General features: G+C 68.1%; 47 protein-coding genes, 2 pseudogenes and 1 riboswitch (1 of these 50 cut by a window edge). Of the genes and pseudogenes, 26 read left to right on the top strand and 23 right to left on the bottom strand.

All coding sequences use genetic code 11. The features are described from left to right. A protein-coding gene (locus tag ACLQ3C_RS13665; RefSeq protein ID WP_425705612.1) for an MFS transporter crosses the window boundary here: on the top strand, positions 1 to 1,343 show its 3' portion. It extends 55 nt beyond the left edge of the window; only the last 1,343 of its 1,398 coding nucleotides appear in the window; the start codon falls outside the window, past its left edge; its stop codon occupies positions 1,341 to 1,343. Positions 1,344 to 1,486: 143 nt separating this feature from the next. On the opposite strand, the gene ACLQ3C_RS13660 is transcribed toward ACLQ3C_RS13665, so the two are convergent. The 8 genes from ACLQ3C_RS13660 to ACLQ3C_RS13625 form a co-directional block, all read right to left on the bottom strand. After that, a complete protein-coding gene (locus ACLQ3C_RS13660) occupies positions 1,487 to 2,227 on the bottom strand; it encodes a hypothetical protein (protein ID WP_425705611.1) in 741 nt (246 codons plus the stop codon). A gap of 123 nt (positions 2,228 to 2,350) precedes the next feature. Next, positions 2,351 to 3,541, bottom strand: a complete 1,191-nt coding sequence (locus ACLQ3C_RS13655; RefSeq protein ID WP_425705610.1) for a M20 family metallopeptidase — start codon at positions 3,539 to 3,541, stop codon at positions 2,351 to 2,353. Beyond that, on the bottom strand, positions 3,538 to 4,755 hold the full coding sequence (locus ACLQ3C_RS13650; RefSeq protein ID WP_425705609.1) for a PLP-dependent aminotransferase family protein: 1,218 nt from the start codon (positions 4,753 to 4,755) through the stop codon (positions 3,538 to 3,540). Before ACLQ3C_RS13650 ends, ACLQ3C_RS13655 begins: the two co-directional genes overlap by 4 nt. Positions 4,756 to 4,802: 47 nt before the next feature. Beyond that, a complete protein-coding gene (locus tag ACLQ3C_RS13645; protein WP_425705608.1) occupies positions 4,803 to 5,996 on the bottom strand; it encodes a M24 family metallopeptidase in 1,194 nt (397 codons plus the stop codon). A 29-nt stretch (positions 5,997 to 6,025) separates the two neighbouring features. Then, the gene (locus ACLQ3C_RS13640; RefSeq protein ID WP_425705607.1) at positions 6,026 to 7,519 is read right to left on the bottom strand and encodes an NAD-dependent succinate-semialdehyde dehydrogenase; all 1,494 of its coding nucleotides are present in this window, start codon (positions 7,517 to 7,519) and stop codon (positions 6,026 to 6,028) included. Beyond that, the gene (locus ACLQ3C_RS13635) at positions 7,516 to 10,506 is read right to left on the bottom strand and encodes an FAD-binding and (Fe-S)-binding domain-containing protein (protein WP_425705606.1); all 2,991 of its coding nucleotides are present in this window, start codon (positions 10,504 to 10,506) and stop codon (positions 7,516 to 7,518) included. Before ACLQ3C_RS13635 ends, ACLQ3C_RS13640 begins: the two co-directional genes overlap by 4 nt. A 7-nt stretch (positions 10,507 to 10,513) precedes the next feature. Beyond that, positions 10,514 to 11,809 (bottom strand): aspartate aminotransferase family protein, encoded by a 1,296-nt coding sequence (locus tag ACLQ3C_RS13630; protein WP_425705605.1) that lies wholly within the window; start codon positions 11,807 to 11,809, stop codon positions 10,514 to 10,516. Between the two features lie 192 nt (positions 11,810 to 12,001). Continuing rightward, entirely contained in the window at positions 12,002 to 12,562 is a 561-nt protein-coding gene (locus ACLQ3C_RS13625; RefSeq protein WP_425705604.1) for a GtrA family protein, read from the bottom strand. 116 nt (positions 12,563 to 12,678) lie between these two features. Here ACLQ3C_RS13625 and ACLQ3C_RS13620 point away from each other — a divergent pair, with 116 nt between their 5' ends. From ACLQ3C_RS13620 to ACLQ3C_RS13605, 4 genes are all read left to right on the top strand, one after another. After that, entirely contained in the window at positions 12,679 to 13,704 is a 1,026-nt protein-coding gene (locus ACLQ3C_RS13620; RefSeq protein ID WP_425705603.1) for a D-2-hydroxyacid dehydrogenase, read from the top strand. A 16-nt stretch (positions 13,705 to 13,720) separates the two neighbouring features. Then, positions 13,721 to 14,839, top strand: coding sequence for a hypothetical protein (locus tag ACLQ3C_RS13615; protein ID WP_425705602.1), 1,119 nt, complete (start codon positions 13,721 to 13,723; stop codon positions 14,837 to 14,839). Between the two features lie 82 nt (positions 14,840 to 14,921). After that, the gene (pyrE, locus tag ACLQ3C_RS13610) at positions 14,922 to 15,491 is read left to right on the top strand and encodes an orotate phosphoribosyltransferase (RefSeq protein WP_425705601.1); all 570 of its coding nucleotides are present in this window, start codon (positions 14,922 to 14,924) and stop codon (positions 15,489 to 15,491) included. Positions 15,492 to 15,494: 3 nt separating this feature from the next. After that, the gene (locus ACLQ3C_RS13605; RefSeq protein WP_425705600.1) at positions 15,495 to 16,184 is read left to right on the top strand and encodes a TrmH family RNA methyltransferase; all 690 of its coding nucleotides are present in this window, start codon (positions 15,495 to 15,497) and stop codon (positions 16,182 to 16,184) included. A 27-nt stretch (positions 16,185 to 16,211) separates the two neighbouring features. Here the strand turns inward: ACLQ3C_RS13605 and ACLQ3C_RS13600 are convergent, their stop codons facing one another. After that, entirely contained in the window at positions 16,212 to 16,955 is a 744-nt protein-coding gene (locus tag ACLQ3C_RS13600; protein WP_425705599.1) for a DedA family protein, read from the bottom strand. A gap of 244 nt (positions 16,956 to 17,199) precedes the next feature. On the opposite strand from ACLQ3C_RS13600, the gene fbaA reads away from it, so the two are divergent. After that, positions 17,200 to 18,234, top strand: coding sequence for a class II fructose-bisphosphate aldolase (gene fbaA / locus ACLQ3C_RS13595; protein WP_425705598.1), 1,035 nt, complete (start codon positions 17,200 to 17,202; stop codon positions 18,232 to 18,234). Between the two features lie 626 nt (positions 18,235 to 18,860). On the opposite strand, the gene ACLQ3C_RS13590 is transcribed toward fbaA, so the two are convergent. Beyond that, positions 18,861 to 20,990 carry a hypothetical protein gene (locus tag ACLQ3C_RS13590; protein WP_425705597.1) on the bottom strand — a complete coding sequence of 710 codons (2,130 nt, stop codon included), beginning with the start codon at positions 20,988 to 20,990 and terminating at the stop codon, positions 18,861 to 18,863. A 252-nt stretch (positions 20,991 to 21,242) separates the two neighbouring features. Between ACLQ3C_RS13590 and ACLQ3C_RS13585 the strand changes: the two genes are divergently transcribed. Genes ACLQ3C_RS13585 through ACLQ3C_RS13575 form a run of 3 tightly spaced genes read left to right on the top strand, consistent with a single transcriptional unit; the run spans position 21,243 to position 23,810 of the window. Next, positions 21,243 to 21,686, top strand: a complete 444-nt coding sequence (locus ACLQ3C_RS13585) for a DUF3151 domain-containing protein (protein ID WP_425705596.1) — start codon at positions 21,243 to 21,245, stop codon at positions 21,684 to 21,686. A gap of 47 nt (positions 21,687 to 21,733) precedes the next feature. Then, positions 21,734 to 22,834 (top strand): FUSC family protein, encoded by a 1,101-nt coding sequence (locus tag ACLQ3C_RS13580; protein WP_425705670.1) that lies wholly within the window; start codon positions 21,734 to 21,736, stop codon positions 22,832 to 22,834. A gap of 52 nt (positions 22,835 to 22,886) precedes the next feature. Beyond that, entirely contained in the window at positions 22,887 to 23,810 is a 924-nt protein-coding gene (locus tag ACLQ3C_RS13575; protein WP_425705595.1) for a cation diffusion facilitator family transporter, read from the top strand. 44 nt (positions 23,811 to 23,854) lie between these two features. On the opposite strand, the gene ACLQ3C_RS13570 is transcribed toward ACLQ3C_RS13575, so the two are convergent. Both ACLQ3C_RS13570 and ACLQ3C_RS13565 read right to left on the bottom strand, forming a co-directional pair. After that, positions 23,855 to 24,700: a site-2 protease family protein gene (locus tag ACLQ3C_RS13570; RefSeq protein ID WP_425705594.1), complete on the bottom strand. Its 846-nt coding sequence runs from the start codon at positions 24,698 to 24,700 to the stop codon at positions 23,855 to 23,857. Next, positions 24,697 to 25,377, bottom strand: a complete 681-nt coding sequence (locus ACLQ3C_RS13565) for a hypothetical protein (RefSeq protein ID WP_425705593.1) — start codon at positions 25,375 to 25,377, stop codon at positions 24,697 to 24,699. Before ACLQ3C_RS13565 ends, ACLQ3C_RS13570 begins: the two co-directional genes overlap by 4 nt. A 73-nt stretch (positions 25,378 to 25,450) precedes the next feature. On the opposite strand from ACLQ3C_RS13565, the gene ACLQ3C_RS13560 reads away from it, so the two are divergent. The 5 genes from ACLQ3C_RS13560 to ACLQ3C_RS13540 all read left to right on the top strand — a co-directional run bounded on the left by ACLQ3C_RS13560 (position 25,451) and on the right by ACLQ3C_RS13540 (position 32,259). After that, positions 25,451 to 26,737, top strand: coding sequence for an adenylosuccinate synthase (locus ACLQ3C_RS13560; protein WP_425705592.1), 1,287 nt, complete (start codon positions 25,451 to 25,453; stop codon positions 26,735 to 26,737). Between the two features lie 418 nt (positions 26,738 to 27,155). Further along, positions 27,156 to 27,746, top strand: coding sequence for a TetR/AcrR family transcriptional regulator (locus ACLQ3C_RS13555; RefSeq protein ID WP_425705591.1), 591 nt, complete (start codon positions 27,156 to 27,158; stop codon positions 27,744 to 27,746). Then, positions 27,743 to 29,131 (top strand): alpha/beta hydrolase domain-containing protein, encoded by a 1,389-nt coding sequence (locus ACLQ3C_RS13550; protein ID WP_425705590.1) that lies wholly within the window; start codon positions 27,743 to 27,745, stop codon positions 29,129 to 29,131. The genes ACLQ3C_RS13555 and ACLQ3C_RS13550 overlap by 4 nt, the downstream gene beginning before the upstream one ends. Positions 29,132 to 29,186: 55 nt before the next feature. After that, positions 29,187 to 30,791 (top strand): hypothetical protein, encoded by a 1,605-nt coding sequence (locus ACLQ3C_RS13545; protein ID WP_425705589.1) that lies wholly within the window; start codon positions 29,187 to 29,189, stop codon positions 30,789 to 30,791. 124 nt (positions 30,792 to 30,915) lie between these two features. Next, positions 30,916 to 32,259: an NAD-dependent succinate-semialdehyde dehydrogenase gene (locus ACLQ3C_RS13540; RefSeq protein WP_425705588.1), complete on the top strand. Its 1,344-nt coding sequence runs from the start codon at positions 30,916 to 30,918 to the stop codon at positions 32,257 to 32,259. Between the two features lie 31 nt (positions 32,260 to 32,290). Here ACLQ3C_RS13540 and ACLQ3C_RS13535 read toward each other — a convergent pair whose 3' ends face one another. Together ACLQ3C_RS13535 and ACLQ3C_RS13530 are read right to left on the bottom strand one after the other, a co-directional pair. Beyond that, positions 32,291 to 33,688 (bottom strand): carotenoid oxygenase family protein, encoded by a 1,398-nt coding sequence (locus ACLQ3C_RS13535; RefSeq protein WP_425705587.1) that lies wholly within the window; start codon positions 33,686 to 33,688, stop codon positions 32,291 to 32,293. A gap of 106 nt (positions 33,689 to 33,794) precedes the next feature. After that, a complete protein-coding gene (locus ACLQ3C_RS13530; protein WP_425705586.1) occupies positions 33,795 to 36,551 on the bottom strand; it encodes a LuxR C-terminal-related transcriptional regulator in 2,757 nt (918 codons plus the stop codon). Between the two features lie 60 nt (positions 36,552 to 36,611). Between ACLQ3C_RS13530 and ACLQ3C_RS13525 the strand changes: the two genes are divergently transcribed. Next, positions 36,612 to 38,264: an adenylate/guanylate cyclase domain-containing protein gene (locus ACLQ3C_RS13525; protein WP_425705585.1), complete on the top strand. Its 1,653-nt coding sequence runs from the start codon at positions 36,612 to 36,614 to the stop codon at positions 38,262 to 38,264. Here the strand turns inward: ACLQ3C_RS13525 and ACLQ3C_RS13520 are convergent. Next, positions 38,242 to 39,838 (bottom strand): annotated as a pseudogene (locus ACLQ3C_RS13520) (Na+/H+ antiporter). The gene ACLQ3C_RS13525 and the pseudogene ACLQ3C_RS13520 overlap by 23 nt on opposite strands. A gap of 47 nt (positions 39,839 to 39,885) precedes the next feature. Here ACLQ3C_RS13520 and ACLQ3C_RS13515 point away from each other — a divergent pair. From ACLQ3C_RS13515 to ACLQ3C_RS13505, 3 genes are all read left to right on the top strand, one after another. Continuing rightward, positions 39,886 to 40,242, top strand: a complete 357-nt coding sequence (locus tag ACLQ3C_RS13515) for a UBP-type zinc finger domain-containing protein (protein WP_425705584.1) — start codon at positions 39,886 to 39,888, stop codon at positions 40,240 to 40,242. 107 nt (positions 40,243 to 40,349) lie between these two features. After that, entirely contained in the window at positions 40,350 to 42,140 is a 1,791-nt protein-coding gene (gene purT / locus ACLQ3C_RS13510; protein WP_425705583.1) for a formate-dependent phosphoribosylglycinamide formyltransferase, read from the top strand. 12 nt (positions 42,141 to 42,152) lie between these two features. After that, the gene (locus ACLQ3C_RS13505; RefSeq protein ID WP_425705582.1) at positions 42,153 to 42,632 is read left to right on the top strand and encodes a DUF456 domain-containing protein; all 480 of its coding nucleotides are present in this window, start codon (positions 42,153 to 42,155) and stop codon (positions 42,630 to 42,632) included. A 17-nt stretch (positions 42,633 to 42,649) separates the two neighbouring features. On the opposite strand, the gene ACLQ3C_RS13500 is transcribed toward ACLQ3C_RS13505, so the two are convergent. The 3 genes from ACLQ3C_RS13500 to ACLQ3C_RS13490 are packed head-to-tail and all read right to left on the bottom strand — an operon-like array spanning position 42,650 to position 45,713. Beyond that, entirely contained in the window at positions 42,650 to 43,462 is an 813-nt protein-coding gene (locus ACLQ3C_RS13500) for an ABC transporter ATP-binding protein (protein ID WP_425705581.1), read from the bottom strand. Continuing rightward, positions 43,459 to 44,682, bottom strand: a complete 1,224-nt coding sequence (locus ACLQ3C_RS13495; protein ID WP_425705580.1) for a FecCD family ABC transporter permease — start codon at positions 44,680 to 44,682, stop codon at positions 43,459 to 43,461. The genes ACLQ3C_RS13500 and ACLQ3C_RS13495 overlap by 4 nt, the downstream gene beginning before the upstream one ends. Then, on the bottom strand, positions 44,679 to 45,713 hold the full coding sequence (locus ACLQ3C_RS13490) for a FecCD family ABC transporter permease (RefSeq protein WP_425705579.1): 1,035 nt from the start codon (positions 45,711 to 45,713) through the stop codon (positions 44,679 to 44,681). Before ACLQ3C_RS13490 ends, ACLQ3C_RS13495 begins: the two co-directional genes overlap by 4 nt. Positions 45,714 to 45,969: 256 nt before the next feature. Between ACLQ3C_RS13490 and ACLQ3C_RS13485 the strand changes: the two genes are divergently transcribed. Continuing rightward, positions 45,970 to 46,506: a hypothetical protein gene (locus ACLQ3C_RS13485; RefSeq protein WP_425705578.1), complete on the top strand. Its 537-nt coding sequence runs from the start codon at positions 45,970 to 45,972 to the stop codon at positions 46,504 to 46,506. A 193-nt stretch (positions 46,507 to 46,699) separates the two neighbouring features. On the opposite strand, the gene ACLQ3C_RS13480 is transcribed toward ACLQ3C_RS13485, so the two are convergent. Both ACLQ3C_RS13480 and ACLQ3C_RS13475 read right to left on the bottom strand, forming a co-directional pair. After that, on the bottom strand, positions 46,700 to 48,091 hold the full coding sequence (locus ACLQ3C_RS13480) for an FAD-dependent oxidoreductase (RefSeq protein WP_425705577.1): 1,392 nt from the start codon (positions 48,089 to 48,091) through the stop codon (positions 46,700 to 46,702). A 153-nt stretch (positions 48,092 to 48,244) separates the two neighbouring features. Further along, a complete protein-coding gene (locus ACLQ3C_RS13475; protein WP_425705669.1) occupies positions 48,245 to 49,237 on the bottom strand; it encodes an ABC transporter substrate-binding protein in 993 nt (330 codons plus the stop codon). 203 nt (positions 49,238 to 49,440) lie between these two features. Between ACLQ3C_RS13475 and ACLQ3C_RS13470 the strand changes: the two genes are divergently transcribed. From ACLQ3C_RS13470 to ACLQ3C_RS13460, 3 genes are read left to right on the top strand one after another with little or no spacing between them, the layout of a single operon-like run. Continuing rightward, entirely contained in the window at positions 49,441 to 49,935 is a 495-nt protein-coding gene (locus tag ACLQ3C_RS13470; RefSeq protein WP_425705576.1) for a hypothetical protein, read from the top strand. Then, positions 49,932 to 50,345, top strand: a complete 414-nt coding sequence (locus ACLQ3C_RS13465; RefSeq protein ID WP_425705575.1) for a rhodanese-like domain-containing protein — start codon at positions 49,932 to 49,934, stop codon at positions 50,343 to 50,345. Before ACLQ3C_RS13470 ends, ACLQ3C_RS13465 begins: the two co-directional genes overlap by 4 nt. A gap of 43 nt (positions 50,346 to 50,388) precedes the next feature. Continuing rightward, a complete protein-coding gene (locus ACLQ3C_RS13460; protein WP_425705574.1) occupies positions 50,389 to 51,588 on the top strand; it encodes an O-succinylhomoserine sulfhydrylase in 1,200 nt (399 codons plus the stop codon). On the opposite strand, the gene ACLQ3C_RS13455 is transcribed toward ACLQ3C_RS13460, so the two are convergent. Further along, positions 51,573 to 51,842 (bottom strand): hypothetical protein, encoded by a 270-nt coding sequence (locus ACLQ3C_RS13455; protein ID WP_425705672.1) that lies wholly within the window; start codon positions 51,840 to 51,842, stop codon positions 51,573 to 51,575. The genes ACLQ3C_RS13460 and ACLQ3C_RS13455 overlap by 16 nt on opposite strands. On the opposite strand from ACLQ3C_RS13455, the pseudogene ACLQ3C_RS13450 reads away from it, so the two are divergent. After that, positions 51,804 to 51,959 (top strand): annotated as a pseudogene (locus ACLQ3C_RS13450) (GNAT family N-acetyltransferase); the annotation flags it as partial. The gene ACLQ3C_RS13455 and the pseudogene ACLQ3C_RS13450 overlap by 39 nt on opposite strands. A gap of 139 nt (positions 51,960 to 52,098) precedes the next feature. On the opposite strand, the gene ACLQ3C_RS13445 reads toward ACLQ3C_RS13450, so the two are convergent. Beyond that, positions 52,099 to 53,199: an isochorismate synthase gene (locus tag ACLQ3C_RS13445; RefSeq protein WP_425705573.1), complete on the bottom strand. Its 1,101-nt coding sequence runs from the start codon at positions 53,197 to 53,199 to the stop codon at positions 52,099 to 52,101. A gap of 91 nt (positions 53,200 to 53,290) precedes the next feature. Further along, a riboswitch (SAM riboswitch) is annotated at positions 53,291 to 53,404 on the top strand. A 17-nt stretch (positions 53,405 to 53,421) separates the two neighbouring features. Here ACLQ3C_RS13445 and ACLQ3C_RS13440 point away from each other — a divergent pair. The 3 genes from ACLQ3C_RS13440 (at position 53,422) to ACLQ3C_RS13430 (ending at position 56,044) form a co-directional block, all read left to right on the top strand. Then, the gene (locus ACLQ3C_RS13440; protein WP_425705572.1) at positions 53,422 to 54,792 is read left to right on the top strand and encodes an aminotransferase class V-fold PLP-dependent enzyme; all 1,371 of its coding nucleotides are present in this window, start codon (positions 53,422 to 53,424) and stop codon (positions 54,790 to 54,792) included. Next, positions 54,789 to 55,220 (top strand): hypothetical protein, encoded by a 432-nt coding sequence (locus ACLQ3C_RS13435; protein ID WP_425705571.1) that lies wholly within the window; start codon positions 54,789 to 54,791, stop codon positions 55,218 to 55,220. The genes ACLQ3C_RS13440 and ACLQ3C_RS13435 overlap by 4 nt, the downstream gene beginning before the upstream one ends. Before the next feature lie 512 nt (positions 55,221 to 55,732). Further along, on the top strand, positions 55,733 to 56,044 hold the full coding sequence (locus ACLQ3C_RS13430; RefSeq protein ID WP_425705570.1) for a hypothetical protein: 312 nt from the start codon (positions 55,733 to 55,735) through the stop codon (positions 56,042 to 56,044). 129 nt (positions 56,045 to 56,173) lie between these two features. On the opposite strand, the gene alc is transcribed toward ACLQ3C_RS13430, so the two are convergent. Beyond that, positions 56,174 to 57,157: an allantoicase gene (gene alc / locus ACLQ3C_RS13425; protein WP_425705569.1), complete on the bottom strand. Its 984-nt coding sequence runs from the start codon at positions 57,155 to 57,157 to the stop codon at positions 56,174 to 56,176. Between the last annotated feature and the right edge of the window lie 195 nt (positions 57,158 to 57,352).

The raw sequence follows: 57,352 nt of genomic DNA, 5'->3' as shown, positions 1-57,352 counted from the left end.
CGCGAGCAGGGAAAGCGGTATTGCGCAAGGCGATCGCCGCATCGGCGATCGGTAACGCCACCGAGTGGTACGACTACGGCGTCTACGCCTCGACCACCACCTATCTCACCCACGCATTCTTTCCCGGACACCTCGGCACCATCGGCACGATGCTCGGCTTTGCCATCTCATTCGTGTTGCGTCCGCTCGGCGGCATGGTCTGGGGACCGATCGGTGACCGCATCGGGCGAAAGTCCGTGCTGGCGATGACGATCCTGCTCATCTCCGGTGCCACCGCGTTGATCGGTGTACTGCCCACCCACGCCGTCGCCGGTGTGTGGGCACCGATCTTGCTGATCACGCTGCGCGTCATCCAAGGCTTTTCCACCGGCGGCGAATACGGCGGTGCGGCAACGTTCATGGCGGAGTACGCGCCCGACAACAAACGTGGACGGTTCGGCTCGTTCCTCGAATTCGGTACGCTCGCCGGATTTTCCGGCGGTACCGCGATCGTCCTGCTGCTCGAACTGTTGCTGAACGACGAGCAGATGCAGACCTGGGGCTGGCGCATCCCGTTCCTGCTGGCGCTGCCCCTGGGCCTGATCGGTCTCTACCTCCGCACGCAGATGGAGGACACCCCGGTCTTCCAGGAGCTCGAGCAAGAGGACGAGATCACCGGCACGCCATGGACCCGGTTCAAGGATCTGATCCTGAACTACTGGCAGCCCATCCTGATCATGTTCGGCATGGTGATCGCGCTGAACGTCGCCAACTACACGTTGTTGGCATATCAGCCGACCTATCTGAAGAACACGATCGGGCTCTCGGAGTCGTCGGGCTCGACGGTCGTGCTGATCGGCCAGCTCGTCATGATGGCGACGATCCCGTTCTTCGGCGCGTGGTCGGACAAGACGGGCCGAAAACCGATGTGGTGGGGATCGCTGATCGGCATGTTCGTGCTGGCGTTGCCCCTCTACTGGTTGATGGGACGCGGATTCGGTTGGGCCATCGTTGGATTCGTGATATTGGGGCTGCTCTACATTCCGCAGCTGGCCACCATCTCGGCGACGTTCCCGGCGATGTTCCCGACCCAGGTGCGTTACGCGGGATTCGCCATCTCCTACAACGTGGCGACCGCGGCGTTCGGCGGTACCGCGCCACTGGTCAACGACGCCGTCGTCGACAACACCGGTTGGCTGCTGTTCCCGGCGATGTATCTGATGGGTGCGTGTGCCATCGGCATGATCGCGATGGTCTTCCTCAAGGAGACCGCGGGCGCTTCCATCCGCGGCACCGAGATCCCGGCCCGCACCGAGGATTTCGCGGTCGCCGACGTCAAGAAGGCGGCGGCGTCGTCGTCCTGAGCGCTGCTGCACATCGGTAACGCCGTCCGAATTTGCGAACGCGGCTGGTACACCGGCCGCGTTCGCCAATTCGGTCAGCGGGATGTGCGTCTTCTTTTCTCGCATCACCGCGGTGGCCGGCGACTCGCCGGGGCGGAGGTACTTCACCATTCCGTCGAACTCGCCGACGAGGCGCCCGCCCAGTCGAAGTCGGTGCGGGCCACGAATTCTCCGTCGTCGTCGAAGAATTCGTGTTGCTGACGCGGCGTCGGTAGTCCCGCCTCGATCATGAGTGCGCAACTCCATGCCTCGCCGGGACTCTCGCACGCGCCGGTGGCATGATGCAGGGCCCGGCGCGCGACTGCGACGCCGCGGCGCTTGGTCCGCAACATCTCCGTCATCCGTGCCCGGTCCGCACCGAGACGGAGAGCCGAGTCGAGGACCGTGAACGCACCGGTGAAACCCATCGGCGTCGTGCATGCGACGTCGACCGCGGTGCGTTCGATGGCCGGTAGGTCGATGCCGTCGATCGTCGTCATGTCGTCCGGCCTGATCGTGCCCACGTGATCGTGGCGGGTCGCCGTGCGTGTGCCACTGTCGGATTTGCCGAGGGTGGTGTGTATCCGGCGGAAGTTCGGCTTCAACAGGGACAGACCGTGCAGGGTGGCCGCCGACTGGTGGCTGGGGACGGCAGTGCCGAACCGGCCGAGCCGATGTGCGGCGATGACCGAGAGTCGGTGCAGTTCCTCCGGCTTGCGGGGGGTTGCGTCGACGAATGCGCCCCGGACCAGGGGAACGATGGTCCCGGCGCGGCGCGCCTTGCGGAGTTCGTCGTCGGTGAACCCGGCCCGCACGCATACGTTGCGGTAGATGATGTCGTGTTCATCGGTGGGAAATGTCGTCATACGGGATTGGACGCACCGGACGGTCGATCGGCTCCATCGACTTGTCGCGGCCTGAACTGGTGAACGCCCGCGGTGCACCGGCCGCGTTCACCAACTCGGACCGCGGTCACGGACTGAGCCGGTTCAGGAGGTCGGGCCGAGGAGCTGCAAGGCCATGCGGGTGTAAAGCCGTGCCGCGGTGAGCAGGTCGTCGATGCGGACGGATTCGTCGGGTTGGTGAGCCGCGGTGTTGATGTCGCCAGGGCCGAGGACGATCGCCGGGATGCCGAGATCGCGGCTGATGAAGCCGCCGTCGCAGGCGGCGCTCCATCCGCCGACCGACGGCTCGACGCCGAGGCCGGTGAGTGCGTCGGCCGCGGTGGCGACGAGGCGGTGGTCGGCGGGCGTCTCGAAGCCCGGCATCTCCATGGTGACCCGCACGTCGACGCCGATGCCGTCGGAATTGATTCCGGCACCGGCTATCCGGGAGCGCAGCCAGGCGGCGACGGTGTGCGCGTCCTCGTCGGGCATGAGTCGCCGATCGATGCCGAGTGCGGCCATCGGCGCCACCACCGAGATGCCCTGCCCGCCCGAGATTGTGCCGACATTCCATGTGCCGGAACCGAGTAGGCCGCCGGCGGCGTCCGTCATGGCGACGTGGTCGGCGCGGATGAGGTCGACGATCGCGGCCGCGGCGTAGATGGCGCTGCGGCCGTCGTCGGGCCTTCCGGAGTGGGCGGCGCGGCCGGTCACGTCGACCTCGATGTACGACGCACCGCGGCAACCGCGGACGATCCGCAGATCGGTGGGTTCGGCCACCACGCACCCCAGGAACTCGCCCGGGTGATCGCGCACCAGGTCGCGGACGCCGGTGCCGTGTTCCTCCTCGTCGACGGTGCACACCAGCTGCACCGGGCCGGACAGTTCGACGCCGGAGGTGGCGAGCGAGGACATGGCCGCCACGATCGCGGCCAGCCCGCCTTTCATGTCGGTGGACCCGCGGCCGGTGATGGTGCCGTCGGCGACGCGCGCGACGTACGGGTCACCGGTCCAGCCGGGCCCTGCGGGTACCACGTCGGAGTGGCCGAGGAACATCAGGCCCGGTCCGTCACCGCCCGGCAGGGTCGCCACGAGATTGGGTCGTCCGGGCGCCACCTCATGGGTCTCGACGACGAAACCCGCTTTCTGACAAGCCGTTTGAAGTACCGCAACCGCGCCGGCCTCGGTGCCGCCGGGATTCTCGCTGGCGGCCTGCACCAGCGCCACCGTCAGGTCGGTGATCTCGTCGGCATCAGGGAGCGGGCCGTCGATGGTCGTGGAGTCCTCGCCGTTCACCCCGCCATCTTCTCAAGACTGCCGGTCAGGCGCGCGATGCCCTCCTCGATCCGCTCCGGGGTGCTCGACGCGAAGCACAGCCGCAGGGCGTTGCGGAACCGGCCGCCCGGCGACAACGCGGGTCCCGGGATGAACGCGACACCGTCGGCGAGCGCCACGTCGAACAGCTCGCGGGTGTCGATCTCGGCGAATTCGCCCTGCAGCGTGACCCAGAGGAAAAAGCCGCCCTCGGGGTCGGTCGTGGTCACCCGGTCGCCCAGATGGCGGGCGATGGAGTCGATCATCGCGTCCTTGCGGGTGCGGTACAGGTCGCCCAGCGACGTCAGATGGTCGGCGAGACCGCCGCGCGCGATGTATTCGGCGACAATGTGCTGATTGGGCACGTTGGTGCAGGTGTCCATGGCCTGTTTGCCGTTGATGAGCAGCTGCCGCAGCGAGGGGTCGGCGTCGACCCAGCCGACGCGCCAGCCCGGCGCCAGGATCTTGGAGAAGGTGCGCACCGAGAAGACCAGCGGGTCGCCGGGCGAGAGCCGCTGGAAGGTCGGGATGTCCTCGCCGGCGAATCGCAGCAGGCCGTACGGGTCGTCGTCGATGATCACCGAACCCCACTGATGCGCCAGGCGCAGCAGTTCCCGGCGGCGTTCCTCGCTCATCGTTACGCCGGACGGATTCTGGAACGTCGGGATGGTGTAGATCGCCTTCGGGGTGCGGCGCGTGCGGGCCACCAGGTCGACGAGGGTGTCGATCTGCATGCCGTCGGCGTCGACGGGGACCTCGAGCAGCTGCGCGCCGTACGAGAGCGCGGTGGCGCTGCCGTTGGTGTAGGTGGGGGATTCGACGACGACCAGATCACCCGGGTCGACGAAGAGCTTGTTGGCCAGGTCGAGGCCCTGCATGCCGCCGGTGGTGATGACCAGCCGGTCGTGGCTCGACGGGTCGGCGGTGGTGGCCAGGAAGTCGACGAGCAGCTGCAGCAGGCGTGGCTCGCCCTCGGTGGCGCCATAGGTGAACGAACTGTTGTCGAGGATCTGCCCGGCGATCTCGCGGAACTCGTCGGCGGGGACGGCCTCGTCGGCGGGGGACCCCATCGCGAACCGCACGATGTCGTGGGTCTGGGCGGCGAGCAGCGACGTCGACGAGTCGATCATCGAACCCACCAGGTCCTTGGCGCGACCGGCGAGCGGGATCGTGGGTGCGGTCGGTGTGGTGGTCATGTGCGTCACCTCGCTTCTGTGTTGAGGGGCTTCTGTGTTGAGAGGGCCTACTTCTGGATCAGTTCGCGCGGGAAACTCGTGAAGGTCTCGACCCCGGTGGGGCTGACGCGCACCGACTCCGAGAGCTCGAAACCGTAGTTGTCCATCCACATTCCGCAGATGATGTGGAAGGTCATGTTGGTCTCCATGATGGTCTCGTCCTCGGTGCGGATGCTGATGGTGCGCTCACCCCAGTCCGGCGGATAGCCGATTCCGATGGAATAGCCCAGCCGCGAAGGCTTTTCGAGCCCGTACTTGGCCAGCGTCCAGTTCCAGGTGGAGGCCAGTTCGCGGGTCGGTACGCCCGGCCGGATCACGTCGAGCACGTTGTTGAGACCCTCCGCGGTGGCCTGGGCGACATAGTCGAGATCGTTGGAGGGCTTGCCCAGCGCGACGGTACGTGCCAGCGGGCAGTGATAGCGGTTGTGCACCCCGGTCAATTCGATGACCACGGCCTCGTTCGCGGCGAAAGTTCCTTGATGCCAGGTGAGATGCGGGGTGTCGGCGGCGGCGCCGGTCGGCATCATCGGCACGATGGCCGGATAGTCACCACCGAAGTCCGACGTGCCGGTGATCTGTGCCTGCGAGATCACCGCCGCCGCATCACATTGCCGCACACCGACATCGATGGTGTCGATCGCCGCCCGCATCGCCTCCGAACACACCATGCCCGCCTGCCGCATCAGCTGGATCTCGGCGTCGGATTTGACCGAACGTGCCCAGTTGACCAGTTCGAATCCGTCGACGAGCTTCCACTCGGGGATCGCGTTGTGCAGGGCCCGATAGGCTTTCGGGGTGAAGTAGTGTGAGTCCATCTCCAGCCCCACCGAACCGCCCTTGGAGGCGGGCGCGATGAGGTGGCGTTGCCGCAACGCCCATGCCACCCAGTCGAAGGGGTGCACGTGCGGGCGATGGACGTAGCTCTCCGGGTAGCCGACGATCTGCTCCGGCGGCAGCCAGGTGGTGCGATGCGCGCCATGGGCATCCATCTCGCGGGCGAAGAACAACAACTCGCCCTCGATGGGCACGAACAGCATCTGCGGGGTGTAGAACGACCACGCGTTATAGCCGATGAGATAGAACAGATTTGCCGGTTCGGTGACGATGAGCGCCGAAAGTCCTTGCAGCTCCATGGCTCCGCGCACGCGGGTCAACCGCTGCTCGTACTCGCTGTCGGTGAACAGCTGCGCGCCGAGGTACATTCGTCGTCCCCTTCGTCATCGGTGACCGGTCACCGGCGCCGGACGGGCGTCGCGGTGTATTTGACGTCGAGGAACTCCTCGATGCCGAGCCGCCCGCCCTCCCGGCCGAGGCCGGATTGCTTGATCCCGCCGAACGGTGCCGCCGGGTTGGACACCAAACCGGTGTTGACACCCACCATTCCGACCTCGAGGCCATCGGCGATGTCGGCGAGCCGATCGGCGTTCTCACTGCAAACGTAACCGACAAGTCCCCATGGTGTGCGGTTCGCGAGCGCAAGGACCTCGTCGTCGGCGGCGGTGCCCTGGCCGCCGAACGGGATCAGAGCCGCGACCGGCCCGAAGATCTCGGTGTGCACGAGGTCGGCGCCGGGATCGACGTCGGTCAGCACGGTCGGCGGGTACAGATGGCCCGGACCGTCGACCCGGCGGCCCCCACAGCGCACCTGCGCGCCTCGGCAGACCGCGTCGGCGACCAGATGCTCGACCTTGGCGACGGCCTTGGCCTCCACGAGCGGGCCGATTTCCGTGCCGGGGTCGGCACCGTCGCCGACCGACAGCGCGCTCATCCGTGCGGTGAGGGCATCGGCGAAGGCGTCGAAGATGTTGCGATGGACGAAGACCCGGTTGGCTGCGGTACAGGCCTGACCGGTGTTGCGCAGTTTGGCGACCATCAGCGCGTCGACCGCTCGGTCGACGTCGGCATCCTCGCACACGATGAACGGCGCGTTGCCGCCCAACTCCATCGACGTGCGCATGATGTGCTCGGCGGCCTGGGCGATCAGCAGTTTGCCGACCTCGGTCGATCCGGTGAAACTGACCTTGCGGGCCAGGCCCGAACTCATCCAGGCGCCCACCACCGCACCCGGATCGGACGTGGTGACGACGTTGAGGACGCCGTCGGGCAATCCGGCCTCGCGCAGCACATCGGCCAGCAGCAGAGACGTCAGGGGAGTCAGTTCGGCGGGCTTGAACACCATCGTGCAGCCGGCGGCAATGGCCGGGCCGATCTTGCGGGTACCCATGGCGAGCGGGAAATTCCACGGGGTGATCAGCACGCACGGGCCGATGGGGCGCCGGGTCACGACGATCCGGGTGCCGCCGTCGCCGGTGGTGGTCGCATCGCCACCGATCCGCACGGCCTCCTCAGCGAACCAGCGAAAGAACTCCGCGCCGTAGGCGACCTCACCGCGTGCCTCGGCGAGCGGTTTGCCCATCTCGGCGGTCATCACCGCGGCGAACTCGTCGGCGCGTTCGGTGATGAGTTGGTAAGCACGGTAGAGGATTTCGCTGCGGCTGCGCGGGCTGGTCGCGGCCCAGGCACTCTGGTGGGCGGCGGCCACGCGCAGCGCGGCGAGCGCATCGTCGGCGCCGGCATCGGCCACCGAGGTGAGAACCCCGCCGGTGGCCGGGTTCTCGACATCGAAGCGCCGGCCGGAGCGCGCCGGCGTCGGCCGGCCGTCGATGAGCAGATCGGTGGTGATGTGCTCGAAGGACGGGACCGGGCGTGATTCGGTGGTGGTCATCGGGTACCTCCGTGAGTGTCGGGTGCGGGCGCGAGCAACTCGGCAAGATGGATGCCGGTGGCATTGACGAGGGGATCGGTGGCGTCGAGGTGGTCGACGCTCATCGCGCAACTGAAGCCGTCGGTGACGACCGGCCGGTCGGGATGAGTGCGCAGGGCGGGGGCCAGCGCCTGCTCGGCGACCGCGCGGCTGACCTCGTAGTGACCGGATTCGAAGCCGAAATTGCCTGCCACGCCGCAGCATCCGTCGGCGCTGTGTACCTCGACGCCGAGTCGGGTGAGCGCCGACGTCCCGGTGCCGGCGCCGAAGGTGGCGTACTCGTGGCAGTGCGTTTGCAGGGTCACCGATTCCGGCAGCGCGGGTGGCTCGTAGCCGGCGTCGAGGAGTCGGGGCACGAATGCTGCCACGCTGAATACGCGTGCGGCAACCCGGCGGGCCGCAGGCGAATCCACCAGTTCGGGGAGGTCCTTGTGTAGCGCGGCGGCGCAACTGGGTTCCGGGACGACGATCGGCCGATCGGTGCCGTCGTCGAGCAGTTCCGCGGTGCGCGCCAAGGTCTTTCGGGCGCGGGTGAGCTGTCCGGTGGAGATCCAGGTGAGCCCGCAGCACACGTCGGCACGGCAGCCGAGCTGCTCGCCGGTCGCGCCCAGCAGGCGGGCGGTCGCGGTCGCGACGTGCGGACGGAAGGCGCGGGTGAAGGTGTCGACGACGAGGATGGTGTCGGAGCGGGCGCCGGTACGTGGCGCGGGCAGGGCGTCGAGGTGGCTGCGGACCTGGCGTCGGGTGGCGAAGGCGGGCATCGCACGGCGCCGGTCGATTCCGCCGAGCCGGGCGGCCAGGCGGCGCAACGGCTCTGCCCGCAGGGCGCGGTTGATCACCGGTGCGGTCGCGGTGGCCATCGGCAACCACATCGGCATCCAGCCCAGCGAGTAGTGCGACGCCGGTCGGACGCGCCCCCGGTAGTGATGGTGCAGGAACTCGGATTTGTAGGACGCCATGTCGACGCCCGTGGGGCAGTCAGACGAACACGCCTTGCACGACAGGCACAGGTCGAGGGCCTCGGCGACATCGGTTGACCGCCAACCGGATTCGAGGTCTGGTGCCGTGCGCACCATATCCTGAAGGACGCGCGCCCGGCCGCGGGTGGAATCCTTCTCGTCTCGGGTTGCCCGGTAGCTGGGGCACATGACGCCGCCGGTGGAACTGCGGCAGCGGCCGACACCGATACAGCCCTGCACCGCGTGGATGAATCCGTCGAGCGAATCGCCGCCGCTCCCGGCCCACGGGCGGTTCGGGACGTCGGCGAGCGCGAGGTCGGCGGTGATCGGTGCCGGGGCGACGATGGCTGTCGGGTTGAGGAGTCCGTCCCGATCCCAGATCCGCTTGAACTCGTCGAAGGCGCGCAGCATCTCCGGCGAGTACATGATCGGCAGGAGTTCGGAGCGCGCCCGCCCGTCACCGTGCTCACCGGACAGCGAACCGCCGTGTGCGACGACGAGCCGGGCTGCGGCGGTGCAGAATTCGCGCATGATGGCCCGCCCGTCGGCGCTACGCAGATCGAAGGTGATCCGCACGTGCATGCAGCCGGCGCCGAAGTGGCCGTACATGACCCCGGTGAGCCCGAACTCGTCGAGCAACGCCTCGAAGTCGACGAGGTAATCGGCGAGCCGCTCGGGTGCGACGGCCGCGTCCTCCCAGCCCGGCCACGACTCGTGCAGCGGCCCATTGCCGGCCGCGGTGATCCCGGCGTCCGGGGCCGGCCGGGCCGACAGTCCGGCGCCGTCTTCGCGTACGCGCCACAACGACTTCCGGGTGGCCAGGTCATCGACGACGGTCGCGTCCACCATCCGTCCCTGTTCGCCGAGTTCGGTCCGCAGACGGGCGATGACCGACCGCACATCCGGCTCGGATTGTGCGGCGGCACTGTGCTCGTCGAGGTCGATGAACAGCCACGCGTCGCCGGCGGGCAGGCCGGCGACGGTGTCGGGGCCACGGCGGGCGGCCATCGTGGTCACGATCTTGCCGTCGATGCCCTCGATGGCCGACGGCGCGAACGGCAAGATGGCGGGCACGTCGCGGGCCGCGTCGGCGATCGAGCGGTAGCCCACGCACAGCAGGAGCTGCGATGTCGGCGCGGGCACCAACCTGACCGTCGCCGACACGACGATCGCGCAGCCGCCCTCACTGCCGACCAGGGCGCGCGCCACGTCGAAACCGTTCTCCGGCAACAGGTGCGCCAGATGGTAGCCCGACACCTGCCGCGGGATCGTCTCGAGGTCGGTGCGCAGGATGGCGAGGTTGCGGGCGGCGAGATCGCGCATCGCCGAGCTCAGTTCGTGCGCGCGTAGTGCGGCGTGGGCGTCGGCGGGGTCGGTGGCCGCGAGCCCCGTTCGGGTGGCGGTGAGCCGTAGTCCGTCGGCGGTGACGAGATCCAGGGATTCGACATGATCGCTGGTACGGCCATGGCGCACCGAATGATTGCCGCACGCATCATTGCCGATCGCGCCGCCGAGGGTGGCGCGTGACGCCGACGATGGGTCGGGGGCAAAGGTGAGCCGGCCGTCGGTGCGTGCCTGTACCTGTGCGGCGAGTTCGGTGAGGATCACGCCGGCCTCGGCGGTGACGACGCGCCGCTGGGCGTCGAGGGCGCCGACCCGCCGCATGTGCCGGGACAGATCGATGACGATTCCGCGGCCGATCGCGTTGCCCGCCATCGAGGTTCCGCCGCCGCGCGCGATGATCGGTACGCAGTGCCGGTGGCAGAGGCGGGCGGTGGCCGCGACGTCGTCGGCATCGCGGGGAAACACCACGGCCAACGGTGGAATGCGGTAATTGGATGCGTCGTAAGAGTATTCGGATCGCCGACGGGTCGAGCCGTCGACCTCGAGGTCCGCGGCGGCGAGTTCGGCGAGCAGTGCGGTGTGCGAGGCGACGACCCGATCCGGCACAGCGGTTTCCGTCTCGCCGGGTGGAGACGTCGCGGTCATTGTCGGATCATCCGCCGAGAACCGACCGCAACGCAACGGCGAAACGCTCGATCCCGAGGCTGATCTCGTCGGCGGTGACGGTCAACGCCGGAATGAGGCGGACGACGTTGCCGGCCGGACCACAGGTCAGGGTGAGCAGGCCATGGGCGGTGGTGGCGCGCTGCACCGCGAGCGCGGTGTCGGCGTCGGGTCGCCGGGTGGCGCCCTCGCCGGTGACGAACTCGATTCCGATCATCAGCCCGATTCCACGCACATCGCCGACCGCGTCGAAACCGGTGGTCACCTCGCGGATGCCGACGAGGAGCTGCTCGCCACGGACCGCGGCGTTCTCCACCAGGTCTTCCTCGGCGATGACGTCGAGGGTGGCGATCGCGGCGGCTGCGGCGACGGCGTTGCCGCCGTAGGTGCCGCCCTGCGAACCGGGCCAGGCCTTCCTCATCAGCGCGGTCGGCGCGGCCATCGCGGAGATCGGGAAGCCCGATGCGAGACCCTTGGCGGTGATGATGATGTCGGGGATCAGGCCGTCGGTGTGCTGGTGACCCCAGAAGCGTCCGGTACGTCCGAAGCCGGCCTGGACCTCGTCGAGGATCAGCAGGATGCCGTGGCGGTCGGCGCGTTCGCGCAGTCCGGCGAGAAAGCGCGGGGGAGCGGGCAGATAGCCGCCGTCACCGAGGACGGGCTCGATGAGGAAGGCGGCGGTGTCGTTCGGTGCGACACGCGAGGTCAACAGGTAGTCGAGTTCGGCCAGCGCGAAGTCGACAGCGGTGTCGGTATCCCACCCGTACCGGAAGGCGTAGGGGAATGGTGCCATGTGGACGCCGCCCATCAGTGGCGAGAATCCGGCCGAGAATCGGGTGCCGGCGGTGGTGAGGCTGGCCGCGGCCACGGTGCGACCGTGGAAGCCGCCCTGGAACACCACGATGTTGGGTCGTTCGGTGGCCATGCGCGCGAGCCGGATCGCGGCCTCGACGGCCTCCGAGCCCGAGTTCGCGTAGAAGACCGAGTCGAGTCCGGCGGGCAGCACACCGCCGAGTTTCGCGGTGAGTTCGAGCAGCGGCGGATGCATGACCGTCGTGTACTGGGCGTGAATGATCTTGGTGCACTGCTCCTGCGCCGCCGCGACCACGCGCGGATGACAGTGCCCGGTACTGGTGACGCCGATGCCGGTGGTGAAGTCGAGGTAGGTGTTGCCGTCGGTGCCGTGGATCCATGAGCCGAGGGCGTGGTCGACGATCACCGGGGTCGCCTGCTTGAGGATCGGGGAGAGCGTGGCGGTCTGCGTGGCGGGTTCGACGGCGGTCATGGCACCACGGTGACGCCCTATCGTCGGATTGTCAACAATTGAACAGCGCAGCAGGGCGCGGGATGGGGCGCTGAAGGGGTCCGCGGTCTGCCGGAATATGGATTGCGGCTATGGCGACGGTCGAGCCGATTATTGTCGTGGCCGTCGCTATGGCCGCAACCTATATTCGCTTGCGCCGGGCCGGGCCGGTCGTCAGTCGATGATTCGGGCGGACTCCACGGGCGAGCGGACCGCCCGGAAGGTCCACAGCTTGTTCACGATGAAATTGATCGGCATCGTGATGACGATCGTGATGATCTGGGCCCAATACTCGCGTGAATGCAATCCGGCGCCTTCATGGAAGAAGGACGACGAGAGATACAACGGCGAGGTCGGGTTGGTGAAGCCCACCTTGAGGAACAGGCCGACGATCGCCGCGACGCTACCCACCGCGAGGAACGGCCAGAACTCCGACCACCAGGTCGCGTGCTGGGAACTCTTGAACGTCCACGACCGGTTGAGCTGGAAGTTGACGAAATTCGCGACGAGGAACCCGACGATCCACACCAGGACCGTGAAACGCACGTTGTAATGGCTGCCGGGAATGTGCCAGACCACGTCGAAGGCGTTGGCGGTGCCGCCATGGGCCTTGTTCATCAGGACCGCGACGATCATGTTGACGACCACGCCAGAAGCGCCCACGATGCCGAACCGGACAAATTGTCCGAGGTTACGAACGTGGGTGGCGTACCGGTCATCAAGGGTCACGATCACTGTGCGCAATATACGCTACGACCGGGCTGCGACTCGCAGGCAACCGTTCATCATCGCCGGTGTTGCGGAATTCGGCAACCGGGCGGGGCACTCCCGGGTTCGGTAATTTGAACCACATGGCTACCGGCAGTACGACCAGATCCCGACCGGTGGTGGCCCTGCTGGGATCACCCGAGGCGCCGCCACCGGTGCACCTGGCCGAACTCGAGGACATCGCCGATATCCGGCACACCACCGCCGACGAGCTGGGGACGGTGCTGCCCGGAGCGGATGCGCTGGTGGTCTGGGACTTCTTCTCCCGCGCACTGCACGACAATTGGCGGGCGGCCGATTCGCTGCGCTGGGTGCACGTGTGCGCGGCCGGGGTCGATTCCTTGCTGTTCGACGAACTCGTCGCCTCCGATGTGGTGGTCACCAACGCGCACGGGGTGTTCGACCGCCCGATCGCCGAGTTCGTGCTGGCCTCGATCCTGGCTCGCGACAAGCGTTTACACGAGTCGATGGCCCTGCAATCGCAGCGGGTCTGGAAGTGGCGCGAGACCCGATTGACCACCGGGACGTCGGCGCTGGTGATCGGCACCGGCGGGATCGGCCGCGAGATAGCCCGCCTGCTGAGCGCGGTCGGCATCCAGGTCACCGGCGCGGGCCGGCGCGCCCGCGACCATGATCCGGACTTCGGCGTCGTGCGCGAGACCGCCGGGCTGAGCGAGTTCGTCGGCGACTTCGACACCGTCATCGCGATCGCGCCGTTGACCGCCGAGACCGAGTACATGATCGGTGCCGACGTCCTGGCGGCGATGCGTGCCGACGCGCACTTCATCAATGTCGGGCGCGGTGCCCTCGTCGACGAGCCCGCCCTGATCGAAGCCCTGCAGGCCGGCCGGATCGGGGCGGCATCCCTCGATGTGGTCGCCACCGAACCGCTGCCCGCCGACAGTCCGCTGTGGGCCATGGACAACGTCGCGATCTCTGCGCACCTGAGCGGCGACGTCGTCGGGTGGCGCGATGTCTTGAGCGCGCAACTGCTCGATAACCTGCGCAGATACGCCGATGCCGGACCCGGAGACCTCGAGCGGCACCTCGTCAACGTGGTCGACAAGGCGCGTGGATACGTCGTGCGGCGCGACCCGCGGCCGGCCTGACGTAGTCTGTAGCGCGATGACCATCGTCTATTTCGTGATCGCCGCCATCGCATTGGCCGGGGCGGTGGCACTGCTGTGGCTCGACCGCCGTCGCTCCTCGGGCACGCGGCACCAACGCGCAATCTGGGGCGACGAACACGACTTCAAGTTCCGTGAGGCCGACACCAAACTCCGTACGGTATTCGGCCGCGCGACCATGAACGCTCCCGACACCGTCGCGGTGGAAAACGTCGCCTACGGCCACTACGGGGGTGTCGAGGTGATCGTCTTCGACATGTCGGAGACCGCAACGGTGATCGCCGTTCGCCGCTCGTCACCGTCCGCGGTGGTCGTGGACCTGCGCCATGAGGACGTCCTCGCGCCGGCGGAGGACGACGTCGAGCTTCTCGGGGCAATGGGGCCGCGCGTCATGTTCTCCAACAACCTCGACGCGGCCCGCCGGGTGTGCGATCGGCGCATGGTGTCGCTGGCCACCAAGGCGCCGGCCTATGTCGAGGTGCTGTGGAACGAGGGCAATTGGGCGCTCGGGTCGTTGCCGCTGACCGACGACGCCACCGAGCTCGACACCGGCCTGGAGGTCGTACGGCGCTTCGCCGACCTGCTGCGCGTGCTTCCGCCGTTGCGGGAGCCGCAGGATGCGCCCGACCCGCGCGATCCGCACGGTCCCACGCGCGCCGAGCTGGCCGACGAGAAGACCGAGAACATGCGCGACAAGAATCGGCGAGCCCGCATGGAGGCCGCTGCGCGCGATGGCGCTCCCCGCGATGGCGCTCCCCCCACCGCCGCGGCGCCGACGGCGCTGCGGCGTCCGGCCGAGGCGCCGCCGCGTCCCCGGCGTGCGCCCGCCGCCCCGGCCGAAGGCCGCTCGACCGCCCCGGCCGAAGGCCGCCCTGCTGCACCGGCCACGGGCCGCTCTGGGGTCCCGGCCGAAGGCCGCTCCAGTACGCCGACCACAGGTCGGCGGATGTCGCCGATGCCGGTGCGCGGCAAGCAGTCTCGGCCGGCGAGTGCACCCGATGATCTCGACCGTGTCGACGATCTCGACTACGACGACGACATCGCACCGCCGTCGCGGCAGGCACGCAGTGGTCCGAGTGAGATGCCCTCGTCCCGCAACCGGCACCACCGAAACTGACCGCAATCCACATGCATGCTGCCCGGTCGTATGAACGCGCATCCGGGTGTTCCGGCCACGTCGCCAGAGAGTGAGCTCATCAGTGTCTGCATCAATTCCGTCCTCGCCCATCGTCGACACCGGCGACCGTGATGTGCTCGCCGAACTGGTCACCGAGTTGTCGGTGGTACACGGCAAGGTGACGTTGTCCTCCGGCAAGGAGGCCGACTACTACGTCGACCTGCGCCGCGCGACGCTGCACCATCAGGCGTCGCCACTGATCGGCATGCTCATGCGGCAGTTGACCGCGGATTGGGAGTTCGACGCGGTCGGCGGTCTGACACTGGGCGCCGACCCGGTGGCGACGTCGATCATGCATGCCGCCGGCCGCGCCCTCGATGTATTCGTCGTACGCAAGGCGGCCAAGACGCACGGGATGCAACGCCGGATCGAGGGGCCCGACATCGCCGGGCGCCGCGTGCTGGTGGTCGAGGACACCTCCACCACCGGTGCGTCGCCCTCGGCGGCGGTGGAGGCCGCTCGCGAGGCGGGGGCGACGGTGGTCGGGGTGGCGACCGTCGTCGACCGGGCCACCGGCGCCGACAAGGTCATCGAAGCCCTGGGTGTGCCCTACCGCTCGTTGCTGTCGCTGGCCGACCTCGGCCTGGCCTGAGGCGTGTCGCGCGACGATTCGGACGGGTCGGCGCTGCCCGGCCCGACCGAATGGCAGTCGACGTCGGCGCCGCCGGTGGGCGTGGGGCCGTGGGACACCGAACACGATGGCCCCGCCCCGGCCGACCCGCGCTACGACCCCGAACTGCTGGCCGGCGGGGACACCCGCAATGTGGTTGACGCGTACCGGTATTGGACGCGGGACGCGATCATCGCCGACATCGACACCCGCAGGCATCCGCTACATGTGGCGATCGAGAACTTCACCCACGACGCGAACATCGGAACCGTGGTGCGTACCGCCAATGCGTTTGCCGTCGCCGCGGTGCACATCGTCGGGCGGCGACGCTGGAATCGCCGCGGCGCCATGGTCACCGACCGCTATCAGCACCTCGAACACCACGACACCGTGGCCGATCTGATCGCGTGGGCGCGCGAGCGGGGCCTCGCGGTCGTGGCCGTCGACAACACGCCGGGTGCGCAGCCGCTGGAGACGGTGACGCTGCCGCGGGAGTGCATCCTGTTGTTCGGTCAGGAGGGTCCGGGGGTCAGCGCCGACGCACAATCGCACGCGGACCTGACAGTGTCGATCGCCCAGTTCGGCTCCACCCGCAGCATCAATGCCGGTGTCGCGGCGGGCATCGCCATGCACGCCTGGATTCGTCAGCACGCGGATCTGGCGCAGGCCTGGTAGCCGCGCCGGCCGCGGAGTGCGGTCGGCTCAGACGGTGTCGGAACGCCGATCATCGGCTCTCGGCGCGGGTGCGTCCGCCACGGCGGTCGGCTCGGCCGGGTTCCGCTTGGCGACTCGCCGACGGCGATACCACTCGATGAACATCGGGGCGATCGAGAGCACGACGATCACGATGAAGATCGGTTCGATGAGTTTCTGCACGATCTCGAAGCCGCCCAGCCAGTAGCCGAGCAGGGTGATGCCCACGCCCCAGATGATCGCGCCGATGATGTTGTAGACGGCGAACACCGGCCACTTCATCCGCGCCGCACCGGCCACTATGGGCGCGAGGGTGCGCACGATCGGTACGAAGCGGGCCAGGAAGATGGTGATCGGGCCATGCTTCTCGAAGAACGCATTGGCCTCGATGAGGTAGCGCTCCTTGAGGAAGCGGGCGTCGGGCTTGAACATCTCGGTGCCGACGAACCGTCCGATCCAGTAGCCGATCTGGCCGCCGATGATCGCGGCGACCGGAATGAATATGAGTAGCTGCCACAGCGAGGCGAACTTGTCGATGCCGTCCTTACCGCCTGCGGCGACGACCATGCCGGCCACGAACAGCAGCGAGTCACCCGGCAGCACCGGGAACAACACACCCGATTCGATGAGGATGACCAGGAGCAGGCCCCAGAATGCCCAGGCGCCGAACCAGCCGAGCACGTTGATGGGGTCGAGGATGCCCGGCAGCGCGACCGCAGTCGTGGTGGCCTGGGCAAGTGCGGTGTCGATCACGGGTCACCAGGCTACGCGGCGAACCTGAAGGTTTGCCAGGAGCATGTCCCGGCCGTCGGCGATGCCGATCGGCGGGCTCGCCTTTGCGCCGAGCGCGCTCGCCAACGCGCCGAGCGCGCTCACACGCGCGCTGTCGACGAACTGAGCGGCTCGGATGCCGGTGCACACGGCCGCGGTGACCTTGCCATACTGAACGGGAGTGATCGACTCGAAGCGTGAACCTTATCCGGTTGGAGGACGTGAAATGCCCATAGCAACCCCCGAGCAGTACGCCGAGATGTTCCAGAAGGCAAAGGAGGGCGGCTACGCGTTCCCGGCCATCAACTGCACGTCGTCGTCGACGATCAATGCGGCCATCAAGGGCTTCGCGGATGCGGGTAGTGACGGCATCATCCAGTTCTCCACCGGCGGTGCGGAGTTCGGCTCGGGCCTCGGCGTCAAGGACATGGTGACCGGTGCGGTCGCGCTCGCCGAGTTCGCGCATGTCGTCGCCGCGAAGTACGACGTCACGATCGGTCTGCACACCGACCACTGCCCGAAGGACAAGCTCGACACCTACGTGCGGCCGCTGCTCGCGATCAGCCAGGAGCGCGTCGACGCGGGCCGCAATCCGTTGTTCCAGTCGCACATGTGGGACGGTTCGGCCGTGCCGATCGACGAGAACCTCGAGATCGCGCAGGAGCTGCTGGCCAAGGCGGCAGCCGCGAAGATCATCCTCGAGATCGAGATCGGCGTCGTCGGCGGTGAAGAGGACGGTGTGGAAGCCGCCATCGACGACAAGTTGTTCACCACGCCCGAGGACTTCGAGAAAACCCTCGCGGCGCTGGGCGTCGGGGAGAAGGGTGTGTACCTGCTCGCCGCGACGTTCGGCAATGTGCACGGGGTGTACAAGCCCGGCAACGTCAAGCTGCGCCCCGATGTGCTCAACACCGGCCAGGAAGTGGCGACCAAGAAGCTGGGACTGCCCGACGGATCCAAGCCGTTCGACTTCGTCTTCCACGGTGGCTCCGGCTCGCTGAAGAGCGAGATCGACGAAGCGCTGAGCTATGGCGTCGTCAAGATGAACGTCGACACCGACACCCAGTACGCCTACACGCGACCGGTCGCCGGCCACATGTTCGGCAACTACGACGGCGTGCTGAAGATCGACGGGGACGTGGGCAACAAGAAGGCCTACGATCCGCGCGGGTGGAGCAAGAAGGCCGAGACCTCCATGAGCGAGCGCGTCGTCGAGGCGTGTACCGACCTCAAGTCGGTGGGCAAGTCGATCAGCGCCTGACCACCTCGGCGACAGCGCTCTTCAAACGCCGCTCTGCAAACGCCGACATCGCTTACCCAAGCGCTGTCGGCGTTTTTGTGGGGCGCCCTCGGCGTAACTGTGGGTTCAGAGAGTCAGGATGCCGACGAGGACAGCGATCGCCAGGAGAACCATCACGATCGCGGCGCCGATGACCATCGGGTCGGCGCGGCGGCGATGGCGTCGCGATGGCGTCGTCGAGCGGGGTGCGGATTTCGGGCGGGTGCCCGGCGCAGGCCGGGAGATAGGCGGCTGCGGTGGCGGCCCTTGCTGTGGTGCGGGCCGAGGCGCCGGGGTGTGCCACCGATCGGGTGGCGCCGGGGCGTCGCGCGGTGGCCTCGGCGGCGGTGGTCCCCAACCGGCCGACTGATTCCCGCTCGGACGCGAATCATGTTGCGGTGACCGCGGTTTCGGTGGGTTGACGTGGTGCGCGCCCGGAGTGGTCGGGCGGCCGTACAGAACGTCGGGGCGCACGCCCATCGGTAGTGGTGGGCGGTCGGGCGGCGGTGCCGGGCGCTGATGCCGGCCCGGACCGTCGATCGGAGTGGTGGGCACCGCGTTGTGGCCGGCGTTATCCGCCGGCGGCACACCCGCGGTCGGCTCACCGGTCACTGCTTGTCGCAGACCTTCCAGTTGTCGCCCTGCTTCTGCAGGTTGATGGCGACCCGCTGTGGCTTGTCGGGCGTACTCGTGTTGACTGCGGTCACCTCGACGAGAGCGGTGTCGCCGTCGACGCGAACCGCGTTCACCTTCTGCACCTGCACCAGCTCGTTGCGCGACTTCTGCGATTGGTAGAGCTTGGTCCAATCGCCGTCCTGCATCTTCTGGTAGTAGGTCAGCTTGTTGCCGCAGGTGACGTTGCGCAGGGTTTGCAGATCGCCGTCATATACGGCGTTGCCGTAGGTTTTCGCGGTGTCCGCGGCGGCGTCCTCGGGCGCGACCGGACGCGTCTGGAAGTACGCGAACACGCCGACCACGACGGCGACGATCACCACGACGGCCGCGATCGCGGAGAACAGGATGCCCTTGCGTCGGCGACTGCGGCCGGCCTTCTGGGGCTTGGATGGCAGCTGCTCTTTCTCGCCCGGAATGACCTGCGGCTGGTGCGCTGTCGTCGACCAGCCCTGGGTCGCTGCGGCACCGGCCGCCGCGGCACCGCCGGCGGCGACGCCCCCTGCGGCCGCGGCCGCGGGTCTGGTCAGGATCTGGGTCTTCGAGTCGTCGGCCGGTGGTTGGTCGGCCGGTGCTTGGGCCTCCGGGGCTTGGGCTTCGGGGGCTTGGGCTTCGGGGGCTTGGGCTTCGGGGGCTTGGGCCTGCGCTGGTTCTGCGTCAGCCGGTTCCGCCTCGGTCACCTGATCGGTGGCCGTCGCCACCGGTATCTTGGCGGTTTCGTCGTCGGCCGGGCCCTCCTCGGATTCGGCCTCTTCGGATTCGCCCGCGTCGGATTCGCCCTCGTCCGATCCGCTCTCGTCGGACACGGTCTCCGTGGCGTCCGCCTCTTCGGCGGTGGCCTCGTCGCTGCTTTCCTCGTCGCTGGTGTCCTCGTCGGTGACCGCCTCGTCGGGCTCCGCCGCGGTCTTCTCGGCCTCGGGCTCTGCGGTCTCGTCGCTGTCGGTGGCCTCGGGCTCGTCGGCCTCATCCGCCTCGTCGGCTTCCGGCTCGGTGCTCTCGGCCTCAGCACCTTCGGTCTCAGCAGCCTCGGTCTCAGCATCTTCGGCCACAGCATCTTCGGCCACGTCGGCTTCGGTCTCCGCAGCTTCGGGGTCGGCGCTTTCGGGCCCCGACTCGTCGGTCTCGGTGGGCCCCGTGTCGTCGGTCTCGGTGGGCCCCGACTCGTCGGTCTCGGTGGGCCCCGTGTCGTCGGTCTCGGTGGGCCCCGTGTCGTCCGAAACTTCTTGTTCCGCAGGTGTTTCGGCTGCCTCCTCGTCCGCGGTGTCATCGCCCGCGGTGGTGGCCTCGGCGTCGTCGACGTCCTCGGAAGCGCTGTCGGCGTCCTCTGCAGTGTCGTCGGCGTCTGCGGTGTCGTGGTCATCTGCGGCCGCGGCAGCGCCCGCCGCGGCTGCGCCGACGACGACTGCACCCGCAGCAACCGGCGCATCGGATCCGGTGGGAGCGCTGTCGTCCTCGGATGCTCTGTCGTCCTCCTCGGATGCGCTGTCGTTCTCGGGAGCGCTGTCGGTATCAGATCGAGCGCTGTCGGCATCCTCGGGGGCACCGCCGTAGGCGTCGACATCCTCGAGGTCGTCGAGCTCCGCGGGGTCGGGCAGGCTGGACCGGCTGATGACCTTGGTGGCCGAATCGATCCCGCGTCCGCCGCGCGGCCTCGGATGATCGGTCACCGGGTCTCCTGTGGTCTCCGTAGAACTGTCGGTTTGGTGAGAACTGTCGGTGTGACCAGAATTATCGGCTGCGGCCGAATCATCGGTTCGGGGCGATTCGGTCTGGTCGGCGTCAGCCGCATTGTCTTCGGGTTGCGGCTTCGCCGGGGCCGTCGGTATCCGGAACGGCTTGGTCTCCGCGTCCATCGTCGAGGAGTGCGGCGGTCGCGAACTCGACTCGGCAGGCCGCCCGGACGGGCCGTTCTGGGACGGTTGGGGTGCGACGTTGCGCGACGCGGGTGGCCGGGGACCGGCCGGGCGCGGAGCCGGTCCGGCGTCGGACGTACGCGAATCCCGCATCTTGCGTAGCTTCGAGAACGCCTTGGTGACAGCGGACTTCCGATCGTCAGACTGCGCCATCGGTCATCACCACACCTTCCTCGAACAGCATGCTCGAAGTTTGCACACGAGAAGATCTCCCCCCGAAAAGACGGCATCGCACCTCGCAACGCGACGAAGTGCGCCATTCACACTAGCGAACGGCCGCACTCGTCATCACCTCGGGAGAGTGGCTCATCCGGTCGGATGACGATTCGCCGACCTGCGGTGTTACCTCGGCGCCGCCGCACGTCTTCGTAGGCGTTGCGCAGACGGCGATGCTTGAATGGGGGAGTGACTTCCTTTGGAGATCTTCTCGGCCCACAGCCCGTCTTGTTGACCGGTGACGACGATGCCGAATCGGCGCTGCTCAACGGTGCCGAGCCCGCCCAGGTGGCGGCCGGTCATCCCACCGCATCGATCGCATGGGCGTACCTGGCCGAACGCGCTCTCGACGGCTCGACGACCGGTGGCGAGGGCGACGTCGTCAAGGTCATCGAGGCGTACGCCTACGCACGAACCGGGTATCACCGGGGACTCGACCAGCTGCGGCGACACGGCTGGAAAGGGTTCGGGCCGGTGCCGTGGAGCCACGAGCCCAATCAGGGCTTCCTGCGGTGTGTCGGCGCGCTCGCCCGCGCGGCGCAGGCGATCGGCGAAGAGGACGAGTACCTGCGATGCCTGGACCTGCTGAACGACAGCGATCCGACCGCCGCCGACCACCTCGGACTGCACTGAGCTCGGTGACCTCCTGGGCCCGGCGCCGCTACGAGGCGCTGCCGCGGATGTTGCGGGTGCGCATCCGGCGACTCTGGTTGTCGTTGGGCCCGATTCTGCAGTGCGCGATCGCCGCCGGTATCGGCTGGTGGTTCGCGCTGGATGTGCTCGGCCACCAACAGCCCTTCTTCGCCCCCATCGCCGCGATGATCTCGCTGGGCCTCTCACTCGGGCGACGGTGGCGCCGATCGGTCGAACTGGTCGGTGGCGTCACCATCGGAATCCTGATCGGCGATCTACTCATCACCGAAATCGGTAGCGGCACTTGGCAAATCGTCGTCGTGGTGGCGCTGGCGATGTCCGTCGCGGTCTTCCTCGACGACGGCCCGCTCATCCCGATGCAGGCCGCGTCGTCGGCTGTGCTCGTGGCCACCCTGCTGCCGCCCGGCGGGATCGGCGGATTCCACCGCGCCATCGACGCCCTGACCGGCGGCTTGATCGGCATCCTCGTGGGGGCGTTGCTGCCGGCCAATCCGGCGTCACGGGCACGTCGTGACGCCGCGTCGGTACTCGCGACGGCGCGTGATGCCGCCCGGCAACTCGCCGAGGGCATGCGCTCCGGGAATGAGCCGACGGTGTTCGCCGCGCTGGAGACGGTGCGCGGCACCCAGGGCGCGATCAACACGATGCGCCAGGATATGAGCGGTGGCCGCGAGATCAGCACGATCTCCCCGCTGTACTGGGGTTCGCGCATGCGGCTGCAGCGCCTCTCGGCGACCGCCGACCCCATCGACAACGGGGTACGCAACTTCCGCATCATCGCCCGGCGGGCACTGGGCATCACCCAGCGCGGCGAGACGATCCGGCCCGAACTCGTCGAGATCATCGGTGATCTCGGCGGGGCGTTCGAGGTGCTGCGGGAGATGATGCTCGCCGATCCCGGCAAGTCGCCGGACGCCGCCGATGCCGCGCGCGTGCTGCGCACGATCGCACGCAAGGCGAAGATCGAACTGGCCGAGGAGCGCGGGATGTCGGAGACGGCGTTGCTCGCCGAGATCCGGTCGCTGCTCGTCGACCTCTTGATGGTGGCCGGATTGCGGCGGTCCTCGGCCATCGCGACGCTGCGGTGGCCGAATGGCTCACCCGGCGACCAGCACGCAGCGGGTTAGGCGTACCTAAGGCTTGGCATATATGCGAGTCGACGCATATATTGGCAGGGTCATGGGCCATTCACATTCGCACTCCCACGGCCATTCGCCCGCCGACGCCACGAATGGCTCGCACCGTCGTATCTGGCCGATGGCGGTGGCGGTGGCGTTGATCGGCTCGTACTTCGCCGTCGAGCTCGGCGTGGGCGTCGCCGTCGATTCGCTGGCGCTGATCGCCGACGCGGGGCACATGCTGACCGACGTGGTCGCGCTGGTCATGGGCCTGATCGCGCTGCTGTTGGCGCGTCACGGCAAGGCCACCGACACCCGGACGTTCGGCTGGCATCGGGCCGAGGTGTTCACCGCGGTGGCCAATGCGGTCCTGCTGATCGGGGTCGCGTGCTTCGTCGGATACGAGGCGATCGAACGGATCGGATCTGATCCGCACGTTCCGGGACTCACCCTCATCGTCGTCGCTCTGGTGGGACTGGCGGTGAACATGATGGTGATGTTGCTGCTGCGGGCCGACTCGAAGGGTTCCATCGCGGTACGCGGTGCGTATCTGGAGGTGCTCGCCGACGCGGTCGGCAGTGTCGGAGTGCTGGTCGCCGGTGTCGTCGCGCTGACCACCGGGTGGGGATACGCCGACATCATCGTGGCGGTCGGCATCGCGATCTGGGTCGTGCCGCGGGCACTGCGTCTGGCGATCGACGCGCTGCGCATCCTCAACCAGCAGGCACCCACCCACATCGACGTCGACGAGGTGCGCCGCGAACTCGCCGAGATCCCGTCGGTCACCGACGTCCACGATCTGCACGTCTGGTCGCTGACGACCGGCATGGACGTGGCGACGGTCCATCTCGGCAGCGACCGGCCCAACGCCGAGGTGCTGCCGGCCGCACAGGCGGTACTCGCCCGGCACGGACTTCCGCACGCCACGGTGCAGGTCGAACCGGCCGTCGACCAGCAGCGATGCCGTGAACACCTCAGTTGGTGAACACCTCAGTTGGTGAACACTGCAGTTGGTGAACACTGCTCGGTTCAGTGCCGCCAGAACAAGAAGGTGTTCCAGCCCCAGCCGGCCAGTCCGGACGGCACTCCCGACAGCTCGAACAGCCAGAAGATGAAGTCGAAGAACAGCTGGTTCAGCTGCGGGATGAACAGCAACGCGAAGATGATCAGGAATCCGTAGGGCGCGATCTTGGCGGCGCTCTGGCGGGTCTGCGGCGACAGGTACGGCTCGATGGCGCCGTAGCCGTCGAAGCCGGGCATCGGGATCAGGTTCAGCACCGCGGCGGTGATCTGTAGGAACGCGAGCATCGCGAGCCCGTCCCAGAGGTTGATGGAGTCGGGATCGGTCACGAACAACCCGATCGGGCTGTCCACGAACGGCCCGAACGCGCGGATCACCACCAGCAGCACGATGGCCAGCACGAGATTCACCGCGGGACCGGCCAACGAGACCGTGGTGCGTTGTGCCCGGGTGAAACCGCGCTCGTTCAGATACACCGCCCCACCGGGAAATCCGATGCCGCCCAACAGGATGATGAGCAGCGGCAGCCCCAGTGACAGCGCGGGATGGGTGTAGCGCAGGGGGTTGAGCGTGAGGTATCCGCGCAGCTGCGTGTCGCGGTCACCGAAGCGGTAGGCGGTCACCGCGTGCCCGAACTCGTGCAGACACAACGAGATCACCCAGCCGGCCAGCACCAGCAGGATGACGCCGAGAGTGGCCTGACCCGACGAGCGATCGGAGCCGGCGCGGGCGGCGAGCCACCCGCCGAGCACCGCGACCGCGACCAGGCCGAGGAAGACCGCACCCGGCTGTATCGCCCGCGCGATCTCGGCGACCGTCGGGTTGCGCCGCTTGCCGAAGGCCGGGCCGGTCATGGGAGCACCAGTTTCAGATCCACGTGGTGACGGTAGTAGGTGGACCGTTTGACCGCACGATCGCTTGCGATCCCCTCACGTTCGACGACGATGTTCGGGCCACCGGTCTGCACCGCCCGGCCCCGATGCCAGCTGCGCCGGCCGGCCAGCGCAGCGACCATCCCGCCTTCGAGGCGGGTCCGCAGTCCCGGCTCCTGCGGCGTCGGCTCGATCCGGATTCCACGCACCTCGCCGGTGAACAGTCGGTGGTCGTCGACGTAGCTCTCCCCATGTAGCTGCGCGCCGTCGGCGCCGAGATGGCGGGCCACGCCGACGAGCACGGTCGCCGCGTCGTCCCGGATCAACGGCACGTCGACGGCGCGGCCGCGTTCGGCGAGTTCGCGGGCCCCCGACCCGTGCGGCAGACCGTAGGCGCGGGTGGCGGCAGTGGGCTGTGCGGCGACGTAGGCGACCTCGACGTCGAGTCGTTCGGTGAGCATCAATGCGCCGATGACCTGCGCGAGGTGTGCGTCGGGGTTCGCATTCCCGACATCGGTGCCGCCGGGGTCGGCGCCGGGTTCGACGATGAGCCGGGTGACGGCCGGGTCGGCGATCCGCTGCGCCACCGCGTCCCGAACCGCCCGGCGGGTGTTGCCGGATGTCGGCACCAGCGATGACGAAATGACCTCGAACGACATGGGAATAGGGTATCCAGCCTGCCGAACCAGTAAGGTTGTCCCGGTTTGGACTTGTGGAAGGGATGAACTGAGCATGGCCGCGATCGTGCTTATCGGCGCCCAGTGGGGCGACGAGGGCAAAGGAAAGGCCACCGATCTCCTCGGCGGCAAGCTGCAATGGGTCGTCCGCTACCAGGGCGGCAACAATGCGGGGCATACCGTGGTGCTGCCCAACGGTGAGTCCTTTGCGCTGCATCTCATCCCGTCGGGCATCCTCACGCCCGGCGTCTCGAACGTCATCGGCAACGGCGTCGTCGTCGACCCGGGGGTGCTGCTCACCGAGTTGGGCGGGCTCGAGGAGCGCGGCGTCGACACCACCGGGCTGCTGCTCTCGGCCGACGCCCATCTGCTGATGCCGTACCACGTGGCCATCGACAAGGTCACCGAACGCTTCCTCGGAAACAAGAAGATCGGCACGACCGGCCGCGGTATCGGACCGTGCTACCAGGACAAGATCGCGCGCGTCGGGGTGCGCGTCGCCGACGTCCTCGACGAGAAGATCCTGACGCAGAAGGTCGAGGCCGCACTCGAACTCAAAAACCAGATCCTGGTCAAGATCTACAACCGTCGTGCCCTCGAACCCGAGCAGGTCGTCGAGGAGGTCCTCACCCAGGCCGAGGGCTTCAGGCACCGCATCGCCGACACCCGGCTGCTGCTCAACCAGGCGCTCGAACGTGGTGAGACCGTGCTGCTCGAGGGCTCGCAGGGCACGCTGCTCGACGTCGACCACGGCACGTATCCCTATGTGACGTCGTCGAATCCGACGGCCGGCGGCGCCGCGGTGGGGGCGGGCATCGGCCCCAACCGCATCACCACCGTGCTCGGCATCCTGAAGGCCTACACCACACGCGTCGGTTCGGGACCGTTCCCGACCGAACTCTTCGACGAGTGGGGTGCGTACCTGGCCAAGACCGGCGGCGAGGTCGGCGTGACCACCGGCCGCGCCCGGCGCTGCGGCTGGTTCGACGCCGTCGTCGCCCGGTACGCGACCCGCGTCAACGGCATCACCGACTACTTCCTCACCAAGCTCGACGTCCTGTCCAGCCTCGACACCGTGCCGATCTGCGTGGCCTACGAGGTCGACGGGGAACGCGTCGAGGACATGCCGATGACCCAGACCGGCTTCCATCACGCCAAGCCGATCTACGAGGAGATGCCCGGCTGGTGGGAGGACATCAGCGAGTGCAAGACCTTCGAGGAGTTGCCACCCAACGCGCAGGACTACATCCGGCGGCTCGAGGAGTTGTCCGGGGCGTTCATCTCGTGCATCGGGGTCGGGCCGGGACGCGAGCAGACCATCGTGCGCCGCGACATCGTCTGAGTTCTCCGCGGTTCTCGACTCCACGAGAGTTCACCGCGAGGTGACGGCTGCCTCGCACGCAATCTGCGGTGACCACTGCTGATCGACTCCGATGCAGGTCGAGAACTCCCAGAACGCTACCGACACAACAGTTTTGGTAGTCAAGTTTTCGGTGCGCACTCCTGCCGCCCGGGTACTGTCGCCTCGGTGATGTCTGAACGCGGTTCATGCCGGCATGTGACACGTACAAGTGCGCCCGTGGTAGCGTGACGCCGGACGCAGTAAAGAATGCTGGCGTACTTCTCTTGGAGGTGTCATGGCGACCGACAGTGCGACAACCACGTCAGGCGTTGTCGCGTCGCCGGTCACGGCCGTGGGCCAGGTCCGGCCAGGAGTCTTCTTCGAACCACCCGGCTCGCTACCACGAGGACCCCATAGCGTGCCGCGGGAGAGGATTGCCGCCGCGCAGCGAGAAAGATTGTTGATCGGCGTCACCGAGTTGATCGCCGCCCGCGGGTACGCGGCGGTCAGCGTCAGCGACGTCGTCGCGCGCGCACAGGTGTCTCGGGCCGTCTTCTACGGCTTCTTCGCCGACAAACAGGAGTGTGCGGTCACCGCATACGACCGATTCATCGAGGTGCTGCTTACCGGGCTGGCGGCCACTATGCGGCCACAGCAGGATTTGACCGAGTTCGTCGATGCGGCGTTGCGCGCGTACATCACGCCGATGCGTGACGACCCGGTCGTCGGTCGTGCGTTCCAGGTCGAGATCGATGCCATGGGTGCTCCTGCACGACGTCGTCGACGGGAATCGCTGCAACTGTTCGCCGACGCATTGGGTGATCACCACCGGCAGCTTGCCGCCGCCGAGTCGGAACTGCTCGCGCCGTCGGCGTATCGGGGGGTGGTGTACGCAGTGCGTCAACTGGTGTCCGATGAGATCGAGGCCGACAACACGGCCCAACTGCTGGAGCTGGTCCCCGAACTCTCCGGGTGGCTCATGCGCATGCTGACCGGAGAACAACAATGACATCAGTACCGATACGACTTCTGAGTCGACTGCTGGTAGGCGCTGCGGCATTCGTTGCCGTCATCGTCGCTCCGAATTCGCATGCCAGTGCCGCGCCCGCCGCGGTATCCATCACCCCTCCGGTGGCGGCAGCCGCGGCAAACGATGGTGGTCGCGATCACCCGTTCGGCGCGTCTGCGGTGGAACTGTCGGGCCACGGCTACCTCGAACAGGAATACTTCTTCTCCGGCACAACGGCATTCGGCCCCTACACGTCACGAATGCTGGTCCGTCGCCCCGCAGATCCCAAGCGGTTCTCGGGCACGGTGATCACCGAATGGCAGAACGTGTCCAACAACTTCGACTTCGAATGTCTGTGGGCCCGTTCGGCCGACCACGTCATGCAATCTGGGGATGCCTACGTCGCTGTCGATGCGCAGACCACCGGGCTGTACGCACCGGGCACCGGTCTCAAGGCGTGGAATCCCGCGCGCTATCGGCCGTTGCACATGCCGCAAGTGGGATCGTTCGTCGCCGAACCGGCTGCCTACGAGATCTTCGGGCAAGCGGTCCGCACCATCCGCGGCCCATCATCCCCGCTCCGCCCGCTACGGCCCCGGGTGCAGATTGCCACCGGCTGCTCACAATCGGCCGGAACCCTGTCGATCTACGCCAACACCGTCGGTCCGACCTACGGCGGCATCGACGGCTATCTCATCTCCGAATTATCCACTGCCACACTGGGCCCGGCCGCCGACTCGGTCGCCGCGCCGCAACCACTACCCGCCGCAACCGGCGTGCCGGTGCTGCAAGTGAACAGCGAAACCGATTCCTCACATCGCCGTGCGCCCGACTCGCCGACCTACCGACTGTGGGAGGTCGCCGGCACCACGCACAGCGACCGCGACACCCAGGATTACATTGATCGGGTCGCGCGCCGTGATCTGGGCCGAATGCCCTCGGCGGAGCTTCGGTGCGCGGTTCCACCCTTGAGTCGCATCCCATTCAAGAACGTGCAGAATGCCGCGTTGACGGCTCTCGACCGCTGGATCCGCAATCGCATCCCACCTCCGACACTCGCGCCGATCGCCTACGACGACGGCGGCAACGTGATCCGGGACCGCGACGACAACGCGTTGGGTGGTATTCGACTGCCCGAGTTCGCAGTTCCCACCGCGACCGACAACCGAAACAACAGCGGCCCAGACGTATGTGCGCAACTCGTCGGCCGATCCATCCCGTTCTCTGCCGCGCGGCTGCGCCAGCTCTACACCAGCAGCACGGACTACCTCACCAAATTCCGGGCGGCGACAGATCGCGCTGTCGCCGACGGTGCACTACTGCCCTCCGACGCCCAACAAAGCCTTGCCGCCGCCGAGCGTCGGGCTCATCAACTGTGGCCATAAGTCCTCGACCATCCGCGCGCGGCCAACCGGCCTCGCCTTCCATCCAGGAGCTCGCATGACCCCGTCCACCGATCACACCGGCCGACAGTTGTCCCGCCGTGCATTTCTCGGCGCCGCCGCACTCGGAACGGCCGGCGTGGCGCTGGGCACCGGTATCGGGATCGCCCGCGCCGACACCGGATGGCCGACAGCCACCTTGACCGGCGCATCGGCCACGTCGGTGACCCCGTCTCAGTTCATGCCGTCCACACAGTTGCGACGCTGGCAGGAGCTCGCCAACGATGTCGGTCTGCGGGCCACCGGCACGACCGCTCAGCATCGCTACGTCGACGGTCTGGTCGAGCGCATGGCGCAGGCCGGGATCCGCAACATCGTCGCCGACCAGGTTCGCTTCACCCGATGGCTACCGTCGCAGTGGTCGTTGGACGTCATCGGCGGCGCAGGTGCAGGACCTGCGCATGTCTCCTGGTATGTTCCCTACTCCGGCAGCACCGCCGCAGGTGGCATCACAGCACCGCTGTCGACCGAACCCCGGGAGGGCGCCATCGGGCTGTTCACCGTGGAGGTTCCCTCGCTGCCCTACGCGTTGCTCGACGCCGTCGACTACGACACACCGCTACAGCCTCACCACGGCCCCGGATACAACCCGTTCGCGACGTACGACCGAGCCTGGCTCGGCCAAGGGTCGATCACCGAAGCAATGGACCGGTTCAAGGCGGCCGGTGCGGTCGGACTCATCGTCATCTGGGACCTGCCACGCGAAGCCGCCGACGGGCAGTACGCCCCCTATGACGGCATCATTCGCAACCTGCCGGCGCTGTCGGTGGACCGCGTCACCGGCGCTCGACTCCACGACGTCGCCCGGGCAGGCGGAAGCGTGCGACTGCGACTACAAGCCACCGTCAACCCGGTGACGAGCCCCAACATGTACGGCATCATCCCCGGCCGCACAGACGAATTCGTCATGCTGCAATCCCATACCGACGGCACCAATGGGCTCGAAGAGAATGGTCCTGAAGGTCTTCTGTCGGTTGCGCAATACCTCGCCCGCATACCTCGGCACGAGCTCGGGCGGTCGATCCTGTTCGTCATGAGCACCGGCCACATGGCCGGTCAGGCCTTGGGCACCGAAGCGTTCCTCCGACGGCACAAGGGCGACTTGGTCGCCCGCACCGCCGCGGCGATCAGCATCGAACATCTCGGAGCGAGATCCTGGGTTCCGACCAACACCGGCGGCATGGCCATGGGTGGCCCCGAAACCAACATCGTCTTCTCCTCCCCACACGCCGAGATGGTCAAGGTCGGCCGTGCATTCCACAACCAGATGGGCTTGGATGACAATCGGGTACTGCGCCCGTACAGCACGGACAAGTCCGGAGAATCTCCTAACGGACGGTGGTGGCCGGGTGACGGCGAAGGTCTCTGGAGGATCGCTGGATTGCCATCCCTCCAATCGATCGCAGGACCCAATTACCTCCTCAACGCCAATTTCGATGCCATGCCCTTCATCGACATCGATCTCATGCGCCGACAATGCATCGCGACCACCAACGCCGCGCTCCGCCTCGCACGCACCCCTCGTCGGCAACTCCAAGCCCCTCGCGCCGATGACGCGCTTTGGGGCCCACCACTCGACCTCGTCAACAAGTTCCTGCTCTGACCTGAGCGCTGGCCATGACCCAGGTCGGGTACCACCGCGCCGGTGAGCAGACCATCGTGCGCCGCGATATCGTCTGAGTACGTCACCGGTTCAATCATCCCAGTTCTCGCCCGGAGGGATCTCGATGACCCGATATGCAGTGGTCGACCCCGCCACCGGCGAGGTGGTCCAGGAGTATCCGACCGCCACCGACGAGCAGGTGGATGCGGCGCTCGGCGCGGCGCATGAGGCGTTCGGCTCGTGGTCGAGGCGCTCGGACGTCGCCGAGCGCGCCGCCCTGATCCGCCGGGTCGCGCACCTGCACACCGAACGCAAGGACGAGCTGGCCGCGATCATCCGGCGCGAGATGGGCAAACCACTCGACCAATCGGTCGGTGAGGTCGAATTCTGTGCCGCGATCTACGAGTACTACGCCGACAACGCCGAGACGTTCCTCGCCGACGAACCGATCACCCTCCTCGAAGGAGCGGGCTCGGCATTCATCCGGCGCAGTGCGGTCGGGGTGCTGCTCGGCATCATGCCGTGGAACTACCCGTACTACCAGGTCGCCCGCTTCGCCGGCCCGAACCTGGTGCTCGGCAACACAATTGTGCTCAAGCACGCACCGCAGTGCCCGGAATCGGCGGCCGCACTGGCGCAGATCTTCGCCGACGCGGGGTATCCGCCGGGCGCATATGTGAACATCTACGCCACCAACGAGCAGATCGCCGAGGCCATCGCCGACCCACGGGTGCAAGGGGTTTCGCTGACGGGATCCGAACGCGCGGGCGCGGCGGTGGCCGAGGTCGCCGGGCGTAACCTCAAGAAGGTCGTCCTCGAACTCGGCGGGTCGGACCCGTTCATCGTGCTGTCCACCGACGACCTCGGCACCACCGTCGCCGCGGCCGTGGAAGGCCGATTCGAGAACACCGGTCAGTCCTGCAATGCCGCGAAACGCTTCATCGTCGACGAGGCGATCTATGACGAGTTCCTCGAGAAGTTCACCGCAAAGGTGAAGGCAACCGCGCCCGGTCTGGCGCCGCTGTCGTCGGTGGCCGCCGCCGACCGTCTGCAAGAACAGGTCGAGAGGGCCCGAAAAACCGGGGCGACACTGGATTCGGCGGGCGAGCGGTCCGGGGCGCACTTCCCGCCTGGGGTACTGACCGGTCTCGATCCGCAGTCGCCGGTGGCCAAGGAAGAGCTGTTCGGTCCGGTCGCCACCGTCTACCGGGTCGCCGGTGAGGACGCGGCCGTCGCGCTCGCCAACGACATCCCGTTCGGTCTCGGTTCCTACGTCTACACCACCGAGCCCGAGCAGGCGCTGCGCGTCGCCGACCGGATCGAGGCGGGCATGGTGTTCATCAACGCGGTCGGCGCCGAGGGCGCCGAATTGCCCTTCGGCGGCGTCAAGCGGTCCGGCTTCGGTCGCGAACTCGGCCGCTTCGGCATCGACGAATTCGTCAACAAGAAGATGATCCGAGTCGGCTGAGTCCCCTTGCGGTAGACCCGGATTCGCCTGGTCAACTCGCCGGTACCCACGTGCCGTGCAGTCCGGCGGGTACCCGGATGGGTAGATCCACGGTCGCCAGCGGACCGGCGGCCGGGTCCTGCGCGGACAGCAGATAGAAGCGGGACCGCAGATCGGTCGGATCGGTGCCGATGGCGCCCCAGTAGTCGTGGCTGTCGCCGGGGAGGTAGATGGGTTCGCCGATCGCCACCCCCGGCGACCAGCACACCTCGGTCTCGGTGGCCGGATCGCTGAACCACAGGCTCTCGGAGTCGCCGGAGTCGCCCCGTGCGGGCCCGACCGAGGCGATCCACCGGTGATCGCGGGTCAGCAGCCGGTCGTCGACGCGGGGGAACTCCACGTTCACCGCGCGCTCGCCGATCGTCGACCGGGTGATGCGGCCGGCCGCTGGGTCGCAGGTTGCGCGCACGAGCGCCGAGCTCGGGGCCTGTGGGCCCGCCGAGAAGCCGCCGGGCCGGGTCCACTCGACGTAGTCGACGGTGACGGTGCCGTCCGGATTGTCGAAGGCATTGGCGAAGTGCCACACCCAGAACGGCTCGGCATCGATCCATCGGACCGGGCTGCCGTCGCGGGGGATCAGCGCGATGGCGGTTCCGTCGTCGGGCTGCCAGCTCAGCAGCGAGCCGCCGGTCATCGCGGCCACCAGATCGAATCGCAGCGGGCAGACGATCAGCACGATGTAGCGCGCCGTCAGCGCCATGTCGTGGATCATCGTGGGTTTCGGGAGTCCGGTCACCGGCGTGGGTTCGCGCAACGCGCTCCCGTCGGCGCCCACCACCGACCAGGTCAGATACGGCGCCTCGAGCGTGTAGTTGAACAGCACCATCTCGCCGGTTGCCGGATCGATCTTCGGATGCGCCGTGCTGCCGACCCGCATGGCACCCGCGCAGTCGGTGCGGGCCAGCGTCGCCAGGTCGGCCGGATCGAGTCGATACGGTTGATCGGCCTCGGCCATCGCCAGCAACCGGCCCGCATGCGAGACGACGTTGATGTCGGGCAGCTCGCGCACCGTGCCGGCCAGTTCCGGGCCGACCTCCGCGACGGACGGCGTGTAGCCGTCGGTCAGCCCCGACCAGATCGCATGTCCGGCAGCCTCTTCGGCGCGCACCATCGGCGTCCGCACGAATCGGTTGCGGTAGGAGACCCGGCCGTCGGCGATGCCGATCTCGTGGACCATGCCGTCGCCGTCGAGGGGATAGACATAGGAACCGATCGGGTCGAAGCGCGGATTGGGGCCGTTGCGCAGATAGCTGCCGTGCAGGTCGGCCGGCAGTTGCCCGGTGACCGGCAGATCATCGAGGGCGACCTCGCGTCGTTGCGGCGCGAACACGCCCGACAGGTGGGTGTGGTGCAGATCCACGGGGGCGGGCCGGGAGTTCGTCGAACTCATGTGTCGTTCTCCTTCTCGGGACGGGAGTTGATGCGATCAACTCTTCGCTCCTGCCGAGGCGCGGTCGTCTGTCTGGTGACGGAGATTCTGCTGCCAGTCGGCAGCATCACGCGCGAGGGTCGGCCGGGTGCCGGCGGGCCGCCACCTGCGCGGCGAGTTCGACGCGGGTGCGTAGCCCCAGCTTGGTGAGGGCGTGGGAGACGTGGGTCTGCACCGTGCGCGGCGAGATGTAGAGTCGCTCGGCGATCTCGGCACCGCTCTGGCCGTCGCCGATCAGTTCGGCGACGGTGATCTCGGTGGCGGTCAGGCTGTCCCACCCGTGGGTCGGACGATGACGAACGGTGTTCGGGTCCATCCGCAGCCCCAGGGCACGCAGCCGGGTGGCCAGCCGGGCCGAGTCGGTGGTGGCGCCGGCGTCCTGGGTGCGGCTCAACGCCCGGATCGCCAGGTCGCGGGCGGTGTGCTTGTCGCCGAGCGCCGCCGCCGCGCACGCCGCCTCTTCGCATGCCGACGCCTCGGCCAGCACATCACCCACCGTGTGTGCCGCATCGGCGGCCGCGACGCCGGCGGTCACAACGGCCTGCGGGTCGGCGTCGTCGAGCGCGACCGCGCACACCGCCGCGGCGAGTTCGACGTGGGTCGCGGCCGGCGGCAGCGGCCGCGGGATCTCGGCGATGTCGGACCGGAGCGCGTCGAGCAGGTCGGCCGCACCCGCGCGGACCGCGATCCGCGTCAGGAGCAGCACACTGCTCGGGAGCCAGCCATACAGCTGCATGTCGTGGGCGCGCCGCCACGTGCGCGTCGCCTCCTGTGCCGCGGGCCGGAGCCGGCGGCGTGATTCGAGCAGGTGCGCGCGGGTCGCGGTGATCAGCGGGATGCCGAACTGATCGGGCAGACCGGACGCCGAGAAGGCGTCGAGTCGTGCTGCGGCAGCGGCGAAGTCGCCGCGCAGGATGTCGACGGTGGCGCGTCCGGCGTGGGCCATCGACGTCCACCCCATGTCGGCGGCGGCAACCCGCTCGAAGCCCGTGTCGAAACTCGCTGCCGAATCGTCGAGACGTCCGAGCGCCAATTCGATGCCGCCCCTGGTGAAGTCGTGGTAGGCGGTCATCCAGTCCGCGCCGCGCGCCGACCGGGTCCGGGTCGCGCTCTCCAAGAGGGCCAGCGCGGCGCTCGGTCCATGGGTGTGCTGTTCGATCAGCGGCGGCCACACGACGGCCGACGTGTGGGCGGCGGTGGGCCCGGACTGTTCGCCCTCCCGGCGGGTCGCCTCGATCGCCAGCGCGAGCGCATCGAGCCCTTCGCCGCGCAGGTACCGTCGAAGCGCCTCGGCGGCAATGCCGGTCACCGATCTGTCCGGTCCGGTCGCCGCATCGTGAAAGGGCGCCGACGGTACCGGCCCGCGGCCTTCGAGGATGCCGAGATAGTCACGTGAATCGGTCAGCGCGGCGCGGGCGTCGTCGTCGACCGGTAGCGCGAGTGTCTCCGCGATGAGCGCGCGGGCGTCATCGGTGCGGCCGCGCGCGATCAGCGCGAACAACCGGACCCGCAGCAGGGCGGCGAGTTCGGCGATGTCGGCGGTCGCCGTTATCCCCTCGGCTGCGACCCCCTCTGCCGCAACCTCCGACGCCCGGCTCAGCTGCCCGGTCCGGGCCAGCGCGGTCGCGAGGCCCAGGTGCCACCCGGGTGCGGGCGACGCCCCTGGTGTGCTCGCCCGGCCCACCGACTCGAACAGGTCGACGGTGACGGCCGGGGCGTGGGCGAGTTGCGCTTCGGCGGCGCGGACCGCGTTCAGGGTGTCCGGGCCGATCCGGCCGGCCGCGAGCAGGTGATGCGCGAGGAGATGATGATCGCCGTGGGCGCGGGCCTGCTCGGCGATCGCCTCGTGCAGCACGGTCCGCAGGGGTGCGGCGAGCATCTGGTAGCCGACGTCGCCGTAGAGATCGTGGGTGAACGAGAGCCGCCCCGCGGCGTCGATGGCGAGGATGCCGGCGTCGATGGCGGTCTGGGCGGCCGCCACCAGGGTCACCGGCCGCACCGATTCGATCGACGCCAGTTCCGACAGGGTCGCGGGCGCACCCCACACGGCGAGCTTGCCGGTGAGGTCGGCGGCCCGCGGGTCGAGCAGCGCGAGGTGCTCGGCGATCATGGTCTCGGTATCGGCGGCGCAACGGTCGGTCCCGGTGGTGGTGGCGACGCCGTCGACGATCGTCAGCTCACCGGTGCGTCGCAGATCGTTCAGCAGGGCGATCGCATGCATCGGGTTGCCGCCGGCCGACTCGAGCAGCGCGGTGAGGTGCTCGTCGACGGGTGCCCCGGCGACGTCGAGGGCCAGGGCGGCGAGATCCGCGCCGTCCATCGGCGGCAGCGCCCACTCCCGCGTCGACGAACGCGCGACGAGCCGCTCGAGCAGATCGCGCCGCGGCAGCAACCGCCGCCCGAGGAGCAATGTCAACGGCAGGTCGGCGGTCGCGTCGGCCAGCCGTCCGAGCAGTTCCAGGCTGGCGGCGTCGGCGTGGTGCGCGTCGTCGACGACGAGGAGCAGCGGCCCGGCCGAACACATCTCGTCCACCAGGCCGAGCAGGGTGTCACCGAAACCGGGTTCGGGTGCGGAGGTGATCTCGGCGCCGAGCAAGGCGGCGGCCACGGCATAGGGCATCCGCCATGACAGCTCGTCGGCGCAGGTGAACCGCGCTGGTCCGGTGACGGTGTCCATGAGGCGGTGCAGGGTGTGGGTCTTGCCCATCCCCGGGCCGCCGCTCAGCACCACCACCGAACTCGCCGCGGAGTCGTTCATTCCGCCCTCGACCGCGGCCGCGATATCGGCGATCATGGATGGCCGTCGCGTGGTCGGCACCAGCATGAACGGAGTTTACCGGCGACTCGTTCTCCGCTGGTGGCGTCTCGTGAGAAGCTGGGCGGCATGGGTTCCATGCGGGGGAGGCGCGACTACGGCTCGATCCTGCTCGGGTCCGCCAGGGAGAGTGGTTTCAAACAGCGGTTGCGCATCCAGACACTGCTGACCGCGTCGATCGTCGTCTCGAACCTCGTCGGCGCGATCATCGCGATCGCCTTGTCGTCGGTGGGGATTCCGGAACCGTCGGTCTTCCAGGCCAACCTGTGGTGGGTCAACTTCCTCGCCCTGCCCCTCTATGTGGTGGCCGCGTTTGTCGTCGGAATCGGCTGGGGCACCGTGGTTGTCGTTCGCGACCTGCAGTGGGCGATCCGGGACCGGCCACCGACCGCACGCGATGCGCGCCGCGCGCGCCGGGCGCCGTGGCGGTTGGTGAGCATCCAGGCGATCCTCTGGTTCGGCGCGGTCATCATGTTCACCCTGTGTTACGGCATCCCCGACCCCGACCTCATCCCCAAGACGATCTTCGTCATCGGCCTCAGCGGTGTGGTGGTCGTGGCGATCTCGTATCTGCTCGTCGAGTTCTCCCTGCGGCCGGTGGCCGCCGAACTCATCAGCGCCGGGTACGGCCGGCGTAAACGCAGCGGGGTGCGCAGCCGGTCGATCGTGTCCTGGCTCGTCGGTTCGGCGATCCCGGTCACCGGGATTCTGCTGGTGGTGCTGTTCGGGGCCTTTCGGGACGAGACCTCGAAGGTCGACATGTTCGTCGGCGTCGCGGTGCTGGCGGTGACGGCGCTGGCCACCGGACTGATCCTGACCGTGCTGACGTCGCTGAGCATCGTCGGACCCATTCGCAGCGTGCGTACGGCACTGCGGCGGGTGGAGTCCGGGGAGCTCGACGACGTCGAGGTCGTCGTCTACGACGGCACCGAACTCGGCGACCTGCAGGCCGGTTTCAACCTCATGGTCGGCGGGCTCCGCGAACGCGAACACGTGCGGGATCTGTTCGGGCGTCACGTCGGCCGGGAGGTCGCCGAGGCGGCGTTGACCTCCGATCCCGAACTCGGCGGCTCCGAACGGGTGGTGGCGGCGGTCTTCGTCGACGTCATCGGGTCGACGACGCTGGCGTCGGAACGGTCTCCCGCCGAGGTGGTGGAGATCCTGAATCGCTTCTTCGGCGTGATCGTCGGCGCGGTGGAGGAGAACCGGGGTCTGGTCAACAAGTTCGAGGGTGACGCCGTGCTCGCGATCTTCGGGGCCCCGATCGCACTGTCCGACGGTGCCGGCGCGGCCCTCGCGGCCGCCCGGACCGTCGCGGTACGCCTCACACGGGAGGTGCCGGAACTGCGGGCCGGGATCGGCGTGAGCCATGGGTCGGTGGTGGCCGGAAACGTCGGTGCCATCCAGAGATTCGAGTACACGGTGATCGGCGACCCGGTCAACGAGAGTGCCCGCCTGTCCGAACTCGCCAAGCGGGATCCGCGTCGCCCCTTGGCATCCGGCCGCGCCGTCGAGGCCGCCAGTGGGGACGAGCGGGACCATTGGCGTCGCGCCGAGACCGTCACGCTGCGCGGCCGCACCGAGGGCACCGTCGTCTACGAGTACGCCGACCCCGCCGATGCCGATACGTCGGCGGTGATATCCGGCGGGGCCGGTGAGGTCGGCGCGTCCAGCGAGGTCGCCGACGGCGAGGTGCCGTTCAATTCTCGTCGCGGTCGGTGAGTCCCTCGGCGAAGTCCAGGCGCCGCAAGGCTTTACGTAGGACCTCGTCGCCGATCCGGCCGGCCTCACGCTCGTCGATGAAGGTCTTGCGCTGAACTGCCAACAGCTTGGCCCGGATCCGATTGCCGGCCGCGTTGGGGCTCTCGCCGATCGCCTCCGGCCCACGGCCGAGGTCCTCCCAGGCGGTATTGCGTTGGGTGGTGAGCCATTTGCGTAGCAACCCGATCTGGTGGCGCCGGACGTCGCCGGGTCCCATCTCGGCTTCGATGTCGTCGAGCGCCTGCTCGGCGGCACGCGAGGCGCGGTCCTGTGCGCCGGCGAAGGCGAGCAGCTCCTCGGTGGTGTCGTCCTCGCCGACTCCCAGCCTGCGGATCATCCACGGCAGCGTCGTGCCCTGGACCAGCAGGGTGCCCACGACCACCACGAATGTGAGGAACAGGATCTCCGCGCGGGCCGGAAACGGTGCGCCCGAGTCGGTGTAGAGCGGGATCGAGAATGCCGCGGCCAACGACACGACACCGCGCATCCCAGCCCAGCCGAGGACGAAGACCGCACTCGGTTTCGGTGCCGGGTCGTTCGACCGGATCCGCCGGGAGAGCAGCCGGGGCAGATATGTCGCCGGGAACACCCAGACGAAGCGGACGGCGATCACCGTGGCCAGCACGATGATCGCGTCGATGGTGATGCGCGTCCAGGATTCGCCGGTGAGACGCGCGGAGCAGCTCCGGCAGCTGTAAACCGATGAGCAGGAACACGAATGCCTCGAGCAGGGCATCGATGGACTTGCGGACCGCATCGTCCTGGATGCGGGTCGCGTAGCCGAGTCGTACCGAGCGCTGGCCCAGCAGCAGGCCCGCCGTCACCACCGCGATGACACCGGACGTATGTAACTCCTCGGCGACGAAGTAGGTGCCGAAGGGCACCATGATGCCGATGGCGGTCTCCATCGTCGGATCGGTGAGCCACGTGCGTATGCGCCCGGTCAGGTAGCCGATCGCCAGGCCGACCGCCACCCCGCCGACCGCGGCCAGCAGGAACGTCGAGATGCCGCTCCACACGGTGGTGGTGGCGCCGATGGCCGCCGCGAGTGCCACCCGCAGCGCCGTGAGCGAGGTCGCGTCGTTGAGCAGACTCTCCCCGCCGAGCAGTGTCATCATGCGGCGCGGCAGACCGACCCGGCGGCCGATCGCCTGTGCCGCGACGGCGTCGGGCGGGGCCACCACCGCGCCGAGTACCAGGGCCGCGGCCAGCGGGACATGCGGGATGCGGGCCCAGGCGACCAGACCCACCAGGATCGTCGAGAAGACGGGCAGCCCCACCGCGAGGAGCCCGATGGCCCGGCGGTTGGCGCGGATCTCGTGATACGAGCTCTCCTGGGCCGCCGAATACAACAGGGGCGGGAGGATCACGAACAGCACGAACTCGGGATCGAGTGCGACGTCGGGCAGGCCCGGGATCCAGCAGATGCCGAGCCCGACGGCCACCAGCACCAGCGGGGCAGACAGGCCGTAGTGGCGGCACAGGGCCGCGATCCCGAGTGACACCGCGGCAACCAGCAGGAGTGAGGCACTCACCCGCGTCAACCTACCGGCACGTCCGGGCGGGTGCGGATAATGGGCGCATGGCATTGTTCGGACGTCGTTCCCGCACCTCTGACCCGTCGTCGGCTCAGGAGGCCGCGGCGGCCCGGCCCGTCGCGGCCGGCCGGTGCCCGGACCTCGCGGCGGTGGGTGCGGACCCGGCCACCGATCCGCCGGCGGCCGCCCGCACCGACGAATGTGAGGACTGCGTGGCGCTCGGTGAGAACCACTGGTCACACCTGCGCAAGTGCCTCGGGTGCGGTCACGTGGGCTGCTGCGACTCGTCGCCGCGCAAGCATGCGACCGCCCATTTCCACTCATCGGGGCATCCCGTCATGCGTTCGGCCGAACCCGGCGAGGTGTGGCGCTGGTGCTACATCCACCAGGTGGTCGGCTGAGCCGCCGGTGAATCCGGCGTCCACGCAGGTCACAGCCTCATATCGAGTGATGGTCGGCGAGCGTGGTCTCCGGTACCCGGCGCGTCGGGGCCACGTAGAATCCGGGAATGACCTCGAACACCGAGAGCGCAGCTGCGCCGCAGGAGCCCTCGCGCCCCGAGGGGGAGCCGACCCCGCAGGCGCCCGTCGTCCAGGTCCCCCAACCCGGTGGCACCCAGACCGGTGGTTCCCAGCTGGGCGCAGATCGTAAGCCGCCCGGGGCGGTGTACCAGGCGCCGACGCAGGTGCAGGCAGCGCACCAGCCGGTGTCGTCGCCCGTCGGTCCGCCCGACGTCCTCGGCACCCCGCTCTCGCCGACCGCGACGCGGGTGATGATCCTCGGCGCCGGTGAGCTGGGCAAGGAACTCGTGATCGCGTTCCAGCGGCTGGGTGTGGAGGTCGTCGCGGTCGATCGGTACGAGAACGCGCCCGCGCATCAGGTCGCCCACCACGCCGCGGTCATCGACATGACCGACGGCGATGCGATCGTCGCCCTGATCGAGAAGTACCAGCCGCACTATGTGGTCCCGGAGATCGAGGCGATCGCCACCGAGGCACTCGAGGTCGTCGAGAAGCGGGGACTGGCCGAGGTCATCCCGACGGCGCGGGCGGTGGTCGCGACGATGAACCGGGAGGGAATCCGCCGGCTCGCCGACGAGGAACTCGGCTTGCCGACCTCGCCCTACCTGTTCGCCGGCTCGCGCGACGAGATGCGGGTGGCGGTCGAACAGGTCGGATATCCGTGTGTGGTCAAACCGGTGATGTCGTCGTCGGGCAAGGGCCAGACGGTCCTCAAGAGTGCCGCCGACATCGACGCCGCGTGGGACAGCGCGATCACCGGCGGCCGGGTGTCGTCCGAACGTGTGATCGTCGAGGGCTGGGTGGATTTCGATTACGAGATCACCTTGCTGACCGTGCGCGCCATCGACCCGGCGACCGGCCGGCTCGCAACCCACTTCTGCGCACCCATCGGCCATCAGCAGGTCGGCGGCGACTATGTCGAGAGCTGGCAGCCCCACGACATGAGCACCGACGCCCTGGGTGCGGCGACCTCGATCGCGGCGCGCGTCGCGACCGCGCTCGGCGACGGAAAGCTCGGGGGCCGAGGCATTTTCGGTGTCGAGTTGTTCGTGAAGGGCGACGACGTCTATTTCTCCGAGGTGAGCCCCCGACCGCACGACACCGGGCTGGTCACCCTCGCCACCCAGCGACTCAGCGAGTTCGAGATGCACGCCCGGGCAATCCTCGGGCTGCCGGTCGACGTCACCCTGGCCTCGCCGGGCGCGTCGGCGGTGATCTACGGACAGCTCGAGGAGAAGGCGATCGGCTTCGAGAACGTGGCCCGCGCGCTCGCGGTACCCGAGACCGACATCCGGCTGTTCGGTAAACCCGAGAGCTTCCACCGGCGTCGCGTCGGTGTGGTCACCGCGACCGCCGACGACATCACCACCGCGCGGGAACGTGCCGTGCGGGCCGCCTCGATCGTGGCACCGGTCTCCGGTAGGCCTGCGCGACGCGGTGCGCCCGCGCCGGTGCCGCCCGCTGGTCGGACCCGGCCCGCGGTGCCCGGGCGGGGCCCCCGTCCGCCCGCGCCCCCGGCCGGTGGACCGCAGGCGGGCAGGCCGCCGGCCGGCGGTCCGCCCCGGCCCGGTCGGCCGCCGGTCCCCCCCGGCGGCCCGTTGCGTCCACCCGGTCGGCCACCCGTCGGGGCACCGGTTCCGCCCGGTCCGCGCGGTGGTCCACAGGCCGGTCCACAGGCCGCCGGCCGGGGGCCGGTACCCGCGCAACGACCCCCCGCCGGACCGGGCGAGCCACGCCCGGAGGCCGCCGGTTCGGACTCGCCGGCCAAAGTCGACTGACCGGCGCCGATTTTGCCCATCTACGGCGAGGTCCTCGTCGGTCTGGGTATCGGTGTGGGGTTGCTCGCAATCGTGATCCCGGTGCTGCCCGGCAGCCTGGTGGTCGTCGCGTCGATCCTGGTGTGGGCGTGGGTGATCGGCGGTTACGCGTGGGCCGTGTTCGCGGTCGCGGCCGCGCTGATCGGGCTCGGCTGGATCGTCAAATACCTTGTGGCGGGACGATTTCTGCGCGGCCATGAGATCCCCAATCGCACGATCGTCGTCGGCGGGGTGGTCGGCATCGTCGGCTTCTTCGTGTTGCCGGTCATCGGCCTGTTCGTCGGATTCGTCCTCGGCGCAATGGCTTCCGAACTGGTACGTACGCGAACCACCACCGCCGCCTGGCGTGGCACCCTCGCCGCGACCACGGCGTCGGCATACACGATCGGGATCGAACTGTCCGCGTCGCTGCTCGCCGCGGGGGTGTGGCTGACCGGCGCCCTGCTGTGGTGACCACGTGGTGGGTGCGGCTATCCGGAGACGGCCGGGACCGGCCGCGCGCTGTGGGTGCCGATCGGCACGATCATCGGGCCGCCGAACACCGGGTCGGCGACGACCTGCGCGCGAAGACCGAACGCGTGGGAGAGCAGATCGGTGGTGATCACCTCGTCCGGGCCGCCGTGGCAGACCAGCCGGCCGTCGTTCATCACGAACAGTGAATCGCTGTAGCGCGCAGCCAGATTGAGGTCATGCAGCACCATCACGATGGTCTTGCCGCGTTCGGTCTTGAGTGAGTGCACCAGGTCGAGTACCTCGAGTGAGTGTGCGAGGTCGAGATAGGTGGTCGGCTCGTCGAGCAACAGCAGATCGGTGCCCTGCGCGAGGGCCAGTGCGATCCAGACGCGCTGGCGCTGCCCGCCGGAGAGTGCGTCGAGGGTCCGGTCGGCGAGCTCGGTCGTCGAGGTCATCTCGAGGGCCTCGGCGACCGCGGCGGTGTCCTCGGCGGAGGCCTGCTGATACCACTTCTGATACGGGTGGCGGCCCCGGCTGACCAGGTCCTCGACCGTGAGCCCTTCGGGCGCAACAGGATTCTGTGGCAGGATGCCCAGCGTTCGGGCGACTTGCTTCGGTTTGATCTTCGTGATGTCGGCGCCGTCGAGGCGCACCACACCCGAGCGGGCAGGCAGCAGCCGGGCCAGACAGCGCAGCAGCGTCGACTTGCCGCAGCCGTTGGGGCCGATGATCGTGGTGATCGCGGAGTCGGGGACGTCGATGTCGAGGCCGTCGATGACGATGCGCTCGTCGTAGCCGACGACGAGGTCGCGGGCGGAGAGTCGGCTCATACGGTCGCCTTTCGGGAGATCGAGATCATCAGGTAGATGAGGAACGGGCCGCCGATGGCGGCGGTGACGATGCCCACCGGCAGTCCGTCCGGAAGTAGGGTGCGGCAGCAGATGTCGCCGCCGACGACCAGGATCGCCCCGATTGAGCCTGATGCGACGGGTGTCGGAATCGCCGTGCGGGACAAGCGCATCGCGATCTGCGGGGCGAGAAGTGCGACGAAGGCGATCGGGCCGGCCGCGGACACGGCAAGTGCGGCGACGACCACCGCGATCAGCAGGACCGCACCGGACACCGCCATCGTCCGCACGCCCAGCGACCGGGCGAGGTCGGTGCCCAGGCTCATCACATCGATCTGGCGGGCCAGGACCCCGGTGGCGACGACGGCCGGCACGAGAGCGGCGGCGACCGGCCACACACTCGACCACGACGTGTTGGCCACCGACCCGACGAGCCAGGTCTGGGCGCGGCCGACGTCGCGGATCTCCGCGCGCGTCAACAGATATGAGGTCGCGGCCTGCAGGACCCAGGTGATCCCGACACCGATGAGTACCAGTCGTAGGGGGTTGATGGCGTGGTCGGACCGGCGCCGGGAGCGGAGCGAGCGGGCCGAATCGGACCGGCGCCGGGAGCGGAGCGAGCGGGCCGAATCGGACCGGCGCCGGGAGCGGAGCGAGCGGGCCGAATCGATACCGCGGCGGCCCGGCCAGGCGAGCAGATACATCACCGCCGCGGTGCCCAGTCCGCCGATCAGCGCGGCCACCGGGACTCCGAGGTCGGCGAGCCATGCACCCCAACTGGTGCCGAAGGCGATCGCGGTCACGGCCGCGGCCCCGGCGCCTGCGGTGATGCCGAGCATGTCGGGGGTGGCCAGCGGATTCTGTGCGATGAGTTGGGTGAGGGCGCCGGACATCCCGAGCCCGAAGCCGACCAGCACCGAGACGAGTGCACGCGGTACCGCGTCGTCGAGGATGACGACGTTCTCGATGCGGGTGCCGCCGCCGAGGATGATGCGCATGACGTCGATCGGGGTGACGGGGTAGTCGCTGATGGTGACGCTCGCGAGGAACAGCACGAATGCGATCACGAGCGAGATGGTGACCGAGATGAGCACCCGTGGACGCCACACCCACGACGTCGGGCCGAGGCGCACGATGCGTCGGGTAGTCGAGCGCAGCGGTCGCGCCGGGACGACGGGGGTGTCGGCGGTGTTGCTGCTCATACGCTCGTCAACTTCGTCCGTCGGACCATGGCGATCAGGAACGGCGCGCCGACGAAGGCCAGTACGACGCCGACCTGGATCTCACCGGGGCGCGCCACGACGCGGCCGATGACGTCGCACACCAGCAGCAGGGCCGCGCCGATGAGTGCGGAGTACGGGATGATCCAGCGGTAGTCGGGGCCGGTGAACGCACGCGCGATGTGGGGCACCACCAACCCGAGGAAGACGATGGGTCCGCAGGCCGCGGTCGCGGATCCGATCAGCAGGGTGATGCCGGCGATGCCCACCGCGCGGATCAGCAGGACCCGGCTGCCCAGCGCCGTGGTCATGTCGTCGCCGAGGCTGAGGATGTTCAGGAAGAAGCCGCTGGCCAACGCGAGAATCAGCCCGATACCGATGAACGGCAGTGCGGCCCAGAAGATATCGATGCTTCGGCCGGCCGTCGACCCGACGCTCCAGAAGCGCCAGGCATCGAGGGACGCGGTGTCGCTGAGCACGATCGCCGAGGTGATGGCGACGAGCATCGCCGATAGTCCGGTACCGGCGAGCACGAGCGTGACCGGGCCGGTGCCGGTCAGCGCCGCGACCCCGAACACCAGCGCCGAGGCGAGGACCGCACCCAGCAGACCGAATGCCATATAGGCCAGGGGGGAGGTGATGCCGAACAGGTAGACGCCGCTGACAACGGCGCAGGCGGCCCCGGCGTTGACGCCGAGCATCCCGGGATCGGCGATGGGGTTGCGGGTGTGTCCCTGGGTAATGGCCCCGGCCGCCCCGATCGCCAGGCCGACGACCAGGCCGAGGGCGGTGCGGGGCACGCGCAGGTGCCAGACGATTCCGCCGGTGTCGGTCGAGGTGTCGACATGAGGCAGGTGCAGCGTGATCAAGGCGCGCCAGATCTGGCCGCAGCCCGCGGCGAAGGCATCCCAGGACTGGGACAGGGGCATTTCTCGGGCGCCGATCAGAACCGATGCGATCGTCGCGAGGACGAGCACGGCCAGGATCGACACGAGACCGATGGAGCGGCGCACAACCGGGACACTACCCGATAGTTGGGTTGCCTTACCTAATCAGCATGCTGGTCTGATTGGTGGTACAGATGGCGCAGATGTGGCTTCTGTTGTGTAACGATTCGTGGCGACGTCTGTGAATCGCCTGAGGTACGAGTAACGATCGGACAAGGGTCGGGCGATAGACCGGTCAGAAGTCTCACTAAGATGGTTCGAACGTGCCGTTCAGGCTGGAAACAGCCCTGGTCGGTTGCCAAATGACACGGAGGAAAGTCCGATGAGGAAGTCTTTGAGGAACGCGGCCGTTGCCACGCTGGCAGCGGCGGGTATTGCCGGTGGTTCGCTGGTCTCGACCGGCCAGGCGCAGGCCGACGTGCCCAACCTGGTCCTGACCGGCGGGGTCAACTGCTCGTGGGGTTTCACTCCGGGCCAGCCGTGGACCGACGGCATCTGGCACATGAAGCGCTGGATGACCGTCACGGCGCGCGGCGCGGACTTCCCGAACGTCACGCTGCAGGAATTCAACGGTGAGCACAAGTTCGTCTCGAACCTCAAGAAGGACCAGTCGCTGACCATCGCGACCGACTGGCGCGCCTGCTTCCCGTCGTCGATCTCGGGCTACACCATCTCGAGCAACGCCGACAACCTGCTCGACAACGTCGGCTTCTGGTGGAACCTGCGCAAGCTGGAGGAGAAGGCGCCGAAGAACGCCGCTCCGTCGGACAAGGCAGGTCCCAACGCGGGTCTGTCCGGTGGTGGCAACACCACGTCGCGCGCACAGGCCCAGCAGCTGCAGGCCGAGTTCGGGCACTGATCGCCGAATTCTCCTTTCTCTCACAGACGACGAGGGGCGACCGGAATTTCTCCGGTCGCCCCTCGTCGTGTCTGTGGTGTTGTAAGTTCTTCCCCTGCTTCTCGTTACGTTCCCCAGAAGTTCCTGGGGAGCGAAAAGAAAAGTGGGGGAAGAAGATTCTTCCCCCACTTTCAGCGGCTGTGTGCCGGGTGTGTCAGCCCTTGGGAACCTTGTGTGGCTCCGACGCGGCGACCATGTCCTCGCGCTCGACGACCTTCACCCGCTCACGACCCTGTGCCGCACCGAGATTGCGCTCATGCTCATCGAGTCGGTACCAGCCATCCCAGGTGGTGAAGGGGATGTCCTTGGACTCCAGGAACTCGATGACGGCGTCCTCGCCGGGATGTGCCGGCTCGAGGAGCGCGCCGTTGGCCATGTCCTCGAGGATGCAGTCGACGGTCTCGTTGGCGTCGCCCTTGGTGTGGCCGATGAGGCCGACGGGGCCGCGCTTGACCCAGCCTGTCGTGTAGAGCCCGGTCTGGTGGGTGCCCTCGTCGAATACGCGGCCGGCCTCGTTCGGGATGACTCCCGCCTGGCTGTCGAACGGGATCTGCGGCAGGTTGTCGGAGAGGTATCCGACGGCGCGGTAAACGGCGGTCACGTCCCAGTCGGTGAACTTGCCGGTCGGTTTGACGTTGCCGGTGCCGTCGAGCTGGGTGCGCTCGGTGCGCAGGCCGACGACCTTGCCGTCCTCGCCGAGGATCTCGGTCGGACTCTCGAAGAAGTGCAGGAAGAGCTTGTGGACGGCGCCCTGCTTGGGATCGCGGATCGCGTAGTTCTCGATGATCGTGGCGACCTGGTCGGTGATCTTCGACCCGCGGCGGGCCACGGCCGAACCCTCGTCGTAGTCGATGTCCTCGGGGTTCACGATCACCTCGATGTTCGGCGAGTGATCGAGTTCCTTGAGCTCGAGCGGGGTGAACTTGGCCTGCGCGGGTCCGCGCCGGCCGAAGATGTGCACCTCCACGGCCTTGTTGGCCTTGAGGCCCGCGTAGACGTTGTCGGGGATCTCGGTCGGGAACAGCTCGTCGCCGGTCTTGGCGAGCACCCGCGCGACGTCGAGGGCCACGTTGCCGACGCCGATGACGGCGACCTTCTCCTCTTCGAGCGGCCATTCGCGCGGGAAGTCGGGATGACCGTCGTACCAGGCGACGAACTGGGCCGCACCGTAGGAGCGGTCGAGGTCGACACCGGGGATGGCGAGGGCCCGGTCGTCGGTGGCGCCGGTGGAGAAGATGACCGCGTCGTAGTGCGACTTGAGTTCGTCGAGGGTGATGTCGGTGCCGTAGTCGATGTTGCCGAGCAGGCGGACCTGCGGCTTGTCGAGGACCTTGTGCAGCGCCGTGATGATGCCCTTGATGCGCGGGTGGTCGGGTGCGACGCCGTAGCGGATGAGACCGAAGGGCGCGGGCATACGCTCATAGAGGTCGATGGACACGCCACGATCCTTGGCCGTGTCGGACTTCATCAGCGAGTCGGCGGCGTAGATCCCGGCGGGACCTGCGCCGATGATGGCAACGCGCAGTGGGCGGGCTTGGTCGGTCATTGGGCGTCAGTACCTCGGTTCTCAGATGAATCAGACGCCGCGGTACGCAGGCGGCGCGTCGACACTTATCCCTTCTACGGTAGGCGTTCGCAGCCCGTACCCAAAATCCTCGCTTAGGGTGACCTTACTCATATCGTGTCGCGTCCACATCGGTCAGCCCGCCCGTCCGGCTGCCGTCGCGATCCGACCGATCGATTGGTCGGCGATCCACGGAATGGACAGCACGGTCGGCACACCCATCGCGGTGCCGACCTCCTGATCGAGATAGACGGTGCGGCCACCGGTCACGAACGGCTGGGCGGTCCAGGCGGAGTTCTTGCGTATCTGGTCGTTGGCGCCCTGCCAATCGAGGACGACGACGACGTCGGCCTGGTTGAGCAGGCCGATGTTCTCCGGCGCGATCGATCCATAGAAACCGCTGGTGACGGCCGATTTCAGGCCGTCGGGGAAGTGCAGGCCGTACGAGGCCAGGATCTGCTCGCGTCCGTCGCCGGGCCCGTAGATCGAGATCGTCCCGTCGGGCGACGCGGTCACCGCGACCGCGGTCTTGTCTTTCAGTTCGGGGTGGGCGGCGGCGAGGCCGGCGACGTGCTTGCTGGTCTCGCCGATCTTGGCGGCGACGGCGCCGGGGCGGCCCACGGCCCTGCCGATCTCGGTGGCCTGTACATCCCACGGCACCTGCCAGTCCGGGTGGTTCGCCGGGCGGGTGATGGTCGGCACGGCGGCGGCAAGCTTGGCGTACTGCTCCTTCGTGGGAGCCGCGCCGATCGCGGTGACGAGGTCCGGGTCGGTGCTCAGAGCCTTGGCGATCTCGTTGCCGAACTGCTGGGACGCCTCGGGGAGCGCGACCGGCTCGTCCGACCCCAGCAGCTTCTCGTTCCACGGCGTGCGCACGTTCGCGGGAGAGCCGAACGGTGCGGCCGCCACGGGACGGAAGCCGAGCGCGAGCAGGGTGTCGGCGTCGCCCACACCCATCGCGGCGACTCGGGTGACCGGTTTCGAGATGGTGGTCGAGCCGTAATTGTGCTCGATGGTGACCGGCAGGGCGCCCGACTCGGGCGATGGCGCGCCGGGCGTGGTGTGGTCCTCGGCAGGGGCGCTGCACGCGGCGAGGCCGATCGCGGCGGTCAGTACCAACCCCGCCAGCGTAAGGTGGCGAGCGTTCCTTCGGGGACGAGCGTTCTTCCGGGGGCGGGGCACACGGCCTCGGATGTTGGGCACGGCTCTCCTTTGGTTACGCACAATCGGCGGATCTAGTTGGTTAGCCTCACCTTAACTGCTGGGGGTGGTGGGGTGGAGTCCCATGGGTGCTCGATCCGGGATCGGGGTACGTCGATACACTCGCCGACATGGTCGGACGCGGAGGCGGGCGGAGTGAGCCCGAGGCCGTCGACGACGAACCGGCCGCACCGTCGTGGCGCAAAGCCTGGCCCTTCCTGGTGGCTCTGCTCGTCGTCGTGCTGGCGGCTGCGGGCATCGGACTGTCGTATCTGTTCCGTCCGGCGCAGGAGCGGGCCGGCGATTCGGCGCAGGTGCAGTACGCGATCAACGATCTCTACACCGCGCGCAACAACGTCGACTACACCGCCTTTCGGGACCACACGTGTTCCGTCGACGTGAATTCGGCCGGGTTTCCGGCGCAGCCGGAGTTCGCGACGGAGAACCGGCAGTCGTTGGAGAGGAACGGCCGGATCGTGATCCCGGAGATCACCGACCTGAAAGTGTCGGGTGACCGCGCGAGGGCGACGGTACATTGGCATTTCGACAAACAGTCCGATGAGACGCAGACGACCAAGGTTGCCGCGGTTCGGGAAGACGGGAACTGGAAGGTGTGCAAGGCATGACGTATGCCGGTGATCTGACCCCGCAAGAGGCGTGGGACAAGCTCGAGCAGAATCCGAAGGCCAAGCTGGTGGACTGTCGCACCCGTGCGGAATGGTCTTTCGTCGGGGTTCCCGACCTCGAGATCGTCGGTAAGCGACCACTTTTCGTCGAATGGACCACCTTTCCCGACGGCCGACCCAACGAGGGATTCGTGGCGCAGTTGCGCGACGGCGGAATCGCCGACGACGACGAGGTGATCTTCCTCTGCCGCTCCGGACATCGCTCGATCGGTGCCGCCGAGGCGGCCACTGCCGCCGGGGTCAGCAAGGCCTACAACATCCTCGACGGATTCGAGGGGGCGCTCGACGAATACGATCACCGTGGGTTCAAGGGTTGGCGGGCCCTCGACCTTCCGTGGAGGCAGTCGTGAGCGAAGCGAGCGAGCTGGCCGACCCTACAAGCTGGAGGCAGTCGTGAGCGACGGTTTGCCGGAGGGGGTTTCGGCGGAGACGCTGTCGGTCCGCGGCGGTATCGAGCGGTCGGGGTTCTTCGAGACCTCCGAGGGGCTCTACCTGACGAGCGGATACGTCTACGAGTCCGCCGAGGCCGCGGAGCGCGCCTTCACCGGCGAGGACGAGCGTTTCGTCTACTCGCGTTACGGCAATCCGACCGTGGAGATGTTCCAGGAACGGCTGCGTCTGATCGAGGGAGCCGAGGCGTGTTTTGCCACGGCCAGCGGGATGGCCGCGGTGTTCGTGTCGCTCGGTGCCCTGCTGAAAGCCGGTGACCGGCTGGTCTGTGCGCGCAGTCTTTTCGGGTCGTGTTTTGTGGTGGCGAACGAGATCCTGCCGCGGTGGGGTGTGCACACCGACTTCGTCGACGGGGAGGACCTGTCGCAGTGGGAGCGGGCGCTTTCCACGCCCGCCGACGCGGTGTTCTTCGAGACTCCGTCGAATCCGATGCAGAGCCTCGTCGATGTGGCCAAGGTATCCGAACTGGGGCATGCGGCAGGGGCAAAGGTCGTGTTGGACAACGTATTCGCCACTCCGCTCCTGCAGAGCGGTCTGGAACTCGGGGCGGACGTCATCGTCTATTCGGGCACCAAACACATCGACGGGCAGGGCCGCGTGATGGGCGGCGCGGTGCTCGGGACCAAGGAATTTGTCGACGGTCCGGTGAAGATGCTGATGCGGCATACCGGTCCGGCGCTCTCCCCGTTCAATGCCTGGACCCTGCTCAAGGGGCTGGAGACAATGAAGCTGCGTGTCGACGCATCGGTCGCCGCGGCGTTGCGGATCGGCGAATTCCTCGAAGCCGATCCACGTGTGCGGTGGGTGAAGTATCCGTTCCTGAAGTCGCACCCACAGTACGAGCTGGCGACCGCGCAGATGTCCGGGGGCGGCACGGTGGTCACCTTCGAGCTCAACGACCGCGACGGCGTGGACGGCAAGGAGCGCGCCTTCGAGGTGCTCAACGCACTGCGCATCATCGACATCTCCAACAACCTCGGTGATTCCAAGTCGCTGATCACCCATCCGGCCACCACCACGCACCGTGCGATGGGGCCGGACGGGCGCGCGGCAATCGGGTTGAGCGACTCCGTGGTTCGGCTCTCGGTGGGCCTCGAGGGCATCGACGATCTGCTCGCGGATCTGGATCAGGCGCTGGGATAAGGGCGTTCATGGCGCCGTCGTTGTCGATCCGCCGTGCCACCGCCGCCGATGCTCCGGCCGTTGCGGGCGTGCACGTGCGGTCGTGGCGGCGCGGCTATCGCGGATTGCTGCCGGATGCCGAGCTGCGGGCGATGCGTCCGGCGGATCGGGTCGGCGACTACACCTTTGACGATGACCGTGGTCCGCACACGTGGGTCGCCGAGACGTCGGGCGGGATAGCCGGATTCGTGACGATCGGCGAGCTCGATGGTCATGCCGCGGTGATGGCGCTCTACGTCGACCCGGACCATTGGCGGTCCGGGATCGGGTCGGCGCTGATGGATCGGGCGGAGTCGGAGATCGCCCGGCAGGGTTATCCGGTGGCCCGGTTGCATGTGCTCAAGGGCAATGAGCGAGCGATGGATTTCTACGCCGGCCGTGGATGGGCCCGACCGGACGAGTGCGTTCCGGCGACGTCTGGGGTGTGCACGTCGACGAGGTCGAATACGAGAAGATCGGCTGAAAGGTCGGTTAGCTGCCGTCGACACCCAACGCCCGCAGCACCGTTCGTAATTTGGCGGTGGTCTCCGCGAGCTCGGCGTCGGGATCGGAGTCGGCGACGATGCCGCCGCCGGCCCAGGTGCGAAAGGATCGTCCGTCGGAGTCGATCTCGAGGCAGCGGATGGTGACCATCCATTCGCCGTCACCGTGGGCGTCGGCCCAGCCGACGGCGCCTGCATAATTTCCGCGCGGCTCCTCGTGGTCGCGAATGAACTGTGCCGCAACATCTGTCGGCGTTCCGCACACCGCGGGAGTGGGACTCAGGGCGAGGGCGAGTTCCAGCGCGTTGAGATCGGGATCGGTCAGGTGCGCCCGGATCGGGGTGGCCAGATGCCACATCTCTCCGGTCGACAACAGTTGTGGGGCATCCGGAATGGTGATCTCGTCGCAAAGCGGCGCGAGTCGTCGGCGCAGATGGTCGACCACGAAGGCATGCTCGCGGTGGTCCTTGCCGGATGCGGCCAGCTTCTCGCGGGCCTCGCGGTCGGCGACCGGATCGGGGAACCGGGGCGCCGACCCAGCATACGGCCGGCACGTCACCTCGCGACCGGCCTTGCGTAGCAACAACTCCGGGCTCGCACCGAGTAACCAGCCCGGTCCGGTGTCGACGGCGAAGGCATTGTGTTCACTGTTGCCATGGGCCAGTGCATCCAGCAGTCCGGTCACCTCGGCCGGGGAATCGAGCACTGCCCGAACGGTTCTCGCGAGCACCACTTTGTCGAGGTCGCCTGCAGTGATGGCGGCGACTGCGCGCCGCACGCGGTCGCGGTGGGTGGCGGCGTCGGGGATCTCGGTGAACCGGTCGAGTGTGTGCCGGGCCGGCGAGCGGCCGGCCAGGGGCGGCAGATCTCGTCGTAACCGGCGGGGGACCATCAACGCGGAGGTGCCGGCGGGATCGAACGGCAGGGCACCGACGACGGTGTCGGCGCGGCCGGTCCGCAGGTCGTCGATGGCCGCGTCGACCTCGGTGAAGCGCCGGATGATGCCCTCGGCGCGCACCGTCCCGTGGGGGCGGGAGAGGACGAAAGGCGCCTGCGCCGGGTTGTCGACGCTTTCCGGGTCACCGCTCACCAACCCAACCTAGCGCCCACATCGCGGCGACTTCGGCCCACGGTGAGTGAAAATTGACACCCCGACGCGAGATGGGCCACTCTGGACGTCAGGTCATGAGTGCCAGTGACAAGCCCCGGCTCGCTGGTCGGCAACCCTCCTCCACGGTGGGGTGCTCCGGGTGACGACCGGGCTGTGTTCCAACCGGACACGGCAAGCGTGGATTTCCGAGGAGTTCTTTCGATGACTGCTGTCGTGCGCACCGCACCCGTTCTGTCCGATACCGTTTTCGCCAATCTTGCGGCCTGTACCGAACCGCTGGCGGCGGTCGTCGGCGCCGACGAGAAGGCGCCGCTGGCCGGCGGTGGCGAGATCGCCTACGCCAACCTCGACTACGCCGCCAGTGCACCCGCGCTGGTCGCCGTCGCCGAGTCGGTGTCGGCGGCCCTACACCAGTACGCGAGCGTTCACCGCGGCGCCGGCCATCTGTCGCAGGTCACCACCCGGCGCTATGAGCAGTGCCGAGAGACGGTGCGGCGCTTCGTTCGTGGGCGTTCCGATGACACCGTCGTCTTCACGCGCAACACCACCGATGCGATCAATCTGGCCGCTCACTGCACACCCGGCGACGTCGTCGTCCTCGATATCGAACACCACGCGAACCTGCTGCCATGGCTGTCACGGGACGCCGGTTCGGCGCGCATCGTGACCGCGCGGCCCAGCATCGAGGACACTCTCACCGCGCTCGAGTGCGAGCTCGCCGCGGCCCCCACATCGCTGTTGGCGGTGACCGCCGCATCCAACGTCACGGGAGAGGTGCTGCCGGTCGGGCGGCTCGCCGCGATCGCCCACCGCCACGGTGCGCGCATCCTCGTCGACGCCGCGCAACTCGTCGCCCACCGCCCGGTGTCGGTGGTCAGCCACGGCATCGACTACCTGGTGTTCTCCGGCCACAAGCTCTACGCCCCGTTCGGGGCGGGTGTGCTCATAGGCCGCTCCGACTGGCTCGACGACGCCGATCCCTACCTCGCGGGCGGCGGGGCGTCGGCGCAGGTGAGTGTGGTCGACGGCCCCGACGAGAACTGCGCGGCGACCGCCTGGCACACCGGTGCTGCCCGGCACGAGGCCGGATCGCCGAATGTGTTGGGCGCCATCGCGATCGCCGCTGCGTGTGACGCCATCGCCGACATCGGCATCGAGTCGATCGGAGCGCACGAACACGAACTGCGCCGCCGCCTCGACGACGGGCTCGCCGCAGTCGACGGGGTCCGCACCCTGCAGATCTTCGACGACGTGACCGATCGGGTCGGGATCGCCGGGTTCAGTGTTGCCGGACATACCCCGCGCGCGGTCGCGGAATACCTCAGCGCAGAACACGGGATCGGCGTGCGCGACGGCAAATTCTGCGCGCATCCTGTACTCAACCGCCTCGGGCTTCCCGCCGGCGCGATCCGCGCCAGCTTCGGTCTTGGAACCGGCTCGTCCGACATCGACCGCCTCACCGGCGCCCTGCGGCAACTGGCCGCCACGCAACCGACCTCCACCCGACCGACCTCCACGCAACCGACCTCCACGCAACCGAGCGCGACGACACCCCCAGGAGCCCCGGCATGAGCATCGAACTCGACCGCATCAGCATCGGGCGTCCGCCGCTGCACGTGGCGATCCTCGGCGACGAGCCCGCCGACGCGGCACCCATCGTCGTGCGCCGACCCACGCTGCGTGACGCGCAGCGCGCCCGTTCGGTGCTGCGATCGGGCACCCGCGACACTGCCGGCTTCTCGGTCGCGCTCGAAGTGGAGGTGGCGATCGCACCGAGTGCCGCCTCGGCCCGCGCGGCGGTCGCCGGCATCCCGGACGAACTCGACGGCGGCACGGTCCGCTACGTCGGCACGCCGAGCGGTCTGGTCACCTTGATCCGCGACATCTACGCCGCCGAGGTCGCCGACGCGGTGATCCTGGTGCCGCTCGACGGATCGGCCACCGACAACCGGCTGCGTCAGCTGGTGCTGCCGTCGTTCGCGCCGCGCCGCGCGGCCTGAGCGACCGAAACAGATGAACCCCGGTTGTCCGAATGGACGCCGGGGTTCATCTGTGGAAGTTCTCCGCTGTCCCCGGGTGAGGCGAACCAACATGTGCCCAGGGCAAGCGCTAGACGGTGTACGTGTTCTCGGCTCTCGATGCAATGACGATGGCGCAGGTCAAGGCGGTGCGCAGCACAATCAGCCAGGCGCGAACGTCCACGTACGACAACGCGGTGACCTCAGTCGATTCGGCAGGGGAAGCGCGCACGCGCAGGGCACTGAAGCTGTAACTCTGGAACGCAGAAGTTGCCGGGGCATTCCTTTTGCCACTGCATCTGTGCGAAGTGTCAATTCGCAACGCGGTGTCGGACGCGATTGCCGCTCACTACGGAAGGCGCTGGCCTTGGTCTCAAGGTTTTGAACGGTCGTTGCCCGCAGACGCCCGTGGCCGGTACAACCCACGAACTGACCTGGCAAATGCTCGTCGGGACACATCGTCGACAGGGAAAGTCATCCCTGAGGTGAAGTTCGTGTTCTGGCAGAAGGTGTTCACCAGCCGCTACGATGCCGTCATCTGGGACTCGCAGATCGCAACCGTCCTGCCCGGCGACAACGTCAACGGGGGTAGTACGGCGAGACTCCGAGCTCGCGTGTATAGCGACCTTGACCGTATCCGATTGCTTCGCAACCGCATTGCTCATCACGAACCGATCATCTTTCGCGACCTTGCGGCGGACTTGGCCGCGATCAAAGACCTTGTTCAACTGCGCTGCACCCACACAGCGCATCTACTCGAAGAAGCAGAGAGTGTCACGGCGCTGCTGCCTCAGCGGCCTCTCTGAATCGGCATCTGGATGGTGGGCCGTATGAGCTGCGTTACCGGACGGTGCCGTTCCCGCACGGGGCCTCACCATTGGCCTCGGCGTGCCAACAGGTCACCGAGAGCCCGCTTTCGCAGGCACCGGATGGTCCTACGCCTCCCCGCGCTCCCATTGTTCGACCAGTTCGGTCTGCGATTCCTCGGTGAGCACCCCGTACAGCCGGAGTCGGGCCATCCCGCCGTCGGGATAGACGTCGACGCGCGCCTCGGTCATCGGGCGGTCGGCGTCGATGACGAAGCGGTGGCGGGTGTCGGGCTGTAAGTCGGTGCGCCCCAACACCTCGAACCACTCGCCGTCCTCGCCGTCGCGTCCGTGGATCGTCGCGGCGCCGGGCGCATTGCCGAGGAAGTAGCTGGTGTCGAGTTCGACGAGACTGACCAGTCCCTGCCCGGCCAGCCGAACCTGCACCCAGTCGTTGCCGTCGTCGCGGCGGCGGGAGGTCTCCCAGCCCTCGCCCATGTTCCGGGCGCGGCCGGGCATCAGCAGGTTGTTGGGGGAGCTGTAGAACATGTTGGAACAGGCGGTGATCAGTCCGCCGTTCTCCAGTGCCGCGAGATCGAAGTGGCCGTACCGGAAGAAGTGCGGATTGGGCACGCCGCGGCCGTGCACGCGGAAGCGGGCGATGCCGCCGTCGGGATGCATCGTCAACCGCACATGGGTGAAACGATCCTTCGCATCGACCCGGAACGGGTTGCGGGTGTCGCCCTCGACGGGGCTCTTCTCGACGATGGTGACCCACTCGGTGTCGGTGAGCAGCTCGTCGACGGAGACGACGCCCTCCTTGGCGGCGGCCTCCACCGAGATGAACGGCGGATAGTTGCCCGTGAACCATGCGGTGTCGACGACGACGCCGTAGATGACCCCGGGTGCGCCGAGCCGGACGATTGCCTGATCGACACCTGGTTTGCGCCGCCGCCGCGATTCCCACCCGTCGTAGATCTGTCCTTTGTGCCCGAAGGTTGCCGGCTGATACTGCGCCGGCGTCGTCTTGATGAGGTTCTGTGCCTCGGCGAACAGGTCGTCGTTGGTCCACACCACGGCACCGCCGAGGTCGCGTAAGGCCAGGTCAGGCATCGAAGTGAAGTGCGGGCGGTTACCCGAGGGCGTCGGTGGGGGTGCTGGGGTCACGAGTGTCGATCCTAATGCGAGTTGCGACGGCATCTGAGGTGAGCGCATACTTGCGGCCGCCAACTAGCCTCGGCCTTTCACGCTAATTGCGTGTCGTGAATGAAGAATGGTGCCCTGACCTGGGATGATTTGACTTGCGAA

This window comes from Gordonia sp. DT30 (assembly GCF_049844915.1).
Taxonomy (GTDB): domain Bacteria; phylum Actinomycetota; class Actinomycetes; order Mycobacteriales; family Mycobacteriaceae; genus Gordonia.
This window is presented reverse-complemented; position numbering and strand designations above follow the sequence as displayed.

Bases quoted from the DNA above. Each gene is read 5' to 3' on its own strand.
- ACLQ3C_RS13660 (WP_425705611.1), bottom strand. From the start codon at position 2,227: ATGACGACATTTCCCACCGATGAACACGACATCATCTACCGCAACGTA.
- ACLQ3C_RS13650 (WP_425705609.1), bottom strand. From the start codon at position 4,755: ATGACCACCACACCGACCGCACCCACGATCCCGCTCGCCGGTCGCGCC.
- ACLQ3C_RS13645 (WP_425705608.1), bottom strand. From the start codon at position 5,996: ATGTACCTCGGCGCGCAGCTGTTCACCGACAGCGAGTACGAGCAGCGG.
- ACLQ3C_RS13640 (WP_425705607.1), bottom strand. From the start codon at position 7,519: ATGACCACCACCGAATCACGCCCGGTCCCGTCCTTCGAGCACATCACC.
- ACLQ3C_RS13635 (WP_425705606.1), bottom strand. From the start codon at position 10,506: ATGACCGCGACGTCTCCACCCGGCGAGACGGAAACCGCTGTGCCGGAT.
- ACLQ3C_RS13630 (WP_425705605.1), bottom strand. From the start codon at position 11,809: ATGACCGCCGTCGAACCCGCCACGCAGACCGCCACGCTCTCCCCGATC.
- ACLQ3C_RS13620 (WP_425705603.1), top strand. From the start codon at position 12,679: ATGGCTACCGGCAGTACGACCAGATCCCGACCGGTGGTGGCCCTGCTG.
- ACLQ3C_RS13615 (WP_425705602.1), top strand. From the start codon at position 13,721: ATGACCATCGTCTATTTCGTGATCGCCGCCATCGCATTGGCCGGGGCG.
- fbaA (WP_425705598.1), top strand. From the start codon at position 17,200: ATGCCCATAGCAACCCCCGAGCAGTACGCCGAGATGTTCCAGAAGGCA.
- ACLQ3C_RS13590 (WP_425705597.1), bottom strand. From the start codon at position 20,990: ATGGCGCAGTCTGACGATCGGAAGTCCGCTGTCACCAAGGCGTTCTCG.
- ACLQ3C_RS13580 (WP_425705670.1), top strand. From the start codon at position 21,734: ATGTTGCGGGTGCGCATCCGGCGACTCTGGTTGTCGTTGGGCCCGATT.
- ACLQ3C_RS13575 (WP_425705595.1), top strand. From the start codon at position 22,887: ATGGGCCATTCACATTCGCACTCCCACGGCCATTCGCCCGCCGACGCC.
- ACLQ3C_RS13570 (WP_425705594.1), bottom strand. From the start codon at position 24,700: ATGACCGGCCCGGCCTTCGGCAAGCGGCGCAACCCGACGGTCGCCGAG.
- ACLQ3C_RS13565 (WP_425705593.1), bottom strand. From the start codon at position 25,377: ATGTCGTTCGAGGTCATTTCGTCATCGCTGGTGCCGACATCCGGCAAC.
- ACLQ3C_RS13560 (WP_425705592.1), top strand. From the start codon at position 25,451: ATGGCCGCGATCGTGCTTATCGGCGCCCAGTGGGGCGACGAGGGCAAA.
- ACLQ3C_RS13550 (WP_425705590.1), top strand. From the start codon at position 27,743: ATGACATCAGTACCGATACGACTTCTGAGTCGACTGCTGGTAGGCGCT.
- ACLQ3C_RS13545 (WP_425705589.1), top strand. From the start codon at position 29,187: ATGACCCCGTCCACCGATCACACCGGCCGACAGTTGTCCCGCCGTGCA.
- ACLQ3C_RS13540 (WP_425705588.1), top strand. From the start codon at position 30,916: ATGACCCGATATGCAGTGGTCGACCCCGCCACCGGCGAGGTGGTCCAG.
- ACLQ3C_RS13535 (WP_425705587.1), bottom strand. From the start codon at position 33,688: ATGAGTTCGACGAACTCCCGGCCCGCCCCCGTGGATCTGCACCACACC.
- ACLQ3C_RS13530 (WP_425705586.1), bottom strand. From the start codon at position 36,551: ATGCTGGTGCCGACCACGCGACGGCCATCCATGATCGCCGATATCGCG.
- ACLQ3C_RS13525 (WP_425705585.1), top strand. From the start codon at position 36,612: ATGGGTTCCATGCGGGGGAGGCGCGACTACGGCTCGATCCTGCTCGGG.
- ACLQ3C_RS13515 (WP_425705584.1), top strand. From the start codon at position 39,886: ATGGCATTGTTCGGACGTCGTTCCCGCACCTCTGACCCGTCGTCGGCT.
- purT (WP_425705583.1), top strand. From the start codon at position 40,350: ATGACCTCGAACACCGAGAGCGCAGCTGCGCCGCAGGAGCCCTCGCGC.
- ACLQ3C_RS13500 (WP_425705581.1), bottom strand. From the start codon at position 43,462: ATGAGCCGACTCTCCGCCCGCGACCTCGTCGTCGGCTACGACGAGCGC.
- ACLQ3C_RS13495 (WP_425705580.1), bottom strand. From the start codon at position 44,682: ATGAGCAGCAACACCGCCGACACCCCCGTCGTCCCGGCGCGACCGCTG.
- ACLQ3C_RS13485 (WP_425705578.1), top strand. From the start codon at position 45,970: ATGAGGAAGTCTTTGAGGAACGCGGCCGTTGCCACGCTGGCAGCGGCG.
- ACLQ3C_RS13480 (WP_425705577.1), bottom strand. From the start codon at position 48,091: ATGACCGACCAAGCCCGCCCACTGCGCGTTGCCATCATCGGCGCAGGT.
- ACLQ3C_RS13470 (WP_425705576.1), top strand. From the start codon at position 49,441: ATGGTCGGACGCGGAGGCGGGCGGAGTGAGCCCGAGGCCGTCGACGAC.
- ACLQ3C_RS13465 (WP_425705575.1), top strand. From the start codon at position 49,932: ATGACGTATGCCGGTGATCTGACCCCGCAAGAGGCGTGGGACAAGCTC.
- ACLQ3C_RS13455 (WP_425705672.1), bottom strand. From the start codon at position 51,842: ATGACCATCGAGCTCGCCGATCGTCACGAATCCGGCTATCCCGCCCGA.
- ACLQ3C_RS13440 (WP_425705572.1), top strand. From the start codon at position 53,422: ATGACTGCTGTCGTGCGCACCGCACCCGTTCTGTCCGATACCGTTTTC.
- ACLQ3C_RS13435 (WP_425705571.1), top strand. From the start codon at position 54,789: ATGAGCATCGAACTCGACCGCATCAGCATCGGGCGTCCGCCGCTGCAC.
- alc (WP_425705569.1), bottom strand. From the start codon at position 57,157: ATGCCTGACCTGGCCTTACGCGACCTCGGCGGTGCCGTGGTGTGGACC.